Origin of the sequence: Modicisalibacter sp. MOD 31.J (assembly GCF_020147985.1) — a bacterium.
GTDB lineage: Bacteria > Pseudomonadota > Gammaproteobacteria > Pseudomonadales > Halomonadaceae > Modicisalibacter > Modicisalibacter coralii.
Map to the genome: position 1 here is coordinate 610,269 of NZ_JAGXFF010000002.1, position 56,217 is coordinate 666,485.

53 protein-coding genes and 1 pseudogene are annotated in these 56,217 nt (G+C 64.6%); 37 read left to right on the plus strand and 17 right to left on the minus strand.

Going from position 1 to position 56,217, the window contains the following annotated elements:
- Positions 1–700: pseudogene (locus KGR00_RS08550) on the minus strand (IS5 family transposase); the annotation flags it as partial.
- 245 nt (positions 701–945) lie between these two features.
- On the opposite strand from KGR00_RS08550, the gene KGR00_RS08555 reads away from it, so the two are divergent.
- Both KGR00_RS08555 and KGR00_RS08560 read left to right on the plus strand, forming a co-directional pair.
- Positions 946–1,422: a GNAT family N-acetyltransferase gene (locus KGR00_RS08555; RefSeq protein ID WP_224417134.1), complete on the plus strand. Its 477-nt coding sequence runs from the start codon at positions 946–948 to the stop codon at positions 1,420–1,422.
- 73 nt (positions 1,423–1,495) lie between these two features.
- Positions 1,496–1,951, plus strand: a complete 456-nt coding sequence (locus KGR00_RS08560) for a GFA family protein (protein ID WP_224417133.1) — start codon at positions 1,496–1,498, stop codon at positions 1,949–1,951.
- Positions 1,952–2,133: 182 nt separating this feature from the next.
- Here the strand turns inward: KGR00_RS08560 and KGR00_RS08565 are convergent, their stop codons facing one another.
- Complete coding sequence (locus KGR00_RS08565) at positions 2,134–3,033, minus strand: LysR substrate-binding domain-containing protein (protein WP_224417132.1); 900 nt, start codon at positions 3,031–3,033, stop codon at positions 2,134–2,136.
- Positions 3,034–3,133: 100 nt separating this feature from the next.
- Between KGR00_RS08565 and KGR00_RS08570 the strand changes: the two genes are divergently transcribed.
- The 9 genes from KGR00_RS08570 to KGR00_RS08610 all read left to right on the plus strand — a co-directional run bounded on the left by KGR00_RS08570 (position 3,134) and on the right by KGR00_RS08610 (position 12,541).
- A complete protein-coding gene (locus tag KGR00_RS08570) occupies positions 3,134–4,714 on the plus strand; it encodes an NADH-quinone oxidoreductase subunit L (protein ID WP_224417131.1) in 1,581 nt (526 codons plus the stop codon).
- On the plus strand, positions 4,711–7,218 hold the full coding sequence (locus KGR00_RS08575; RefSeq protein WP_224424401.1) for a DUF2309 domain-containing protein: 2,508 nt from the start codon (positions 4,711–4,713) through the stop codon (positions 7,216–7,218). The genes KGR00_RS08570 and KGR00_RS08575 overlap by 4 nt, the downstream gene beginning before the upstream one ends.
- A 609-nt stretch (positions 7,219–7,827) precedes the next feature.
- Positions 7,828–8,424, plus strand: a complete 597-nt coding sequence (locus KGR00_RS08580) for a hypothetical protein (protein ID WP_224417129.1) — start codon at positions 7,828–7,830, stop codon at positions 8,422–8,424.
- A 75-nt stretch (positions 8,425–8,499) separates the two neighbouring features.
- A complete protein-coding gene (locus KGR00_RS08585; protein WP_224419793.1) occupies positions 8,500–8,910 on the plus strand; it encodes a hypothetical protein in 411 nt (136 codons plus the stop codon).
- A gap of 102 nt (positions 8,911–9,012) precedes the next feature.
- A complete protein-coding gene (locus KGR00_RS08590) occupies positions 9,013–9,747 on the plus strand; it encodes a class I SAM-dependent methyltransferase (protein ID WP_224417128.1) in 735 nt (244 codons plus the stop codon).
- Between the two features lie 50 nt (positions 9,748–9,797).
- Positions 9,798–10,742 (plus strand): alpha/beta fold hydrolase, encoded by a 945-nt coding sequence (locus KGR00_RS08595; protein ID WP_224417127.1) that lies wholly within the window; start codon positions 9,798–9,800, stop codon positions 10,740–10,742.
- Positions 10,743–10,769: 27 nt separating this feature from the next.
- Positions 10,770–11,552, plus strand: coding sequence for a class I SAM-dependent methyltransferase (locus KGR00_RS08600; protein WP_224417126.1), 783 nt, complete (start codon positions 10,770–10,772; stop codon positions 11,550–11,552).
- Between the two features lie 40 nt (positions 11,553–11,592).
- On the plus strand, positions 11,593–12,147 hold the full coding sequence (locus KGR00_RS08605) for a GNAT family protein (protein WP_224417125.1): 555 nt from the start codon (positions 11,593–11,595) through the stop codon (positions 12,145–12,147).
- Between the two features lie 46 nt (positions 12,148–12,193).
- The gene (locus tag KGR00_RS08610; RefSeq protein ID WP_224417124.1) at positions 12,194–12,541 is read left to right on the plus strand and encodes a DUF3024 domain-containing protein; all 348 of its coding nucleotides are present in this window, start codon (positions 12,194–12,196) and stop codon (positions 12,539–12,541) included.
- A gap of 186 nt (positions 12,542–12,727) precedes the next feature.
- Here KGR00_RS08610 and KGR00_RS08615 read toward each other — a convergent pair whose 3' ends face one another.
- From KGR00_RS08615 to KGR00_RS08635, 5 genes are all read right to left on the minus strand, one after another.
- The gene (locus tag KGR00_RS08615) at positions 12,728–13,627 is read right to left on the minus strand and encodes a hydroxymethylglutaryl-CoA lyase (protein WP_224417123.1); all 900 of its coding nucleotides are present in this window, start codon (positions 13,625–13,627) and stop codon (positions 12,728–12,730) included.
- Complete coding sequence (locus tag KGR00_RS08620) at positions 13,627–15,684, minus strand: acetyl/propionyl/methylcrotonyl-CoA carboxylase subunit alpha (RefSeq protein ID WP_224417122.1); 2,058 nt, start codon at positions 15,682–15,684, stop codon at positions 13,627–13,629. Before KGR00_RS08620 ends, KGR00_RS08615 begins: the two co-directional genes overlap by 1 nt.
- Positions 15,681–16,514: an enoyl-CoA hydratase-related protein gene (locus tag KGR00_RS08625; RefSeq protein ID WP_224417121.1), complete on the minus strand. Its 834-nt coding sequence runs from the start codon at positions 16,512–16,514 to the stop codon at positions 15,681–15,683. Before KGR00_RS08625 ends, KGR00_RS08620 begins: the two co-directional genes overlap by 4 nt.
- A gap of 140 nt (positions 16,515–16,654) precedes the next feature.
- Complete coding sequence (locus KGR00_RS08630) at positions 16,655–18,262, minus strand: carboxyl transferase domain-containing protein (protein WP_224424402.1); 1,608 nt, start codon at positions 18,260–18,262, stop codon at positions 16,655–16,657.
- Positions 18,263–18,361: 99 nt separating this feature from the next.
- On the minus strand, positions 18,362–19,531 hold the full coding sequence (locus KGR00_RS08635) for an isovaleryl-CoA dehydrogenase (protein ID WP_224424403.1): 1,170 nt from the start codon (positions 19,529–19,531) through the stop codon (positions 18,362–18,364).
- Between the two features lie 321 nt (positions 19,532–19,852).
- Here KGR00_RS08635 and KGR00_RS08640 point away from each other — a divergent pair, with 321 nt between their 5' ends.
- Positions 19,853–20,281 (plus strand): hotdog fold thioesterase, encoded by a 429-nt coding sequence (locus tag KGR00_RS08640; RefSeq protein WP_129141603.1) that lies wholly within the window; start codon positions 19,853–19,855, stop codon positions 20,279–20,281.
- 60 nt (positions 20,282–20,341) lie between these two features.
- Here the strand turns inward: KGR00_RS08640 and KGR00_RS08645 are convergent, their stop codons facing one another.
- Positions 20,342–21,688, minus strand: coding sequence for a nucleobase:cation symporter-2 family protein (locus KGR00_RS08645; RefSeq protein WP_224417118.1), 1,347 nt, complete (start codon positions 21,686–21,688; stop codon positions 20,342–20,344).
- A gap of 65 nt (positions 21,689–21,753) precedes the next feature.
- Positions 21,754–23,109: an 8-oxoguanine deaminase gene (locus KGR00_RS08650; protein ID WP_224417117.1), complete on the minus strand. Its 1,356-nt coding sequence runs from the start codon at positions 23,107–23,109 to the stop codon at positions 21,754–21,756.
- Between the two features lie 244 nt (positions 23,110–23,353).
- On the opposite strand from KGR00_RS08650, the gene KGR00_RS08655 reads away from it, so the two are divergent.
- Entirely contained in the window at positions 23,354–23,542 is a 189-nt protein-coding gene (locus tag KGR00_RS08655) for a hypothetical protein (protein WP_203234898.1), read from the plus strand.
- A gap of 261 nt (positions 23,543–23,803) precedes the next feature.
- Here KGR00_RS08655 and bioA read toward each other — a convergent pair whose 3' ends face one another.
- Positions 23,804–25,102 (minus strand): adenosylmethionine--8-amino-7-oxononanoate transaminase, encoded by a 1,299-nt coding sequence (gene bioA / locus KGR00_RS08660; protein ID WP_224417116.1) that lies wholly within the window; start codon positions 25,100–25,102, stop codon positions 23,804–23,806.
- Positions 25,103–25,477: 375 nt separating this feature from the next.
- Here bioA and KGR00_RS08665 point away from each other — a divergent pair, with 375 nt between their 5' ends.
- The 9 genes from KGR00_RS08665 (at position 25,478) to KGR00_RS08705 (ending at position 32,673) form a co-directional block, all read left to right on the plus strand.
- Positions 25,478–25,858: a histone-like nucleoid-structuring protein, MvaT/MvaU family gene (locus KGR00_RS08665; RefSeq protein ID WP_224417115.1), complete on the plus strand. Its 381-nt coding sequence runs from the start codon at positions 25,478–25,480 to the stop codon at positions 25,856–25,858.
- 275 nt (positions 25,859–26,133) lie between these two features.
- A complete protein-coding gene (locus KGR00_RS08670) occupies positions 26,134–26,379 on the plus strand; it encodes a hypothetical protein (RefSeq protein WP_129141598.1) in 246 nt (81 codons plus the stop codon).
- A gap of 230 nt (positions 26,380–26,609) precedes the next feature.
- The gene (locus KGR00_RS08675) at positions 26,610–27,425 is read left to right on the plus strand and encodes a MotA/TolQ/ExbB proton channel family protein (protein ID WP_224417114.1); all 816 of its coding nucleotides are present in this window, start codon (positions 26,610–26,612) and stop codon (positions 27,423–27,425) included.
- On the plus strand, positions 27,418–28,374 hold the full coding sequence (locus KGR00_RS08680) for an OmpA family protein (protein ID WP_224417113.1): 957 nt from the start codon (positions 27,418–27,420) through the stop codon (positions 28,372–28,374). The genes KGR00_RS08675 and KGR00_RS08680 overlap by 8 nt, the downstream gene beginning before the upstream one ends.
- A gap of 77 nt (positions 28,375–28,451) precedes the next feature.
- A complete protein-coding gene (locus KGR00_RS08685; RefSeq protein WP_129141595.1) occupies positions 28,452–28,694 on the plus strand; it encodes a hypothetical protein in 243 nt (80 codons plus the stop codon).
- 347 nt (positions 28,695–29,041) lie between these two features.
- The gene (locus tag KGR00_RS08690; RefSeq protein ID WP_129141594.1) at positions 29,042–29,626 is read left to right on the plus strand and encodes a hypothetical protein; all 585 of its coding nucleotides are present in this window, start codon (positions 29,042–29,044) and stop codon (positions 29,624–29,626) included.
- Positions 29,627–29,682: 56 nt separating this feature from the next.
- Positions 29,683–30,186: a hypothetical protein gene (locus KGR00_RS08695; RefSeq protein ID WP_224417112.1), complete on the plus strand. Its 504-nt coding sequence runs from the start codon at positions 29,683–29,685 to the stop codon at positions 30,184–30,186.
- A gap of 78 nt (positions 30,187–30,264) precedes the next feature.
- Positions 30,265–31,272 (plus strand): NAD-dependent epimerase, encoded by a 1,008-nt coding sequence (locus KGR00_RS08700; protein ID WP_224417111.1) that lies wholly within the window; start codon positions 30,265–30,267, stop codon positions 31,270–31,272.
- Positions 31,273–31,332: 60 nt separating this feature from the next.
- Positions 31,333–32,673: a UDP-glucose/GDP-mannose dehydrogenase family protein gene (locus tag KGR00_RS08705; protein ID WP_129141591.1), complete on the plus strand. Its 1,341-nt coding sequence runs from the start codon at positions 31,333–31,335 to the stop codon at positions 32,671–32,673.
- A 107-nt stretch (positions 32,674–32,780) separates the two neighbouring features.
- On the opposite strand, the gene KGR00_RS08710 is transcribed toward KGR00_RS08705, so the two are convergent.
- Positions 32,781–33,779 carry a YeiH family protein gene (locus KGR00_RS08710; RefSeq protein ID WP_224417110.1) on the minus strand — a complete coding sequence of 333 codons (999 nt, stop codon included), beginning with the start codon at positions 33,777–33,779 and terminating at the stop codon, positions 32,781–32,783.
- Positions 33,780–33,892: 113 nt separating this feature from the next.
- Between KGR00_RS08710 and KGR00_RS08715 the strand changes: the two genes are divergently transcribed.
- The 3 genes from KGR00_RS08715 (at position 33,893) to suyB (ending at position 36,500) form a co-directional block, all read left to right on the plus strand.
- Complete coding sequence (locus KGR00_RS08715) at positions 33,893–34,783, plus strand: LysR substrate-binding domain-containing protein (RefSeq protein ID WP_224417109.1); 891 nt, start codon at positions 33,893–33,895, stop codon at positions 34,781–34,783.
- Between the two features lie 260 nt (positions 34,784–35,043).
- Positions 35,044–35,328 (plus strand): (2R)-sulfolactate sulfo-lyase subunit alpha, encoded by a 285-nt coding sequence (gene suyA / locus KGR00_RS08720; protein ID WP_129139941.1) that lies wholly within the window; start codon positions 35,044–35,046, stop codon positions 35,326–35,328.
- Positions 35,329–35,330: 2 nt separating this feature from the next.
- A complete protein-coding gene (suyB, locus tag KGR00_RS08725; protein ID WP_224417108.1) occupies positions 35,331–36,500 on the plus strand; it encodes a (2R)-sulfolactate sulfo-lyase subunit beta in 1,170 nt (389 codons plus the stop codon).
- Between the two features lie 45 nt (positions 36,501–36,545).
- On the opposite strand, the gene KGR00_RS08730 is transcribed toward suyB, so the two are convergent.
- Positions 36,546–37,577: a LacI family DNA-binding transcriptional regulator gene (locus tag KGR00_RS08730; RefSeq protein ID WP_224417107.1), complete on the minus strand. Its 1,032-nt coding sequence runs from the start codon at positions 37,575–37,577 to the stop codon at positions 36,546–36,548.
- Positions 37,578–38,025: 448 nt separating this feature from the next.
- On the opposite strand from KGR00_RS08730, the gene KGR00_RS08735 reads away from it, so the two are divergent.
- The 7 genes from KGR00_RS08735 to KGR00_RS08765 all read left to right on the plus strand — a co-directional run bounded on the left by KGR00_RS08735 (position 38,026) and on the right by KGR00_RS08765 (position 44,617).
- The gene (locus KGR00_RS08735) at positions 38,026–38,229 is read left to right on the plus strand and encodes a hypothetical protein (protein ID WP_129139938.1); all 204 of its coding nucleotides are present in this window, start codon (positions 38,026–38,028) and stop codon (positions 38,227–38,229) included.
- 64 nt (positions 38,230–38,293) lie between these two features.
- Entirely contained in the window at positions 38,294–39,478 is a 1,185-nt protein-coding gene (locus KGR00_RS08740; protein ID WP_129139937.1) for a TRAP transporter substrate-binding protein, read from the plus strand.
- Positions 39,450–40,016, plus strand: a complete 567-nt coding sequence (locus tag KGR00_RS08745; protein ID WP_129139936.1) for a TRAP transporter small permease — start codon at positions 39,450–39,452, stop codon at positions 40,014–40,016. Before KGR00_RS08740 ends, KGR00_RS08745 begins: the two co-directional genes overlap by 29 nt.
- 11 nt (positions 40,017–40,027) lie before the next feature.
- The gene (locus KGR00_RS08750) at positions 40,028–41,335 is read left to right on the plus strand and encodes a TRAP transporter large permease (protein WP_224417106.1); all 1,308 of its coding nucleotides are present in this window, start codon (positions 40,028–40,030) and stop codon (positions 41,333–41,335) included.
- 143 nt (positions 41,336–41,478) lie between these two features.
- Positions 41,479–42,792: a histidinol dehydrogenase gene (gene hisD / locus KGR00_RS08755; protein WP_224417105.1), complete on the plus strand. Its 1,314-nt coding sequence runs from the start codon at positions 41,479–41,481 to the stop codon at positions 42,790–42,792.
- 1 nt (position 42,793) lies between these two features.
- Positions 42,794–43,555, plus strand: coding sequence for an SDR family oxidoreductase (locus KGR00_RS08760; RefSeq protein WP_224417104.1), 762 nt, complete (start codon positions 42,794–42,796; stop codon positions 43,553–43,555).
- Positions 43,556–43,630: 75 nt separating this feature from the next.
- Complete coding sequence (locus KGR00_RS08765; RefSeq protein ID WP_224417103.1) at positions 43,631–44,617, plus strand: alcohol dehydrogenase catalytic domain-containing protein; 987 nt, start codon at positions 43,631–43,633, stop codon at positions 44,615–44,617.
- 59 nt (positions 44,618–44,676) lie between these two features.
- Here KGR00_RS08765 and KGR00_RS08770 read toward each other — a convergent pair whose 3' ends face one another.
- Positions 44,677–45,402, minus strand: coding sequence for a GntR family transcriptional regulator (locus KGR00_RS08770; RefSeq protein WP_224417102.1), 726 nt, complete (start codon positions 45,400–45,402; stop codon positions 44,677–44,679).
- 570 nt (positions 45,403–45,972) lie between these two features.
- Here KGR00_RS08770 and KGR00_RS08780 point away from each other — a divergent pair.
- The 5 genes from KGR00_RS08780 to KGR00_RS08800 all read left to right on the plus strand — a co-directional run bounded on the left by KGR00_RS08780 (position 45,973) and on the right by KGR00_RS08800 (position 51,097).
- Positions 45,973–46,956, plus strand: coding sequence for a tripartite tricarboxylate transporter substrate binding protein (locus tag KGR00_RS08780; protein ID WP_224417101.1), 984 nt, complete (start codon positions 45,973–45,975; stop codon positions 46,954–46,956).
- A 56-nt stretch (positions 46,957–47,012) separates the two neighbouring features.
- Positions 47,013–48,524 carry a tripartite tricarboxylate transporter permease gene (locus KGR00_RS08785; RefSeq protein ID WP_129139929.1) on the plus strand — a complete coding sequence of 504 codons (1,512 nt, stop codon included), beginning with the start codon at positions 47,013–47,015 and terminating at the stop codon, positions 48,522–48,524.
- Positions 48,514–48,996, plus strand: a complete 483-nt coding sequence (locus KGR00_RS08790) for a tripartite tricarboxylate transporter TctB family protein (RefSeq protein WP_224417100.1) — start codon at positions 48,514–48,516, stop codon at positions 48,994–48,996. Before KGR00_RS08785 ends, KGR00_RS08790 begins: the two co-directional genes overlap by 11 nt.
- Before the next feature lie 170 nt (positions 48,997–49,166).
- Positions 49,167–50,096, plus strand: coding sequence for a hydroxyacid dehydrogenase (locus tag KGR00_RS08795; protein WP_224417099.1), 930 nt, complete (start codon positions 49,167–49,169; stop codon positions 50,094–50,096).
- Positions 50,093–51,097, plus strand: coding sequence for an Ldh family oxidoreductase (locus KGR00_RS08800; RefSeq protein ID WP_224417098.1), 1,005 nt, complete (start codon positions 50,093–50,095; stop codon positions 51,095–51,097). Before KGR00_RS08795 ends, KGR00_RS08800 begins: the two co-directional genes overlap by 4 nt.
- Before the next feature lie 310 nt (positions 51,098–51,407).
- On the opposite strand, the gene KGR00_RS08805 is transcribed toward KGR00_RS08800, so the two are convergent.
- From KGR00_RS08805 to KGR00_RS08820, 4 genes are all read right to left on the minus strand, one after another.
- Positions 51,408–52,475, minus strand: coding sequence for a glycosyltransferase (locus KGR00_RS08805; protein WP_224417097.1), 1,068 nt, complete (start codon positions 52,473–52,475; stop codon positions 51,408–51,410).
- Positions 52,476–52,511: 36 nt separating this feature from the next.
- Positions 52,512–53,582 (minus strand): glycosyltransferase, encoded by a 1,071-nt coding sequence (locus tag KGR00_RS08810; RefSeq protein ID WP_224417096.1) that lies wholly within the window; start codon positions 53,580–53,582, stop codon positions 52,512–52,514.
- Between the two features lie 29 nt (positions 53,583–53,611).
- Positions 53,612–54,313: a hypothetical protein gene (locus tag KGR00_RS08815; protein ID WP_224417095.1), complete on the minus strand. Its 702-nt coding sequence runs from the start codon at positions 54,311–54,313 to the stop codon at positions 53,612–53,614.
- A 336-nt stretch (positions 54,314–54,649) separates the two neighbouring features.
- Entirely contained in the window at positions 54,650–56,014 is a 1,365-nt protein-coding gene (locus KGR00_RS08820) for a nicotinate phosphoribosyltransferase (protein ID WP_224417094.1), read from the minus strand.
- Positions 56,015–56,217: the final 203 nt, after the last annotated feature.

Consider the following 56,217-nt stretch of genomic DNA (forward strand, 5'->3'; position numbering starts at 1 on the left):
CGATACCGGGGCTTGTCAAAGCCCCTTGGAGCGCCGGGGCGCGGTTTTCGCTTCATCTTGCGCCGGGCAATGATCGGCTTCATGCGATGCCGGTCGCAGTAGCGGCGAAGCGGTTCGCTATCGTAGCCCTTGTCCGCCACGATGAAACGGCAACGCTTGCGAGGTCTGCCTTTGGTTCCAGGCAGTTGCACATCCTCCAGGGTGGGAATGAAGTGCCGTGTATCCGAATCCTGCCCCGGCGACAGCGTGAAGGCCAGCGGCCAACCATGCCGGTCACAGAGCATATGGATCTTGGTCGTCAGACCGCCCCGACTCCGTCCCAGGGCATGGTCTACGGGCTCTACCTGTCCCCCTTTTTGCCGCCTCCTGAGGCGGCCCGAGTGGCGCGGATCGATGTCGAATCGATCATCCAGGTGTCCAGGTCCATCAGACCATCCTCTCGCAGGCGAAGTTGGAGGCGCGCCAGAATGGCCTCGAAGGTGCCATCATCGCGCCACTGACGGAAACGGTCATAAACGGTCTTCCAAGGGCCGTAGCGCTCTGGCAGATCGCGCCACTTGGCACCCGAGCAGAGGATCCAGAAGATGCCGTTCAATACCTGGCGGTCATCGCGACGGGGACGGCCTGACCTCTGCGGCGGCGAGACGATGTCTTCGATGAGGGCCCAGCCGTGGTCGGAGATCTCGTAGCGTCCTGCCATGGGTCACCTATGCAGTTGCAGCATGGGGCACATTAGCAAATCCGACTTTTCAGACAAAACCTAGGCATCGGGCATGGCTGGAAAAACGCTCATGTCCCGTGATCAAGCTAGAAGGGGCCATGTCAGTGACTGAGCAAATGGCTATTTTGAAGGAGCATGGTTTGATCAACCGTTTCAGCCGATCATGGTAAGCGCCGTTGCACATCGACTGACAACTGAGCTTCGATATTCTGCGTTGAGCACCTATGTGGACGCTTGAAATAATCTCGCCTGATACCATCGAGGCAGCCACGGAACTCGCCAAGGCTGCATTCAGCGATGATGATCGCTTCAGGCCGCTGACGGTGGCGTCAGGCGGCCCTCCCGGCCATGATGATCCCATGGTTCACGGAAGATGGATGAGAGACAGCCATTACTATGCCTGCTTTTTGGAAGGTTGTCTCGGCGGCTCGATCATAATTGCTGTGCGTGGCGGCGCTCGGGGGATAATTCATGGTATGCATGTCCACCCGAGCGTGATGAACAAGGGTGTCGGGAGCTGGATGCTTCGGGAGATACGGCGGCTTTATCCGGCAGTCAAAATCTGGGAGCTGGAAACCCCGGACTACGCGAAGCGTAATCATCATTTTTATGAGAAAAATGGCTTTGTGAGAGTGTCAGTCACGGGGCCGGAGCCTGACCTGGGTTTCGGATTTTTCCAATATCGATTCGTCGTTCAATAAGGTGCCAAGGCTGCAATCATATTTCCGCCGTATCGGTAGGTACGAGTCAAACCATGAAACGGGGATGGTCGTCATGAATGCTACGACGCTGAGTACGAAAGGTTATTGCCGTTGCGGACAGACGGCGTTCGAGGTTCGTGGCAAGCCAATGATCACCATGGCCTGTCATTGCACGGGCTGTCAGAGGATGACATCCAGTGCCTTCAGCCTCAGTTCGCTGTTTCACAGCACGGCCTTCTCGATCACATCCGGGGAACCGGTTATCGGTGGGCTGCATGGTAGTACGTGCCATTTTTTCTGCGGGCATTGCATGAGCTGGCTATTCACGCGCCCGGAAGGCATGGATGATTTCGTCAATGTGCGTGCGACGATGCTGGAAGATGCCCGAGCCTTCAGGCCATTCGTCGAAACATATACGGATGAAAAGCTGGAATGGGCGACGACGGGGGCAGAGCATAGCTTCTGCAAGTTCCCGCCGCAGGACAAGTTCCCGGAGCTACTTCAGGCATATGCGCAAAGGCCGGGTTGAATCCGGCGTCCGTTGCCATGGCGGCGCATGAAGCCATCACCTCGGCAATCTCAATGCCAGGCATGCATCTCGTGACAGGCCCCGCGTCAGAGCACTGAACTGATGCGGGGCCTGTTGTTTTTGTGGTGAGGTCACACCGTTGCCCAGGCGGGGGACTCTCATCTTTTCTTTTCCGACATGGTCTACGCCATATCTCGCAGTGGCCGGGCCAGCAGCTCCGAGACCACACCCGGCATGAACTCCCGCGGCAGGGTGATGGCGTAGAAGTTCTCGAAGACGTTGGGGAGCTGTTCCAGGCGTGCTAGCCGCCCCTGCTGTAGCTCGTCCTTGACCACCACCTCCGGTAGTACGCTCAGCGCGCCGCTGTCGCGGGCCAGCAGGCGTAGCATCGCCATGTCGTCGGCTTCGGCGAGGATCTTCGGCCGGTACTGGTAGAGGCTGCAGTGGCCGTCGAAGGCGCGGCGAATCTCGTGGTGTTCGCCGGGCAGTATCCAGCGGCTGTCTTCGAAGCCGGTGGGGAAAGGCGTGCCCGGGGCGGCGCCCGGCGGGCCGATGATCGAGAGCGGCTGGCGTGCCAGTAGCTGGCTCTGCCAGGCGGCGGCTTGCGAATGCGACGAGGGTAGCTGGGTATTGGTGAGTACCACGTCGAGTTCGTGGCGGGCCAGGCCATCCAGCAGGTCGGCCATGCCGCGGGCGTGCAGGCTGAAGTGCACCCGCTGCTCGGGCTGATGGAGCAGGGGGGCGACGAAGCTCTCGATGAAGTTACGCGACATGGTGGAGAGCGTGCCGATGCGCAGGCGTTGGTACTCGGGCTCGATACCGCGGCTGATCAGCGACTCCAGCTCCTCGCCCTTGGTGAAGATCGCCTCCGCGTAGTTGAACACCCGGCGGCCCGCCTCGGTCAGCACCAGGGCGCGGTTGCGGCGTTCGAACAGCGGCTTGTCCATCCGTTCTTCCAGCTTGCGGATCTGCGCCGAGAGCGCGCTCTGGGAGAGGTGCAGCGAGTCCGCCACCTGGGTCAGCTTGCCGTCGCGGGCCACGCGCCAGAAGTAGTAGAGATGATGATAGTTGAGCCGGCTCATTTCGTTCTCTTTTGTAGAACCATTGGTCAATTAATATCTATTTTAATTAAAAATCGCTTCGCCGGATACTTCAGGCTCCACGGATCAGCGGAGCCCTCTCATGCACGGCAACGAGCCATTTTTCACCTTCCTGCTTACCCTGGTGCCGCTCGTCCTAGCGCTGGGGGCCGTGGTCAGCGCCCGCGGCGCCACCGCGCGGGCCTGGCGCATCGGCCAGATCACTACCAGCGTCAGCGTGCTGCTGGCGGCAGCGCTGCTGGCGCTGGGGCTGGTACACGGCCTGCCGGCACTCGCCGGCTGGTGGCAGAGTGGCATGCTGCAACTGTGCATGCTGGCGCTGGCCAACTTCATCGCCTTCGTGGTGGTGCGCTACAGCGCCACCTATCTGCAGGGCGAGCCGCGCCAGCGACGCTTCGTTACGCTCGTCCAGGCGCTCTTCGCCGCGGTCAGCGTGGCGGTGCTCAGCGATCATCTGCTGCTGTTCCTGTTCGCCTGGCTGGGCATCAGCCTGGCCATGCACCAGTTGCTGATGTTCTACCCGGACCGCCCACGTGCCGCCCTGGCCGCGCACAAGAAGTTCCTCTTCGCCCGCGCCGCCGAGCTCTGCGCCGCGGCTGCTTTCCTCATCCTCTACCTGGAACACGATAGCGCGCGGATCAGCGTCATCACCGCCGCCTATGCCGTACCCGGCCACGCCCTGACCCTCGCCGATCAGGCCGCGGCCTGCTTGATCGGGCTGGCGGCGCTGATCAAGTGCGCCCAGCTACCGCTGCACGGCTGGCTGATCCAGGTGGTGGAGGCGCCGACCCCGGTCTCGGCGACGCTGCACGGCGGGGTGATCAACCTCGGTGGCTATCTACTGCTGCTGTTCTCGCCGCTGCTGCTGCAGTCGGCGCCGGCCCAGGCGCTGGTGCTGGCGGTGGCCGGTGTCAGCAGCGTGCTGGCGGCACTGGTGATGATGACCCGCGTCAGCGTCAAGGTGCGCCTGGCCTGGTCGACCAGCGCCCAGATGGGCCTGATGCTGGTCGAGATCGCCCTCGGGCTGACCGAACTGGCGCTGCTGCACCTGCTCGCTCACTCCTGCTACAAGGCCTACGCCTTCCTCAGCTCCGGCGAGGCGGTGGCAGAGGATCTGCTACGCCGCCAGGCCCCGGCCCGCAGCCCCTCGATGGTCCAGTGGCTCGCCGCTTTTCTGATCAGTGCCGCGCTGGTGAGCACGGTGGTGGTGCTGGCACGCAGCCTCAGCGATTCGCCGGCCTTCGCCGCCTACAGCCCCTGGGTGCTGGTCACTTTGGCTCTGAGCGTGATGCTGGCCGAGCGCCGCAGTGAGCGTAGCGCGGGCGCCCTCGGCAGCTTCCTCGGCCTGGCCGTGCTGGTGGTGCTCGCCTATGTCGGCCTCAAGACGCTGTTCGTCACGCTGCTGCCCGCCACCGGGCACAGTGTCTCGCCCTGGGCGGATCTGTGGGTGAGCGTGCTGTTCGTGCTGCTCTTCGCCGGCTACTGGCTGCAGCGCCATGGGCTGCACTACCGCGCCTCGCAGACGCTCAACCGTTACTGCTATGCCGGCTTCTACCTCGACGAATGGGTCACCCGTAACACCCTCAAGCTCTGGCCCCACGCGCTGCCCGGCCGGATTCAGGCCAAGCAGCATCACACCGTCTCTCGCGGGAGTTTCCAATGATGAGTCTCGATACCTCTCGAACCGCACGGCTGGCCGACGCGAGCGACGCCACGCCGCTCACCGAGCCCCAGATCGCGGCGCTGGATCGCGCCTGCGCACGCATCGCCCCGAGCTGGCCGCTGGATCGGCTGATCGCGGTGAGCCCCTACTGGACCCAGCGCGGGGAAGACGCCGCCACGGTCTCGGCGCGCCTCTCGGCGCTGGGCAATGTCCACGGCCTGATGCCGCCGAGCCACTATCTGACGGCATGGCAGCGCGGCGAGATCACCGAGGCGCACCTGAGTGAGGCCGCTGCACGGCTCGACTACCACGGCGCCTACCGCAATCTACTGGCGGTGGTCGACGAGCTGAGCCGTTTGCCCCACTGGCATAACATCAGCGATCTGATCGATGCCCGCCGTGACCGCCAACACCAGATGGCCTGGCGCGACGAGATCACCCATCAGATCAGCCAGTTCTGCGCCGCCTACTATCAGGCGGACGGGCCGCTCAACGCCGAACGCCTGCACGCGCCCCGCGGCAAAAGGCTCTACCAGCACTGGCGCGAGATGACCCTCGAGGATCGCGGCATCGCCATCCTGATGGGCGAGCCGCGGCTGCGGCGCTACTTCCAGACCCTGCCGGAGAGCGAAGAGGGGCTGTTCCAGGCGGCCATTGCCGAGCTGGACGTCGCCACCGGCCATCTCGAGAGCTACGCCCAGGCGCTGCTGCTCGATATCAACGGCTGGGCCAGCTGGGTCGCCTATCAGGATTGGCAGCATGGGCTGGATGCCTCCGCCGATGAGGCGCAGGAGGCGCATCAGCGCGAGGGCGAGCGCCCGCCATCGGACATGCGCAGCCTGCTGGCGATCCGCCTGGCCTGGGAGCTGGTGCTTTGGCGCTATATCGGAGCGGAGCAGCCGGAGCAGGCCGAGCGCCTGAATCGGCTGTGGCACGCCGAGCTGGTGGAGCTGCCGACGCGCATCGAGCGCCACCAGCGTGCGCAGCAGCCGCTGTGGGTGTGGCAGCTCGCCAGCGAAATCGCCTACCAGCAGCCGCTACATCATGCGCTACTGCAGGCTGCGGGTGTGGCTTCAGACAATGTGCAGACGCCGCGGCTACAGGCAGTGTTCTGCATCGATGTGCGCTCCGAGCCGATGCGCCGGGCGCTGGAGCGCCAGAGCCCGGCGATCCAGACGCTGGGCTTCGCCGGCTTCTTCGGGCTGCCGCTGGCGCACCAGCAGGGCGGCACCGCGCTGGCCCAGCCGCACCTGCCTGGACTGCTGGCACCGCAGGTGATGCTCAAGAGCGAACCGAACACGGGGACGACACACACAGCGCAACGGCTGAACTGGCAGGCACGCCTGCAGGAGTGGAGCCGCACGGCGAGCGCCAGTTTCACCGTGGTGGAGGCGGGTGGGCTGCTCTATGCCGGCAAGCTGCTGCGCCGCTCGCTGGAGGCCAAGGCTCGGCGCCAGCCGCTCGCCATGGATACGCTGAGCTGGCACTGGCGCGGCAGCGGTGAGGCGCTGAGCCTGGCCGACAAGGCCGCGCTCGCTCGCAGCGTGCTGGTGGGCATGGGGCTCACCGAGCACATCGCCTCGCGAGTGCTGTTGGTGGGGCACGGCAGCCACAGCAGTAACAATCCGCATGCCGCGGGGCTCGAGTGCGGCGCCTGCGGCGGCCAGTCCGGGGAAGTCTCGGTACGCGCCCTGGCGCGGCTGCTCAACGACCCCGCGCTGCGCGAGGCGCTGGCCGAAGACGGGCTGATCATTCCCCAAGAGACGCGCTTCGTACCGGCACTGCATCACACCATCACCGACCGCCTCGAACTGCTGGAGGCCGAGACGGACGCCCACGTGCTGGGTGAAGAGATGCGCACCTGGCTCCAACGGGCCGGCGAGCAGGCCCGGCGCGAGCGCGCCCCGCAGCTCGGCCTCGCGGCCGATACGCCTGAACTCGAGCAGACCCTGGACCGCCGCGGCGCCGACTGGTCGCAGACCCGCCCCGAGTGGGGGCTGGCCAACAACGCCAGCTTCATCGCCGCCCCACGGCGCTGCACCGCGCTGCTCGATCTCGCCGGGCGCAGCTTCCTGCACGACTACGACTGGCGCACGGATAGCGACTTCGCGCGGCTGGAAGCGATCATGACCGCGCCGCTGGTGGTCGCCCACTGGATCAACATGCAGTACAACGCCTCGGTCACCGATAACCGCAAGTTCGGCAGTGGCAACAAAGTGCTGCACAACGTGGTCGGCGGACATATCGGGGTGTTCGAAGGCAACGGCGGCGATCTACGTATCGGCCTGCCGCTGCAGTCGCTGCATGACGGCGAGCGCTGGCGTCACGAACCGCTGCGCCTGAGCGTCTACCTCGCCGCGCCCCCGGAGGCAATCGCCGAAATCATCGCGCGCCATGAGGTGCTGACTTCGCTGACGCACAACGGCTGGCTGCATCTGTTCGCGCTGGATGACCAGAGCGGCGAAGTACTCGCTTACCGTGGCGGGCAGTGGGTCAGTAGCTAAAGGTAAGCTTCGGCTAAAAAACTCGCCGCATCAGAAAAAGCCCCGGGCCGGACCACTGGCTCGGGGCTTTTCTCTTTTTGAGGCGTTTTCACTGAGCCGGCATCCGCTTGCGTGATGGAGTTACCCGGGGGGCTGAATCCCAAAGCGGCGAATTATGCGTCTATTGCGACCCGCAACGTTTTGCATCCTTCATGATGAGTGAATAATCTTGTTGTTCAAGACCTCTTGCATGGCCAGGTGGAATTGTCTTTTAGCTGAATGCTAGCGCTACTGCATGGATGGCAAGTGCCATCACCTCATGCCCAGGTAGGGGCGGTAGCGTGGCCAGGCGTTAGGTCCTCTCGGTACGCGACCGCATGATGACCTTCACACGTTCCAGCGGCTTGGGAGGTTTTTCTCTGCTGTGTTTCTATACAGCATCATTGGATCTGACAAGATGCGTAAGCGCGCGAGTTCGGCATAGGTAGCCGAGCTGTTTGAAGAAGCCTTTCCTATCAAGGGATTAGGTAAAAATGGCGCGCTCGATAATGTTATTGAACGTGCTGGCGCGTTATAATGCAATAAACGAATCTGCCGTATAATCACTGTTAGGCCCCAAAAGGAGAGATCGTGGCAAATAGAAGTTATTTATACACAACGAATCATCTTCCAGAGTCGCCTGAGTGGGAAGAAGTAAGGGATTTACATGGCATCTCAGAATGGAACTACGATATCCCCATAGCTTTTAAGCTTCTACTAGCTGGCGATCCTATGGCGGTTAATTCTTCCATTTGGGAAACGCCAGAAAAAATCGCAATAGCTGGTGACTTTAAAGCTGGTTTGGCCACCTTGAATAACTACCTTTCTAGGTTGCCTCCTGAGGCTGAAGCGCTTGTAAATGAAACGAAGTCGTTCCTGTCGAAATCTTCAAATGAAAGAAAGTATTTCATCCTTGAATGTGGTGAAATATTTGACATGGAAGAAGGCTCCTTAGAGGCGAAAAATCTAGCGCTAATAGAAGAAATAAAATCAATTGGCAATGAAGTAGACGCACTAGCTGTGCCCGAGCCTATTACACCTGAGGAGCCACAGGTAGGCTTGTTAGGTAAGCTGTTGGGTCGTAAGCAAGAGCTGCCAAAACATGATCCGCTGCAACCGTTCTATGGTCTTGGCTTAGGTAACTGGTCAAATATATTGTATTTCCAGTTTGGCGATGAAAAGGCCTAGCAAGCGCATGATGTCGGACTGGTTTTCCGCTGCGCTCCAAGTCAGCCGAAAATGCGGGCGTTAATTGGTAAAGATATGGAAGTTGTCGTTCAAGAAGAAGTGACCGGTTGTGGCGTTGCAGCATCTGCCGCACTGGCGGGTCTCAGCTATGCTGAGGCCAAAAAGAGAGCCAACGTGCTTGGTATTCACGCATCAGACACATCACTCTGGTCCGACACGGAGTACGTCCGAACCCTTCTGCGAGAATTCGGTATCTCCGCATCTCCCAAAGAAACACCATTCGAGTCTTGGGAGCAGTTGCCAGATAAGGCCCTTCTCGCCATTAAATGGCGAATAGAGCAGGGCAAGCCATTTTGGCACTGGGTTTTTTTCGTCCGAGAAAATGGCCAGGCAAAGGTGCTGGATTCCAAAAAGGCTTTGAAATCAAACGTCCGCCGGGATTTCGGGTGCATCAAGCCCAAGTGGTACATTGAGGTATGCAATTAACAAGGCGCAGCAGTTCGCGGCCGATGGCCGTCGGACGCCCTTTGCGTGACTTTTTCGTCGCCACTCCAAGGCCCCTCTGTGCTTCGGTGTTGGGTGAATTAGATGAAACAAAATATTTACGACGAGCCCGAGTTTTTTAATGGCTATATGGCTCTCCGAGCCGACGAGAGCGGGCTTAATGTCTCCATCGAAGAGCCCGCCGTACGAGCCCTCCTTCCCAAGCTCAATGGTCTTGATATCCTGGATATCGGTTGCGGCTTCGGAAAGTTCGCCGGGTACTGTTTAAGCCAGGATATAAGTCGATTCGTCGGATTAGATATCTCTGAAAAGATGATTGCCGAAGCAGAACGGCAACACCAGGATGAGCGATTATCGTTCAATGTTGGCGCTATCGAAGACGCCAAAATAGAAGAAGCAATGTTTGACGTCGCGGTATCTTCGATGTGCTTGCATTACGTTAAAGACCTTGATGCAGTGCTCGGGAAAATTGCTTCAGCGCTGCGGCCGGGCGGGCGTCTCATAGTCTCCGTAGAACATCCAATTTGTACTTCGCTACTGGCCGGATGGTATGACTCGGAGCATACGTCTCGGCTCCATTGGCCGGTCGACAACTACTTCGACCAAGGAGTGCGGTACGCCAACTGGTTCGTCGATGGCGTCATTAAATACCACCGGACAATTGAGACATATGTGAGCGCTGCGCTGACGGCCGAGCTAACAATCGCCGACTTGCTTGAGCCTGAGCCGACAGAAGTCGCTCTCACTGCACAGCCTTGGCTAGCCGAGCATGTAAGGCGACCACCTATCCTCGTAATGGCATGCGACAAAAAGCCTTGACTATGAGAGCGGCCATATGTTCGCCCAGCTTTGGCGTTTAGCGGTCACGAGTGAAAACACAACAGGAGGTTCTGGTGCCAGAGAAATCTGTATCTGTAGTTGGCCGGTCACTTTGGAGCCATTCTGCCGGCTCGGACGAAGGGGACGCGATACTATTGGTTTCAGGTGCGAATGCATCAGCGTTGATGTGGCCGGATGAATTCGTTGACCTGCTCGTGTCCAAGGGATACCGCGTTATTCGCTATGATCATCGTGATACGGGTCGCTCTACCTTCATCGAGTTTGATTCTGACCCCTATGCTGTGGAGGATCTGGCGTCAGATGCGGTATCGATTCTCGACGCGTGGGAAGTGGACAAGGCGCATGTCGTTGGCTTATCGATAGGTGCGACTTTAGGCCAAGTGCTTGCGCTGGATCATTCGGATCGACTCTACAGTTTGACCCTGATGTGTGGAGCAGCACTCGATGTCGACTTCGTCGGTAATATTGGACGGGCCTTTTCAGGAGAAAGTTCACCGGATGGTTTGCCCCTTCCAAACAAGGCGGTGCTTGAAGCACTTTCTGAGCGTGCAACGCCCTCAGAGAGCATGGAGGAAGAACTTGATCGTCGCGTAAAGGAATGGGGTCTACTTTCAGGAAAAAAGCTTGAGTTTGATGCGGCTGATTTTCGGCTTCGTGAGCAACGATGTATAGATCATGCCGGAACTTGGGTACAGCCCGGAAATCACGCAATGGCAACGCCAGTACCTCTATCCAGAGGGAGGGAGCTGGGCAAGGTGAGCGTTCCGGTCTTGGTGATTCAGGGGGCTGAGGACCCCCTCAATCCGCCACCTCACGGCAAGCATATTGCGGATTTATTACCGAACGGTCGCCTGGTTGAAATCGACGGTCTTGGGCACTGTCTTCCAAAAGCCTTGCTGCCGCGGATAGCAGATGAAATTGCCCATCATGCTGAAAAAAGCCATGCAGCCGATGCTCGTGCCTCGCGCGGCTGATGGCTGGCTACAACTTTGGAGATGCCAGTGCAGGAATCGGATTACTTCGAGATGAACCGAGCAGGGTGGGACAGGCGTGCAGCAGCCCACTTCGATTCTGATTTTTATGACCTGCCGGGCTTTCTGGCGGGTAAAACCTCTCTTCGTGAAATCGAATTGGCAGAGCTTGGGGATGTGAGCGGCAAGTCTTTGCTGCATCTCCAGTGTCACTTTGGCATGGACACGCTGTCATGGGCTCGTAAGGGAGCAATTTGCACTGGCGTCGATCTATCGCCGATTGCCATCCAGAAGGCTCGGGAGCTGGCTCGGAAACTCAAGTTGAACTCGGAGTTCGTATGTACTGACGTCTATTCTTTCCAGCGTTCAGGATCAGCGCCGTACGACATCGTGTTTACGTCATACGGTGCGCTCTGTTGGCTGCCGGATCTAAACCGATGGGCTGAGGTTGTCGCTTCAAATCTTGCAGTCGGTGGGCGCTTTTATATCGTGGAATTTCATCCTGTTCATGATCTCTTGGCGGGATATTCGTATTTCACCCAGGTGCAACCCGATGTGGATGAAGAAGGTACGTACACAGAAAACGGCGCAGAGGCGATAGCCAGGCTGGCAACGTGGGCGCATCCAGTATCCAGTGTCATCAGCGCATTGCTTGATGTTGGCATTCAGATTGAGCGGGTCAGCGAATTCCCGTTCAGCCCATACAACTGTTTCGAGGGTATGGTTGAGCGTGAGCCGGGGCGCTTCTACCTGAGCCACCAGGGACACGATGTTCCAATTGTCTACAGTATTACTGGGCGAAAGGTCTCCTAAAATGCTGTTGGGCTCAGGCGTGAAGCGAAGGGAGGCGGACTTGGTTGCCACTGAAGCTGTTGAGCTGAAATTGCTGAGTCTGGACCACACAGAGCAGCTCTTTGACTTGGTGAACGGAAACCGGGAGCACCTGCGAGAATGGTTGCCGTGGGTTGATGGAACCCAAACATCGACTGACACTGAATCATTTATCAAGTCTGCTCTCAGCCAGTATGAAGCTGGCCATGGCCCCCAATACGTGATCTTTTATGAGGGTGCAATGTGCGGGGTTTGTGGCTTCCACCCATTCGATCTGGCGAATAGAATCGGCGGGATCGGCTACTGGCTGAGTCAAATCTGCGTCGGGAAAGGTATCATGACATCCGCCGTTAGATCTCTGGTTAAAACAGGGTTTAATGAGCACGAAATGAATCGAATTGAGATTGCCTGTGCGACGGGCAATGCAAGAAGTCGGGCGGTTCCCGAGCGCTTGGGATTTACATTCGAGGGTTTGCTCCGAGAGCGTGAATATCTATACGGCAGGTATGTAGACCATGCTCTCTATTCGATGCTGGCATCGGAGCTGTTATCGTTTGACAAGGCGTTGCATCGTTAAAGCCGGTGAATGCGCCGTTATATGGACGTTCCCATAGAGAATCTATATGGCATTCAGTGAGTTCGAAGCAAAGAAAATTGAGCGGGCCGCTTCTGAATTTCTTGAAGATCAGAGGCCGCCAGTCGAGATCAGAGCCAAGTTGGATCTAGCTGTTCGGGTTTCAGGTCAAAGCGTTCAGATTGTCGAAATTCTCCCCCATTTCCGGGATCCATCCATGAACATTGAATCGCCGGTAGCCAAGGCGACCTACGTCAAGAAATCTCAACGCTGGAAAATCTACTGGATGCGTAGCGATCTAAAGTGGCATTCGTACACGCCAGAACCTGAGTCACGCTCCATCGAGGGATTCTTTGCCATCGTGAGTGCTGACAAAAATGGCTGTTTCTTCGGGTAGCAGGTAACCCGTCATTCAAGCGCGTTTCCGGCCTGGCGGCTGTTCGCGGGATGCCCTCGGGAGTCGGGTAACAGTGGTGTTAATTTTCCACCAAGGACGCATGGCTGACACAACGCAGAGCCCCTGAGCCAGCTTGCTGTCTCAGGGGCTTTTCCGTTTTCTGCGCTGTTGCGACTTCGCTCTGGGTCACCGAGCGGCGATTGCCACACCGACCTTGGAGCGATTGGGCCGACCGATGGTTTGGGTGATCCAGGTACCGGTTTTTGCCAGCGTGTCCAGATCGATGCCGCTCTCGATGCCGAGGCCGTCGAGCAGGTAGACGACATCCTCACTGGCCACGTTGCCGGAGGCCCCTTTGGCGTAGGGGCAGCCGCCGAGGCCGGCGACGGAGCTGTCGATCACGGCGATACCTTCTTCCAGCACGGCGTAGAGGTTGGCGAGGGCCTGGCCGTAGGTGTCGTGGAAGTGCGCGGCGAGCTTGGCCATGGGAATGTCGCGGCTGACCGCTTCGAGCATGCGCTTGGCCTTGAGCGGGGTGCCGGTGCCGATGGTGTCACCGAGCGAGACCTCGTAGCAGCCCATCTCATACAGCGCCTTCGCGACCTCGGCCACCCTGGCCGGGGCGATCTCGCCTTCGTAGGGGCAGCCAAGCACGCAGGAGACATAGCCGCGCACGCGGACGTTGGCGGCCTTGGCGCGTTCCAGTACCGGCGCGAAGCGTTGCAGCGATTCGGCGATCGAACAGTTGATGTTCTTCTGCGAGAAGGCCTCGGAGGCGGCGCCGAAAACGGCGACTTCCTCGACACCGCATTCCAGCGCGGCTTCCAGCCCCTTGAGGTTGGGGGTGAGGGCGGCGTAGGTCACGCCGGGCCGGCGGGCCAGGCCGGACATTACCTCGCGGTGATCCGCCATCTGCGGCACCCACTTGGGCGAGACGAAGCTCGCCGCCTCGATGTGGGTAAGGCCCGCGGCGCCCAGGCGGTCGATCAGCTCCAGCTTGGTGGCGGTGCTGATTGCCCCGGGTTCGTTCTGCAGGCCGTCGCGGGGGCCGACCTCGACGATGCGGACCTGTCTGGGAAGTGCCATCAACTGTCTCCTGCCTGAAATGCCAGCAGCACGTCCCCCTGGCCGACGGTATCGCCGCCCTGGAAGTGGAAGCTTTCCACGTGGCCGTCGGCGGGGGCGCTCAGGGTATGCTCCATCTTCATCGCTTCCATCACCATCAGCGGCGTGCCCTTGGTGACGCGTTGTCCCGGCTCGACGAGCAGTGCCACCACGGTGCCGTGCATGGGCGCGGTGAGGGTGGCGTCGACCTCGTGCTGGCCGTGGTCGACGGCGTCGAGTCGCCGCCAGGCGAGGCGCACTTCGCCGTGGACATCGCCGAGAATCAGCCGGTCGCCGTCGGCGGCGCGCTCGTGACGTGCCAGGTAGCGCCGGCGGTGGCCGTCGAGGGTGATCGCCACGGCGTCGCCGTCGAGTCGCTGCAACTGGCCCTGAAAGCTTTCGCCGTTGACGTTGAGGCGCCAGTCGCCGTTGGCGCTCGGGCGCTCGGCGCGCACGGTAACGATCGCGTCGCTGTCACTGGCGTCCGCGGCATGGGTCGGGTCAGCCAGGGCGATGCGCACCTGGCGGGGGGCGTTGAGCCGCCAGCCGTCGCGACGCGCCCAGGGGGCGTCGTCGGCCTCGCCCTGCAGGTGATCGAGCGCCTGCAGGGCGAGCCGTGCGTAGGTGGCAGCGTCGGGCGCGCGGTTGGCGAAGAGCTCGTCGTGGTGATGCTCGATGAAGCGGGTGTCGAGCTCGGCGCGCTGGAAGGCGGGGTGGCCGGCCAGACGCTGCAGGAAGGCGCGGTTGGTGGTCACGCCGACCACGTCGAGCGCCGCCAGGGCGCGGTTGAGGGTGGCCAGCGCCTGGTCGCGGTCGTCGCCGTGAACGATCAGCTTGGCGAGCATCGGGTCGTAGTGCATCGAGACCGCGTCACCGGCCTCGACGCCGCTGTCCAGCCGTACCCGCTCGGCGTCCAGCGCGGCGCCGGTCAGGTCGAGGCCGAAACGCTCGAGGGTCCCCGTCGCCGGCAGGAAGTCCTGCGTCGGATCCTCGGCATAGAGCCGGGCCTCGAAGGCATGGCCGCTGATGGTGAGTTCATCCTGCGTCCTGGGCAGCGGCAGGCCGGCGGCGACGGCGAGCTGCCATTCGACCAGGTCCTCGCCGGTGATCATCTCGGTGACCGGGTGCTCGACCTGCAGGCGGGTGTTCATCTCCATGAAATAGAAGGACCCATCGGCATCCAGTAGGAACTCGACGGTGCCGGCGCCGACATAACCGATCTCGCGGGCGGCGCGCACGGCGGCCTCGCCCATCTCGCGGCGCAGTGCCTCGGTCATGCCCGGGGCGGGGGCTTCTTCGAGTACCTTCTGGTGGCGGCGCTGCACCGAGCAGTCGCGCTCGAACAGGTAGACGCCGTCGCCCTGGCTGTCGCAGAACACCTGGACCTCGACGTGGCGCGGCTGGGTCAGGTATTTCTCGATCAGCATGCGGTCGTCGCCAAAGGCGGCGCGTGATTCGCGGCGGCAGCCGTCGAGGGCGGCCTGGAAATCGTCGCTGGACTCGACCACGCGCATGCCCTTGCCGCCGCCACCGGCACTGGCCTTGAGCAGTACCGGGTAGCCGATGCGTTCGGCCTCGGTCTTGAGGTGATCGTCGTTCTGCTCGTCGCCGTGGTAGCCGGGGACCAGCGGCACGCCGGCGGTCTCCATGCGCGCCTTGGCGGCGGACTTGTCGCCCATGGCGGCGATCGCCGAGGCCGGCGGGCCGACGAAGGCGATGTCGGCGCGCTCGCAGGCGGCGACGAACTCGGCGTTCTCGGAGAGAAAGCCGTAGCCCGGGTGGATGGCGTCGGCGCCGGTGCGCCGGGCGGCCTCGATCACGGCGTCGATGTCGAGATAACTCTCGCGGGCCGGGGCGGGGCCCAGCCGCACGGCTTCGTCGGCCTCGCGGACGTGGCGGGCGTTGGCGTCGGCATCGGAATAGACGGCGATGCTGCGCAGCCCCAGGCGGCGGGAGGTGCGGATCACCCGGCAGGCGATCTCGCCGCGGTTGGCGATCAGTACCGAGCCCAGCGGGCGGGGCGCAGTGGCGAGACTCATGAGCGGGATTCCTTGTCGTCGTCGCCGGCCGGTCGCCAGGCGGGGGGGCGTTTGTCGAAGAAGGCGGCCAGGCCCTCCTGGCCTTCGTCGCTGACGCGCAGCTCGCTGATCATCCGGCAGGTGGTCTCGCGGGTGGCATCGCTGTCGGGGTCGCGGGCCACTTCGGCGAGCAGGGCCTTGGTGGCGCGCTGCGCCCGGGGCGAGGCCTCGAGGAGCCGGGCGACGTAGTGCTCGACGCGCTCGTCGAGTTCGTGGCTGCCGGCGACTTCGTGGACCAGGCCCAGCGTCTGCGCGGTGGTGACGTCCATGACTTCCGCGGTCAGCGCGAAGCGGCGCATCTGTCGGCTGCCGATGGCGCGCTGCACATAGGGGCTGATCACCGCCGGCGAGAGGCCGATCTTGACCTCGGAGAGGCAGAATCGCGCCGCCTCCGAGGCGACGACGATGTCGCAGCACGCCGCCAGACCCACCGCGCCGCCGTAGGCCGCGCCCTGGACGCGGCACAGCGTGGGGCAGGGCAGGCTGTCGAGGCGCTGCATCAGGCGCGACAGCTCACGGGAATCGGCGAGGTTGTCATCGACACTGTAGTCGACCATGCGCTTCATCCAGTGGAGATCGGCGCCGGCGGAGAAGTGCTTGCCCACGGAGCCGAGCACCACTACCCGTACTTCGCCGCGCTCGGCCGAGTCGTGCAGACGATCGAGATGGCCATTGAGCTCGCCGATCAGCGCATCGTCGAAGGCGTTGTGGACGTCGGGCTTGTCGAGGGTCAGCCGGGCGACGCCGCGGTTGTCGATCGATAGGCTTGTGTAGGCAGTGTTATCTGACATCTCGGACCTCGGTATACAGTTTGAAGTCGGAAGAACGGCGCTTCGCGCCTGGAAGAGGGAAGAACCCTTTGTCCGAGTGCGTCGTTATTTTCGCACTTTTCTTCCTTCTTCTACCTTCCTTCTCCACGCGAAGCGTGGGCCTACATCCGAAACACCCCGAAGCGCGTCTCTTCGATCTCGGCATTCATCGCTGCCGCCAGCGCCAGTCCGATCACGTCGCGGGTCTGCAGCGGGTCGATGACGCCGTCGTCCCACAGCCGTGCGCTGGCGTAGTAGGGGTGGCCCTGACGCTCGTACTGGTCGCGGATCGGTGCCTTGAAGGCGTTCTCGTCGGCTTCGCTCCAGGTCTCGTCGCTGCGCTCGAACTGGTCGCGCTTGACCTGGGCGAGCACGTTGGCGGCCTGCTCGCCGCCCATCACCGAAATGCGTGCGTTGGGCCACATGAACAGCAGGTTGGGGTCATAGGCACGGCCGCACATGCCGTAGTTGCCGGCGCCGAAACTGCCGCCGATCAGCACCGTGAACTTGGGCACCTTGGCGCAGGCCACGGCGGTGACCAGCTTGGCGCCGTGCTTGGCGATGCCTTCCTGCTCGTACTTGGAACCGACCATGAAGCCGGTGATGTTCTGCAGGAAGATCAGGGGAATACCGCGCTGGGCACAGAGTTCGATGAAGTGCGCGCCCTTCACGGCGGACTCCGAGAACAGCACGCCGTTGTTGGCGACGATACCCACCGGGTGGCCGCACCAGTGGGCGAAGCCGGTGACCAGGGTGTCGCCGTAGTAGCGCTTGAACTCGTCGAAGTCGGAGTCGTCGACCAGTCGCGCGATCACTTCGCGCACGTCATAGGGCTTCTTGAGGTCGGTCCCCACGATGCCGTAGAGCTCGTTCGGGTCGAGCCGCGGCGGGCGCGATTCTCGCATTGCCAGCTCGCCGCGCTTGTGCCAGTTCAACCGCGATACCGCGCGCCGGGCGAGCTGCAGGGCGTGGGCGTCGTTGTCGGCATAGTGGTCGGCCACGCCGCTGATCTTGGCGTGCACGTCGGCGCCGCCCAGGTCCTCGGCGCTGATCGTCTCGCCGGTGGCGGCCTTCACCAGCGGCGGGCCGCCGAGGAAGATCGTCCCCTGATTACGCACGATGATCGACTCGTCGGCCATCGCCGGCACGTAGGCGCCACCGGCGGTGCACGAGCCCATCACCACGGCGATCTGCGGGATGCCTTCGGCGGAGAGCGTGGCCTGGTTGTAGAAGATGCGTCCGAAGTGGTCGCGGTCGGGGAACACCTCGTCCTGGTGGGGCAGGTGGGCGCCGCCGGAGTCGACCAGGTAGAGGCACGGCAGGCGGTGCTTGCGGGCGATCTCCTGGGCGCGCAGGTGCTTCTTCACCGTGAGCGGGAAGTAGGTGCCACCCTTGACCGTGGCGTCGTTGGCGACGATCACGCACTCCACGCCGGACACGCGGCCGATGCCGGCGACCACACCCGCCGCCGGCACCTCGGTGCCGTAGACCTCATGGGCGGCCAGCGCGCCGATCTCGAGGAACGGTGCGCCCTCGTCGAGCAGGTGGTCGATGCGATCGCGCACGAACAGCTTGCCGCGGGACTCGTGCCGCTCGCGGGCCTTGTCGCCACCGCCCCGGGCGATCGACGCGGTCAGCGCGTGGAGCTTGCCGACCTCGGCGCGCATCGCCGCCTCGTTGGCCTGGAAGGCCTCGGTGCGCGGGTTGATCTGGGTCTGAAGAATAGCCATTCATCTCTCCGAGATGAGCTATAAGCTATAAGCCGGAAGCTGTAAGAAAAGCCTCAATGCAGTTACTTACCGCTTAAAGCTTATGGCTTACCGCTGGGTTTATGCCGATTCATTGAACAGTTCGCGACCGATCAACATCCTTCGAATCTCGCTGGTGCCGGCGCCGATCTCGTAGAGCTTGGCGTCGCGCAGCAGGCGTCCGGTGGGGTACTCGTTGATGTAGCCGTTGCCGCCGAGCAGCTGGATGGCGTCCAGCGCCACCTGGGTGGCCTTCTCGGCGCAGTAGAGGATCACCCCGGCGGCGTCCTTGCGCGAGGTACGGCCGCGATCGCAGGCGCCGGCCACGGCATACAGATAGGCCCGGCAGGCGTTCAGGGTGGTGTACATGTCCGCCACCTTGCCCTGAACCAGCTGGAACTCGCCGATCGACTGGCCGAACTGCTGGCGCTCGTGGAGGTAGGGCACCACCACGTCCATGGCCGCCTGCATGATGCCGATGGGCCCGGCGGCAAGCACGGTGCGCTCGTAGTCGAGCCCGCTCATCAGAACCTTCACCCCGCGGTTTTCCTCGCCGAGCACGTTTTCGGCCGGGACTTCGCAGTCCTCGAACACCAGCTCACAGGTGTTGGAGCCGCGCATGCCCAGCTTGTCGAGCTTCTGCGCGGTGGAGAAACCGGCGAAGCCCTTCTCGATGATGAACGCCGTGATGCCCTTGGAGCCGGCGTCGGGGTCGGTCTTGGCATAGACCACCAGCACGTCGGCATCCGGGCCGTTGGTGATCCACATCTTGTTGCCGTTGAGCACGTAACTATCGCCACGCTTCTCGGCGCGCAGCTTCATCGACACCACGTCGGAACCGGCGCCGGGTTCGGACATCGCCAGCGCGCCGACGTGCTCGCCGCTGATCAGCCGGGGCAGATACTTGGCCTTCTGCTCGGCATTGGCGTTGAGCTTGAGCTGATTGACGCACAGGTTGGCGTGGGCGCCGTAGGACAGGCCCACCGAGGCGCTGGCCCGCGAGATCTCTTCCATGGCGATGCAGTGGGCGAGATAACCCATGCCGCTGCCGCCGTCCTCTTCCGGCACGGTGATGCCGAGCAGGCCCATGTCGCCGAACTTCCGCCACAGATCCTCGGGGAAGACGTTGTCGTGGTCGATCTGCGCGGCCCGCGGCGCGATCTCGTCGCGGGCGAAGGCGTTGACGTGGTCGCGCAGCATGTTCAGTTCGTCGGGGAGGCCGAAGTCGAGTGGCGTATAGGGGGCGTGCATGGCTGGGTTCTCCTTGGCGAAGCGGGCGGCGTCAGGGGCGGCGCGTGTCGATTCTCAAGCGGGGTGCCGGTCGCTTGTTTCCGTTGACGTTAACGTAAGGTGGCGCGACCGGTTTCGCCATCCGACCATCGTCTCAGCCCCGCTCGTGGCGGCGCCATGAGGCGACCGGCACGAGATCTGCCGAACGCTGCATTGGCATTGGTATCTGCATGCCCGTGCAGGATATCTTTGTCTGACGGTAGAAGTGCTTTACGTTAACGTCAATATGGCTCCCGGACTTCTGCCTGGAGCGCCGGATCGCAAGCAGAGGAACAAAGACACATGGGATTATGGACGGGAACGCCCACGCTGGATGACGTGGAAAGGAGCTGCCGGGATACGCTGGTCAGCCATCTGGGGATCGAGTTCACCGAGCTGGGCGAGGAGACGCTGAGTGCCCGGATGCCGGTGGATTCGCGAACGCATCAGCCGATGGGGCTGTTGCATGGCGGCGCCTCGGTGGTCCTGGCGGAGACCCTGGGCAGTATCGCCGCCAACATGTGTCTGAAGGAGCCCGGCAAGCAGGCGGTGGGGCTCGAGATCAACGCCAATCACCTGCGCGCGATGCGCTCGGGCTGGGTCCACGGGACGGCACGGCCCTGGCACATCGGTGCCAGTACCCAGGTCTGGGAGATCCGCATCGAGGACGAGCGTGGCCGCCTGGTGTGCATTTCGCGGCTGACCATGGCCGTGGTCAACGCCAGGGACTGACAGGCCGCAAGACGCCCCGGCATCGGGCCGGGGCGCCATGTCACCAACGGGTGCCGAAACCTATACCGAGTCGCGCATCGCCCGGTCGTGCTGGGGCAGGATCAGGTTGAGCACGATGGCGATCAGCGCGCCGGGGATCAGTCCGGAATCGACGATCGCCGTCAGGTTGTCCGGCAGTCCCGCGTAGAGGCCTTCCTGAGCGGGCAGGCCCAGCGCGGTGGCCAGGGACATGGCCATGATCAGCATGTTGCGCTTGTTGAACTCGATACCGCTGAGCATCTTGATGCCGGCACTGGCGATCATGCCGAACATGATCACCACGGCGCCGCCGAGGACCGAGTTGGGAATGCCCGAGATGATCGCGCCCAGCTTGGGCAGCAGTCCGGCGATGACCAGGAAGCCGCCGCCGATGGCGACCACGAAGCGACTGATCACGCCCGTCAGGGCGACGATGCCCACGTTCTGGCTGAAGCTGATCTGCGGATAGGCGTTGAAGATCGCCGCGAAGACGCTCGCCAGACCGTCGGCCATGACGCCGCCGGAAAGCTCCTTGGGGGTGGGCTCGCGGTTGGCGCCGCCGACCGTGGTACCGACGATGTCGCCGATCGACTCGGCACAGGTGACGATCGCCAGCAGCACCACCGGCAGGATGGCGGCGAGGTGGAACTCCACGCCGATCGCGAAGGGCACCGGCAACGAGAACCAGGCGGCGGACTGCAGGCTGGAGAAGTCCACGTAACCGAACAGCAGAGCGACCACGAAGCCGGTGACCAGCCCCACCAGGGGGGACATCTCCGACCAGATGCCTCGACCGAACTGGTGCAGGCCGATGGTCACGACCAGTACCAGCGCGGCCAGCAGCCAGTGGTGCAGGGCGCCGAAGTCCTCAGCACCGAAGCCGCCGCCGATGTAGGCGAAACCGACCGGCATCAGGAGGGTGCCGATCATGATCACGAAGGTGCCGGTGACCACCGGCGGGAACAGGAAACGCACATAGGGCAGGAACAGCCCGACCAGCGCCATCGCGACGCCGCCGCACAGCGCCGCGCCAAGCGCCGTGGGCACGCCCATGCCCACGGCGATGGGAATCAGCACCGGCACGAAACCGAAGCTGGTGCCCATGACGATCGGCAGTCGCGCGCCGATGGGTCCCAGCCCCAGCGACTGGATCAGGGTGGCGATCCCGGCGACGAACATCGCCGCCTGGATCATCAGCGTGGTCTGCGCCTCGGACAGGCCGGCGGCGCCGGCGATGATGATCGGCACGGTGACGTTACTGACGAACATCGCCAGCACGTGCTGGATGCCCAGCGGTATCGCGCGCCGGAGCGGGGGCATGGCGTTGACGTCGTGGGTACTGCGCACGCGCGGGGGCGTCTCTTGAACCGGCTCGGAAGCGGTGGTCATCGAGTCTTTCTCCGGGTTGTTGTTGTGGCAGGGGTAGCAACGCGCTGCCGCCTGGCAGCGTGGAATTACAGCGCCTCGCGCAGGCGGCGAGCCGCCTGGCTGTGGCGGGCCAGCAGCTCGCTCAGGTCGACGTCGCAGGGCTCGCCGTCGGTGACCCGCCAGCGACCGGCGACCATGACCCGGTCGGCCCGGTGCGCGCCGCACAGCAGCAGCGCCGCCAGCGGATTCTCGGCGCCCGAGAAGCGCGCCTCGTCGAGCCGGAACAGCGCCAGGTCGGCCTGCTGGCCGGCCGCCAGCCCGCCGATGTCGTCGCGCCCCAGGCAGCGTGCCGAGCCTTGAGTCGCCCAGCGGATCACCGTCTCGTGGGTGATCTCGCCCGGGGCGTAGCGCAGCCGCCCGAGGAGCAGCGCCTGGCGCATCTCCTCGGCGAGGTTGGAGTGATCGTTGGAGGCGGAGCCGTCCACGGCCAGGCCCACCGGCGCGCCGGCCGCCTCGAGTTCCAGCGTGCGGCACAGTCCCGAACCGAGCACCATGTTCGACGACGGGCAGTGGGCGATGCCGGTGCCCGCCCGGCCGAGCCGGACGATCTCGTCGTCGTCGAAGTGGATGCCGTGGGCCAGCCAGGTACGATCGCTCAGCCAGCCGCAGGCTTCCAGGTAGTCGAGCGGGCGCAGGCCGAACTGTTGCTGGCAGAACGCGGTTTCGTCGGCGGTCTCGGCGAGATGGGTGTGCAGGCGTACGTCGTTGCTCTCGGCCAGGCGCGCCGTCTCGTGCATCAGCTCGCGGCTCACCGAGAAGGGCGAGCAGGGCGCCAGGGCGATGCGCGTCATCGCCCCGTCGTCGGGCTCGTGATAACGGTCGATCAGACGCTGACTGTCGTCGAGGATGGTGCGCTCGTCCTGGACTACCGATTGCGGCGGCAGGCCGCCGGCATCGCGTCCCAGACTCATCGAGCCGCGGGTCAGCGCGGCGCGCACACCGAGACGCCGGGCGGTCTCGACCTGGACGTCGATGGCGTGGGTCAGTGCGCCGGAGAACACGTAGTGGTGATCGGCCACCGTGGTGCAGCCGGACATCAGCAGCTCGACCATCGCCAGCTCGCTGGCCAGCGCCAGTTGCGGTTCGTCGAGGTTGGCCCAGACATCGTAGAGGGTGGTCAGCCAGGGAAAGAGCGGCTTGTTGAGCGCCGGCGAGTAGGCGCGGGTGAGCGTCTGATAGACGTGGTGATGGGTATTGACCAGCCCGGGCAGCAGCACATGGTTGCCGGCGTCGAAAACGTCGTCGACGCGGGATTGCGGCCGGGCGCCATCCGCCACGGCTTCGATGATTCGCTTGCTTTGTATCACCACGCCGCCGGCCGCGGCCGGATCACTGCAGGCGAGGGGCTGACGAATCCAGAGAGTGCGCTGTGTCTCGGTCATTGAAGTCTCCTCAGCAATGGACGCAACACCCCCATCACGTTCGAGGGTTACCCACCTCAAGGTGGTTCAGGTGCCTGTCCGATGCCGGAGATGTATTGTGTACTGTTGTTGTATACCAAAATCGTCGATCGTGACTTCAGTTGTCAAGGCGGGATCTTGTCGCCATCTGGCGACTTATGCCGTGTGCCGTTTTTCGCTAGGGTGGCAGCGAGGAGAAAAACCGACCAGAAAAAGGAGAATAGCCATGTTGCCGATACGAGCCCTGATGACCCTGATGATGAGTACCATGGTACTGGCCGGCTGCAGTTACACACCCGCTCGCATCGACCCTGAGCCGGTCGTCGAGATTGGCGATGGCCACCACGACCATGATCACGGTCGCGGCGATGGGGACTTCTGTCCGCCGGGCCAGGCCAAGAAAGGCAATTGCTGACACCGGCTCAGCCATCCGCCGGGGCGCGAATGCTTTCCTTCATCGGCGGTGCCTGGTCTGCCAACAAAGACGCCACGGCAGTTTCCGTGGCGTGATTTCAAGGCTCCCTGGGCGGTCATCCCTGCCGCACGGCCTTGCGGCCGTTCCCTGAGCGCTTCCTGCGCTCTCGCTTCCGTGACGCGCTGAACGGCAGTGTCCGTTGCCTGATGCAGCGATGTGGCGTGGTGGTGTTTTACCCACTCACTCTGGCGCGTTCACATGTCAATGTGATGACGAGGTCGTGGCAAACCAATCCTTCATCACACCGGTTATCCGGCGCATCTCGTCGTGCGTGGTGACGTAGGCCGGCATGGTGTAGAGCCAGCGACCGAAGGGGCGTAACCAGACCCCGCGCGAGCGGGCGAACGCCTGAGCACCGTCGAGGTCCGCGGCATCGTGCACCTCGATGACGGCGGTGGCGCCCAGCACCCTGACGTCGGCGACACGTGAATTGCCAATCAGGTCGCCGTCTTCCTGCAACTCCTCACGGAGAATCGTGTTCAGGCCGGCGATCTTGTCGAGGTAGGCCTCTTCCTCGAAGACGGCCAGGCTCTCCAGCGCCACGCGACAGGCCAGTGGGTTGCCCATGAAGGTCGGGCCATGCATGAAGGCCCGGCCCGGATCGTCGCTGAGGAAGGCCGCGAAGACGGAAGACGTCGCCAGCGTCGCGGCATGGCCGAGATAGCCGCCGGTCAGCCCCTTGGAAAGCACCATGATGTCCGGCGTGACGCCGGCGTGCTCGGCGGCGAACAGCTTGCCGGTGCGGCCGAAGCCGGTAGCGACCTCGTCGAAGATCAGCAGGATATCGAATTCATCGCATAGCTCGCGAGCCGCCTTGACGTATGCCGGTGAGGTCATGTTCAGGCCGCCTGCCGCCTGCAGCATGGGTTCCATCAGCAGGGCGGCGGTCTCCGTGTGGCATCGTTCGAGCGTTGCCCGAAGGGCGGCGATGTCGGTGTCGATGGCCTCGCGGGTGGCGTGGTAGCCGGCTCGGGGGGCTGGCGCGAAATGATGCCGGGGCAGAAATCCGGCAAACAGCGCATGCATGCCTTCCTCGGGGTCGCAGACTGCCATGCAGCCGGTGGTATCGCCGTGGTAGGCACCCATGAGTGACAGCATGCGGTGTTTCTCCGGCTGTCCGCGTTGTACCTGATACTGCACGGCCATCTTCATGGCGACCTCCATGCCCACCGAGCCGCTGTCGGAAAAGAACACGTGGTTCAATCCCGCCGGGGTGATGCGTACCAGGGTGTCGGCCAGCCGTTGAGCCGGCTCGTGGCTCAGGCCGCCGAGCATGACATGGCACAGGGTGTCGGCCTGGTCCTTGATGGCTTTCACCAGCCTGGGGTGCCCGTAACCATGGATCATGCACCACCAGGAGCAGGTCGCATCGATGAGGGTTTCGCCGCCCTGCAGATGAAAGCGGGCGCCTTCGCCACCGACGACGGTGGGTGCCGTAGGACTGGTGAGCATCTGCGCGTAGGGGTGCCACAATGATGAGGGGGGAAGGGATTGGTTCATTAGTCAACCTTGTATCTTTTAATTGGTTGACAATGCTAGCGACGGGGGCCAGTAGTGTCCATGGCCCGCTGCCGGACTCGTGCCGTTCTACCGCCCCCTTCACGATCGCGACGCATTGCTTTCCCCTGCAGCCCTTTTCACCGGGAGTCGGCAAGCCGCTATTCGCGTTGTTCCGGGATGCCCGCGAGTGGCAGATTTAACCGTCGGCTCGAAAGCCGCCGGTCACGTATTGACGGACGGCGATTACTTAAAGGAAATTAGCCGAAAAGTGAAAAAGAGCCACGCCGATAACTCGCACTTGGCATAAAAGCGTTATCGGTTGATAATGGAGGGGCATCTCGTTAATCCCATCCGAAGAAAGAAGGCAACATCCCAATGTCGCTACTCAGTGAGTACATGAAGAAAGAACAGCTGCTCAAGCAACTCAGTGAAGAGTTGAAGCAGCTCGAAGGCGATCAGCGGCTCAAGAACGAACTGGACTTCAAGGAGCGCCTGGAAGCGCTCATGAGCGAGTTCGACAAGAGCCCGCGAGACGTCATCGACATGCTCGATCCGAAACCGCAGCAGAGCACGGCTGCCAGCCAGGCCAAGACGACGTCCAGCGGCCGGCGCAAGCGTAAACTGAAGATCTACAAGAATCCGCACACCGGGGAAGTCGTCGAAACCCGGGGTGGCAACCAGAAGACGCTCAAGGCGTGGAAGGACGAGCACGGCGCCGATACCGTCGAATCCTGGCTGGTGCGCACCGAAGATTGAGATCGCCTGCGATGACGCGCCTTGCCGTCGGCTAATCCGGTCGGGTGCGGTCATCCCGATACTCCGTGCAATCGGCGAGGAATCGCCCGAGACCTCGTCGATTGTTTGCAATTCCAGCATCTTGGGGTAGGATGGCATCCCCGCACTGTCCCATGGCCTCTTCCGTGGGTCCATGATTCGCTGTTAATTGACCAGTGTGCTGTTCGTTAATCTCCTCGGACATCGTTCGTGTGTGCGATGTATCGAGAATGATAAGGCACGGTTGTCTTGAGACTATGAAAAACTACGGCCCGAGAAGGAATTCGCAGCTCAGCGAGCGCGAGAAGCTGCGTCAGTTCAATGAACTCGACGACGCCTTTGCCAAGGCCCTGCGAGACCTGGACGCGTCCAGCGAGGCATCTTCGCGTAACGCAAGGCGCGATTTCGAAAAGCAGTTGCGCGATCTCATGAAAGACTTCCAGCAAAGCGACGATAGCGTTCGTGATCTGCTGAGTATCATGCTGGAATATGAAGCGAGCTGATCCATCCGAACGGCATTCTTCCGCACTCTTTCCGTGCAGCCGCCATTCGCAACATCCTGTTCCAGGCATCCCTCGCCCTGCCATGCGTCCCCGTTGATGCCGCCCGGTAGGGCCGCTAGGGCGGGGTAGTGGCAAGAAGGCGGTCGCGTATCACGCCTTTTCATGGTTTTGCCGCTGCCGGGGAGCGCTACGATGGACGCCTCCTGAATCCCCAACGAGATTCGTTCCGAATGAATGTATCCACTCTGATCGGCATCGTCGCAAGCGTGCTGCTGCTTGGGTGTGTGGTGTTGTTGAGCGCCGATTCGGCGACCGGCTTCGTCAACCTGCCCGGGCTCCTGATCGTTCTGGCCGGAACGCTGGCGGCCACTTTCATCAGCTATCCGCTGCGGGAGGTGGTTCGCGTGGTACGGCTGGTCGGTGTGGTCTTCCGGCGCGAGGACAGCTACATCGAGGAGGACATCCGCGAGCTCGTGGCGATGGCCCGCCTCTGGTTCAAGGGCGACATCCGCGCCGTCGAGAAGCTGCTGAAACAGGCCCGGAATCCCTTCCTGCGTACCGGGGTCCAGCTGGTCATCGATAACACCCGCGAAGAGGAAGTCCTCGATCTGTTGCACTGGCGGATCGCCCGTCTCAAGGCCAGAGAGCTTGCCGAAGCCCAGATCTTTCGCACCATGGCAGCCTACGCTCCGGCTTTCGGGATGATCGGTACCCTGGTCGGGCTGGTCAACATGCTCCAGGTCATGCAGCTCGGTGAAATCGCCACCGTCGGCCCCAAGATGGCCGTCGCCCTGCTGTCGACCTTTTACGGGATTCTGCTGGCCAACCTGGTCTGCAAGCCGATCGCCGTCAAACTCGAGCGCCGTACCGAACAGCGGCTGATCGCCATGAACATGGTGCTCGAAGGCGTCTCGCTGATCGCCAAGCGGCGGTTGCCGTCGTTCGTCGAGGAAACGCTCAACTCCTTCGTGGCCACGCCGCATGACGAGATGCGCGACCCGCCGCCAAGGCGGCTCAAGCGCAAGGACGGCGCCGTCAATGCTTGAACATCCCCGGCGCCGGAATGACCGCCACCATCGATTGCTGGCGGTCCACCCGCATGAGCGCGACGGCGATGGCTGGATGATCAGCTACATGGATATCATGACCCTGCTGGTCGCCCTGTTCGTGCTGCTTCTCACCGTCAGCGGCGGGGCCGGGGGTATCGTCGGTGCCGTGCGCGGGGCGCTCGAGGCGAATCAGGCCAACGCGGCCCCGGTGATCGATAGCGCGGCGGTGGCGGCGGCGCGTCGGGTTTCTGCCGGCGCGGCACCGAGCGCGGGCGGTCCGCGTACCATGCCCCGCGGCACGGGCATCCGCATCACGGCGTTGCAGGCTCCACCGCGAATCAACCCTGTGGCGCTGGCCAGCGCTCAGTTGATCGCGGGGCGAGGGATGATGGCCCCCGCGCGGTCCGACGCGCGTGACGTGGCGATTTCGGCGCCGGCGCTCGCCGCCGCCCGGCAGGTCGGGGCGCACCAGGCGCTGATCAGCGAGCCCGCCAGGCTGGCGGCACTCGCCGTGGCTCGGGCGATGCCGCAGCAGAGCCCGCTGCCGGTGATCGACGGCGTCGAAGTGTCTCGCGTTAAGGGTGGCATCAACCTGCGCATTCAGGACCATCTGCTGTTTGGTTCCGGCGATGCCGATCTGACCGATCCCGGACGCGATGTCGTGCAGGGGCTGGTGTCGCTGCTCGAACAGTACGAGGGAGAAATCTCCGTCGAAGGACATACCGACAGCGTGCCGATCGACACGCCGCGGTTCCCGTCCAACTGGGAGTTGTCGAGCGCCCGGGCGACGGCCATTCTGCGTTATCTGGTCAAGGCCGGGGTCGATCCGTCGCGACTGCGAGCCGTGGGGTACGCCGACACGCGTCCCTTGCAGAGCAACGCGACGAACCAGGGGCGCGCGGCAAACCGCCGTGTCGAGATCCTCATTCATGCCCCTGCCTCGTGAATGAGGTATCATCCGCCGGAATGAGATTCGCCAGCCCCCGTATCCGCGGGGGCCAACTCGTAAAGCTTGGCAGGGCCATGTCGAACAATCGAAACACTCGCACCAATACCTGGAAGACGCGCTCGCGCAATGCCGCGAGCGCCTATACCGACAAGCAGATCGAACAATATCTGTTCTTGCTGATCTACTCCGGTCGCCATTCCAATGCCGAGAGCCTGTTTGCGGAGCTGCGGAAGATGTTGCCGGGTGTGGACCCGACACAGATGAATCGCGTCGCGCACCAGTTCGCGGCCGAATTGAGGAATGCCGGCCTGACGTGACGTCTGTCGCAAACACGCGGGCTCGCCATGAGGTGGCCCCGCGTGTTTCCGGCGCCCTGCGGACCTCGCCTGCGCCCGCGGCGGGGGGCCTTGTTTCGTCCCCGACCGTGGATCGCGTTACCAAACGACATCAAAAGTAATCCTCGATATCTTTTTGTTACGATAATACCGGTATTCTTTCTGCAACACTTTGAAATAACCTTTGTGGGAGATGTTTCAATCGACTGATCGAGAGTCGATCCCATCGGAAAAGACCGTCGGCTGCCGGGACTCGGTTTCATGGCATGCCCTGTGGCCTCCAAGACGGCGTGACCACCGATAGAAGACAATAATTCGCGGGGGAGCACATGGGCCAGAAGTCGCGAGTCGCCGTTCTCAGCCTTGTGTGGCTGATCGCGTTGGCGTCTGCGCCGTACACGACGCTGATGCTGCTGGAGTTCGATCCCCGGAATCAACCGCAGACCCTGATTGCCCAGCTTCACCTCGTGCCCATCGGCATGGTCGTGCTCAATGCCATGCTGTTCTTCATGGCCTTCGCGATGACCCGGCTCTGTGACGAGATCGCTAAACTCGAGCGTCACCGGGAGCATGACGATCACGAACCGCCGACCCAGGGTATCGATGAAAGCGGCAATACGCGTAACGCCGTGCTCAAGATCCTGCGGCTGGGCAAGAACAGCCCCTTGCGCGGGCGTATCACCGAACGCGCCCTGATTTGCTCGATCAATGACGTGGCCCCCAGGACCGCGGCCGAGGCCAATCAGGCCCTGGTCGATGGTATCAACGAGGTGGAGTGGCTCGATGCCCGTGGGGCGTTGCACAAGACCCGCTTTTCCACGCACCAGTCGGATCTGCTGGCCCAGTTCGAGCAGGTCGCGTCACCGCGCGATACATCTGCTGCCGCCACGGGAGACCGGGGCATGAGTGCCTGACGGCCGAGGCGGATCGCGTTACCCTTTCTCGAGGTTACTGACTTGAGCGGATGGCAATGCCGGCGTTGATCTTTTTTACATCCCTGTTGGCCTTGATGAGCGTGGTCTCGGTGTCGCTGGTGCGTCGCTGGTCACGAGGCACGCCGAGGAAGGCCTCTCGGACCGGGCAACGCAAGCCCCGGGGAGCGGCGACGAACCGCCGCTCCGCCGGCGATGGCAAGCAGCGCCGTGGGGCGGCGGGCGCGTCATCGGCAAAGAAGGGCAAGCAAGCGGCCGGGGGTGCGGGCCGCAAGGCGCCCAGGCCGCGTCGCGAGTGGCGCTGGCCACGCTTGCCGGTACCGCCGGCCCTGGCGTCCTGTCTGCCGCTGGGACTGCTGTTGACGCTGGTAGCCGGTGCCGGGCAACTGGCGCTGTACGGGCTGCGTCGCGCGCCCGATATCCCCCTCGATGACCCGCGCCTGGCCTCGCTCGACAATGCGCTGGCGGCGATCAGTCTGGGCGCCGTGGTCTTGTTGATCATGGGGCTGGCCGGGTGGCTCGCCGCACGGCGTGCTGCTTGAAGGGATCGCCCGCGAGAAGGGCGCGCGTCCGAGAAGGTGCATGGTATAGTGGCGCATTTTTCGCGGTTCGGTAGTGTCATGAACATTTTGATCACCGGCATGGCCGGCTTCATCGGCCATGCGGTCGCCAAACGCCTGGCCGGCGATGGACACACCATCGTCGGTATCGACAACCTCAACGACTACTACGATGTCGGCCTCAAGCAGGCGCGGCTCGACGATCTGGCGCACTTTGCCAATGTGCGCTTCGAGCGGCTCGACCTGGCGGATGATGCCGGCATGCAGGCGCTGTTCGACACCGAGCGCTTCGATCGAGTGATTCATCTGGCGGCCCAGGCCGGGGTGCGCTATTCGATCGACAACCCGCGTGTCTATGCCCAGTCCAACCTGGTGGGGCACCTCAACGTGCTCGAAGGCTGTCGTCATCAGCAGGTTCCGCACCTGATCTATGCCTCGTCGAGCTCGGTCTACGGCATGAATGCCAAGGTTCCGTTCGAGACCCGCGACAATGTCGATCATCCCATCAGCCTCTATGCGGCGACCAAGAAGTCCAACGAGTTGATGTCGCACACCTATGCGCACCTCTACGGCATCCCCACCACGGGGCTGCGCTTCTTCACCGTCTATGGCCCCTGGGGGCGCCCGGACATGGCCTTGTTCAAGTTCACCCGGGCGATTCTCGAGGGCCGCCCGTTGTCGGTCTACAACCATGGCGAGATGTCGCGGGACTTCACCTACATCGACGATATCGTCGAGGGCATCGTGCGCATCCAGGATGTGATCCCCAGCGCGCATCGCGAATGGACCAGTGAAGCGACGGTCCCGGATGTCGCGCGTGCGCCCTTCACGCTGTACAACATCGGCCATGGCAGCCCGGTTTCGCTGATGGATTTCATCCGCGCCATCGCCTCGGCCACCGGGCGCACGGCGCGCTGCGACTTTCAGGACATGCAGCCGGGCGACGTGCCCCAGACCTGGGCCGATACCGAGGCGCTGTTCGCGGTAACCGGCTATCGGCCGCGGGTCGGCGTCGACGAGGGGGTTGCCCGATTCGTCGACTGGTATCGCGACTTCTATCAGGTCTGACCGTCACCCGGTGCGGCGACGGCTTGTCGGCGCCAACACAATCGACAGGAAAGCTTTGCCATGAAAATCACCATCTTCGGCACCGGCTACGTGGGCCTGGTCACCGGAACCTGCCTGGCCGATGTCGGCCACGACGTGCTGTGCATGGATGTCGACACGGCCAAGATCGCCCGTCTCGAGGCCGGCGAGATCCCCATCTACGAGCCGGGCCTGGAGGCCATGGTGCGTAGCAACGTCGCCGAAGGACGGCTGCGTTTCACGTCCGACGTCGCCGACGCGGTGGCCTTCGGCACCTTGCAGTTCATCGCCGTGGGCACGCCCCCGGACGAGGACGGGAGCGCCGATCTTCAGTACGTGCTGGCGGTGGCGCGCAGCATCGGCGAGCACATGCACGACGACAAGGTGATCGTCGACAAGTCCACCGTGCCGGTGGGGACCGCCGAGCGTGTCGAGGCCGAGGTGCGTCGGGCCCTCGACGCGCGCGGCAGTCGGTTGACCTTCGATGTCTGCTCCAACCCGGAGTTCCTCAAGGAAGGTGCGGCGATCGAGGATTTCACCCACGGTGCGCGGATCATCGTCGGCACCGACTCGTCGCGGGTCGAGACATTGATGCGCGAATGCTACGCGCCCTATAACCGCCATCACGAGAAGCTGATGGTCATGGACGTGAAGAGCGCCGAACTGACCAAGTACGCGGCCAATGCCATGCTGGCCACCAAGATCAGCTTCATGAACGAGATCGCCAATCTCGCCGAGCGGCTGGGCGCGGACATCGAGCAGGTGCGACGCGGGATCGGCTCGGATCCACGGATCGGCTATCACTTCATCTATCCCGGCTGCGGCTATGGCGGGTCCTGCTTTCCCAAGGATGTCCAGGCCCTGGCACGCACCGCCGGCGATATCGGCTATCGGGCCGAGCTGCTCGAGGCGGTGGAAGCGGTCAACCAGCGCCAGAAGGCCACGCTGTTCGGCAAGCTGGCCCAGGCCTTCGATGGCGACCTGACCGGCAAGACCGTCGCGGTCTGGGGCCTGGCCTTCAAGCCCAATACCGACGACATGCGCGAGGCGCCCAGCCGCACGCTGATGGAAGCCCTGTGGGCCGCCGGTGCCCGTGTCCGGGCCTTCGACCCCGAGGCCATGGAGGAGTGCCGGCGGCTGTACGGTGAGCGTGACGAGCTGGACCTCGTCGACAGCCGTGAACAGGCCGTGGCCGGAGCCGATGCGCTGGTGATCTGCACCGAATGGAAGGCCTTTCGCAGCGTCGACTTCGCCTGGCTCAGGCGGACGCTGGCGGTGCCCGTCGTCGTCGACGGCCGCAATCTCTACGACCCGCAGGCGGCCCGCGAGGCGGGACTGCTCTACTACGCCGTGGGGCGCGGGGCCTCTCTGGCCAGGCACTGAAGCCGCCCTGTATCGACAAGGCCCCGGCTCGATGAACGAACCTCCCGACGATCGGGGGCCATTCATGAGCCGGGGCCTTGGCATTTCAGGCGGCCCGGAGCGGGCGATCAACGCATCAGCAACGGCGTGACCAGCATGCCGCCGGCGAGGAGCATGGCGAACAGGCACAGGGCCAGCAGGAAGGGCTTGACCCCCAGGGCCTTGAGCTTTTCCAGGCGCGTCTCGAAGCCCAGCGCGGCCATCGCCATGGCCAGGGCGATCTGTCCGATCACCACCAGCGACTGATGCAGCGGCGCCGGCAGGGTGACGAGGCTGTTGAAGACGACCATCGCCAGGAAGCCGAAGGCGAACCAGGGGATCACCAGACCGCCGCGGACCACCTCGGTGTTGCCTTCGCTGGCCTGCCGGCGGATCCACCACTGGCCGACCACCAGCAGGAAGGGGACGAGCAGCATCACCCGCACCAGCTTGACGATCACCGCGTTGGCCAGCGCCTGCGGGCCCACCGCATCGCCGGCGGCGACCACTTGTGCCACTTCGTGGACGGTGGCGCCGATGTAGATGCCGAAGAGCCCTTCGTCCATGCCGGTGAGCGGGTAGAGCAGCGGGTAGACCAGCATCGCCAGCGAGCCGAACAGCACCACCGTCGCCACGGCCATGGACGTGGCGGCGGGCTTCGAACGGATCGTGGTCTCGGTCGCCAGCACCGCGGCGGCGCCGCAGATCGCGCTGCCGGCGCTGGTCAGCAGGGCGGTCTCGCGGTCGAGCCCCAGCAGGCGCGTGCCTACCCAGTAGCCGACGATCAGCACACTGCAGATCACCAGGGTGTCGAGCAGGATCACCTTGGGACCGAGGCCGAGGATCTGCTGCAGCGTCAGCGATAGGCCGAACAGCACGATGCCGCCGCGCAGCAGCCGGCGGGTGGCGAACTGAAGGCCGGCACGGGCTCGCGGCTGATGGCCGATGACGGGCAGGTTGCCGACCACCAGGCCCAGCAGCAGCGAGAAGACCAGCGGACTGACACCGCTTTCACGAATGCCCGGCAGGTGGGCCAGGGTGAAGCCCCCCAGGGTCAGACCGGCACAGAGTATCAATCCCTGCCACATGAGACGTTCTCCGATGGTTGGCGATGACGCCGTGGACGTGTCCCGTTAGGCTAATCAGGAATAGATTTATGTGTTATTGGGTAATAACGAAATGACAGTTAAGTAAAACCGATATGTCGAGTCATGTGACCTTCCGCCAGCTGCAGGTATTCGTCGCCGTGATCCGCGGCGGTGCCGTGAGTGCGGCCGCCCGTCAGCTCAGCCTTTCCCAGTCGGCGACCAGCCAGGCGCTGGGCGATCTGGAGCGTCAGCTCGGCGTGGTGCTCTTCGAACGCCTGGGCCGTCGTCTCGAACTCAACGATGCCGGCCGCCGGCTCATGCCCTATGCCGAAAAGGTCCTCAACGGCCTCGACGAACTGATCGATGCCGCCCGGGAACCCGAGGGGGAGCTGCGCGGCACGCTGCACGTCGCCGCCAGCGCGACGATCGGTACCTATCTGCTGCCGATGCTCGCCGGGCGTTTCATCGAGCGGCATCCGGCGGCGGACCTGCAGTTGCGGCTACGCAATACCGAAGAGGTGATGCGTGACATTCAGCGTTTCGACGCCGACCTGGGCTTCATCGAGGGTCAGTGCAGCGAATCGCGACTGGTCAGCGAGGTATGGCGCCAGGACGAGATGGTGGTGGTGGCCGCGCCGCAGTACCCGTTGGCGCAGCGCGAAGGCCTCAGCGTCGAGGACCTGCAGGCGGCACAGTGGATCCTGCGCGAACCGGGCTCGGGAACGCGCTCGATCTTCGAGGCGGCCATCCATCCCCACGTCGAACGCATCCGGGTGCGCATGGAACTCGAGCAGCACGAGGCGATCAAGCAGGCGGTGCGTGCCGGCTTCGGCCTCGGCTGCCTGTCGCGGCTGAGCGTGGCCGGCGAACTCGAGCGCGGTGAGCTGGTCGCCCTGGATAGCCCGTTGCAACTCACCCGCTCCTTCTCGCTGGTCTGGCATCCGGAGCGCTACCGCAGTCCGTTGTGGCAGGCGTTCAAGGTCTTCTTGCGCGAGTCCGACTAGCGACGCCGGGCCCCGCGTTTCTCCTCGCTATTTTCCGCCTCTTTTTCGCTCCACGCGCCGCGCCGACGGTTGCGCGCTCTGCCTGTCATGCCGCGCTCAGGCCGGCCGGCGTGTTCGCCGGTTTCGTCATGCCGCCGCGTGGAGGGCGACGTTTTCGTGCTTGACGGTCATATATACTATGTCATATACATGAGTTGTCGGGCCGACGAGCACTCGGCAGCGACGACGACAATCAACGCGATCCACGCGAGGAGAGGCGCATGAGCATCGATTTCGTGGTCCACGACGCCGACGACGCGGTCGGCGTGGTGGTGGTGGAAGGGGTCCAGGCCGGTCAGACGCTGACCGGCTGGGTGATGGACCAGGACAAGACGTTGCAGTTCGAGGTCAAGGACGCGATTCCCATCGGGCACAAGCTGGCGATCCGCGATCTCGCCGAGGGCGAGGCGGTGATCAAGTACAGCGTCGATATCGGCCGGGTGGTGCAGTCGATTCGCCAGGGCGAACACGTCCACGTTCACAACGTCAAGACCAAGAGGTGGTAAGCATGGAACTCAAGGGACGCACCTTCCTCGGCTATCGTCGGGACAACGGCCGGGTCGGCATCCGCAACCACGTGATCGTGCTGCCGGTGGACGACATCTCCAACGCCGCGGCGGAAGCGGTGGCCAACAACATCAAGGGCACGCTGGCGCTGCCGCACCCCTACGGTCGGCTGCAGTTCGGCGCCGATCTCGACCTGCACTTCCGGACCCTGATCGGCACCGGCTGCAACCCCAACGTCGCCGCGGTGATCGTGATCGGCATCGAGCCCGGGTGGACCGGCAAGGTGGTCGACGGCATCCGCGCCACCGGCAAGCCCGTGGAAGGCTTCTGGATCGAACAGAACGGGGACCACAACACCATCGCCAACGCCTCGCGCAAGGCCCGCGAGTTCGTGCAGTACGCCAGCGAGCTGCAGCGTGAGCCCTGCGACGTCAGCGAGCTGTGGGTCTCCACCAAGTGCGGCGAATCCGACACCACCTCCGGTTGCGGTGCCAATCCCACCGTCGGCGAAGCCTTCGACCAGCTCTACGAGCAGGGCTGCACGCTGGTATTCGGCGAGACCTCCGAGCTGACCGGCGGCGAGCACCTGGTGGCCGCGCGCTGCGCCAACGACACGGTGCGCGAGCAGTTCCAGGCGATGTTCGACCGTTACAGTGCGATGATCGACCGCCACAAGACCAGCGATCTCTCCGAGTCGCAGCCCACCAAGGGCAACATCGAGGGCGGGCTGACCACCATCGAGGAAAAGGCGCTGGGCAACATCCAGAAGATCGGCAAGCGCTGCCAAGTCGATGGGGTGCTCGACAAGGCCGAGACGCCCACCGGGCCCGGATTGTGGTTCATGGACTCCTCGTCGGCGGCGGCGGAGATGGTCACGCTGTGCGCGGCCTCGGGCTACGTGGCGCACTTCTTCCCCACCGGGCAGGGTAACGTGATCGGCAACCCGATCCTGCCGGTGATCAAGCTCTGTGCCAACCCGCGCACGGTGCGCACGATGGGTGAGCACATCGACGTCGACGTGTCGGGGGGGCTGCGCCGCGAGATCAACCTGCCTGAGGCGGGGGATCAACTGCTGGAAATGCTGTTGCGCACGGCCAACGGCCGGCACACCAGCGCCGAGGCGCTGGGGCATCGGGAGTTCGTGTTCACGCGGCTCTACGAGAGCGCCTGACCCGGCAAGCCAGCGTTCTCGCGTGCGAGGCGCCCGGGTGGCGCATCAGCCGGTGGCGTGGGGCGGCGGGGCCGTGGAATCGCGCAGCACCACGCGCGCCTCGAGGACCTGACGATGTCGGGTCGTCTGCCCGAGAATGCGCGCCACCAGGGCATCGGCCACCCGGCGACCGACCTCGTCGGCCGGGGTGGTAACGGTGGTCAGTGCCGGCTGCATGAAGCGCGACTGAGTCAGGTCGTCGAAGCCGGTCACCGAGAGTTGCCCGGGGATGGCGATCCCGGCGCGCTGGGCGGCGAACACCGTGCCGAAGGCCAGCACGTCGTTGCCGCAGAGGATGGCGGTGGGGCGCGGCGTCAGCCGCATCAGCTCGGCGAATGCCGAAGCCCCTTCCTCGATGCCGTAGTCGACGGTGACGACATGATCGTCGGGCAGCGTCAGGCCGGCCGTCTCGATGGCCTGACGAAAGCCCTGCAGGCGGGCCCGGGCACGATCGTTGCCCTCGACGGGGGCGGTGATCACCGCGATGCGACGATGCCCCAGCTCGATGAGGTGCTCGGCGAGTCGACGGGCCGGCGCCGCGTTGTCGAAGCCGATACTCGGCCAGTCGGGGTCCTCCTGGCTGTGCCAGCAGGAGAAGTAGGGCAGTTCGTGTTGCTGGAACAGTTGCAGCGCCGCGGGCAGGTGGTCGTGACCGATCACCACCGCGCCGTCGATGCCCTGCTGGATCAGCGTGCGCAGCGACTCGACCTCCTCGGCGAGACTGTAACGGTAGGTGGCGATCAGCAGCCGGTAGTCGTATTGCTTGAGACGCCGCTCGAGGCTGTCGATCATCGCGCTGAAGACCGGGTTGTCGAGGGTCGGGACCAGGGCGCCGATCGCGCCGATGCGTCGCGAGGCCAGGGCCCTGGCGGTGCCGTGGGGCACGTAGCCGAGCCGGTCGACCGCCGCCTCGACCTTGTGGCGCAGCCGGTCGCTGACATGCGGTGCACCGTTGAGCACGCGGGAGACCGACGCCGTGGAGACCCCGGCTTCGCGGGCGACGTCCTCGAGCAGTGTGCGTTTGACATCCCTGTTCATGGGGCGACTCATGAGGGTTTCCGTCAGCGTATCACCGGGTCGTCTCACGACCCAGCCACCGATTCGCCGGCTGTGGTCCAGGTCGTACCGACAGGTTATCGGACCTTGGCTGGCACCGACCTGTCTCGTGGTTCGGCCACCCAATTCGGCGGCTGTGACCAAGGTCGTACTGACAGGTTGTCGGACCTTGGCTGGCACCGGCCTGTCTCGTGGTTCGGCCACCCAATTAAGCGGCTGTGACCAAGGTCGTACTGACAGGTTATCGAACATTGGCTAGCTTCAGTTCAACCCGATTGTAAGCGCTTACAATTTTTCCGGCAAATCAGCGAAGCGCTTGTCACGGAGGAAGGCCTGGGGAGAGGCATGCAGGAAAGTGCCTAGCAAGAAGGGCTGCGGCAAGGATGCGCAACGGTCGACTCGACAAGGACAACAACCACGGGAGAAAGCCATGCCAACGACGCATGTCGATGCAAGAAGGCGATGGGGACGCGGACTGGTCACGCTTTCCGCGCTGCTGCTGGCGATCTTCATCGCACGGGTGGCGTTCGAGAGCCGGGGGATCGCGCTGTTCACGCTATCGCCCGCGGCCGAGGCGACACTGCTCGTCGCCACGGTCGCCTGCTTCATCACGGGCTGCATTCGGCTCGAGTGAGCGGAGGCCAGGCCCGATTCAGGACTCAGCCGAGATCACGACACAACAAGACAGGAGTTCCAGCATGCTACGCCACGCCAAGAAGCTCAGCCGTCACGCCGTGGCCGACGGCGAACCACAACGTCCCGAGCGCCGCCACTTCTTCAACATGGTGGGTCGCTATGGTTTCACCACGGCGCTGATCGGTGCCCTGGGCGGCTCGCTGTTCTCGGAGTCGGCGATGGCCGCGATCTCCCGCGAGGAGGAAGAGCGCGAGAAGGCGGCGGACACGGTTCTGGTCATGGCGACCGGTTACCGTCTCGGCGCCTCGCGGGCCTATCCGATCATGCAGCTCAACTTCAAGGAGAACCTGCAGAACTTCAGCCGCGGCAAGCTCTACGTGCGGTTGCAACCCGGCGGTCAGCTGGGGGCCGGTGGCGCCCTGATCACCAAGGTGCAGAACGGCACCATCGCCATGGCCCAGCATTCGATCTCGAATCTCTCGGCGTTCGCGCCCGAGGTCGACCTGATCAACATCCCCTACTGGTGCGGTGCCAACCAGCACCTGGTCAATCTGGTGACCTCACCGGTCTGGAAGGACGTGGTTCATGGCAAGGTCGAGGATCGCGGCTTCAAGGTGCTCAGCTACATCTGCATCGACCCGCGGACCGTGGCCGTGCGCCAGGGGCTGCTCGATCACCCGGTACGCACGCCGGACGATATCCGCGGCATCAAGTTCCGTGTGCCCTCGTCGCAGATCCTCCAGAAGGTCTATCGGCTGGCCGGCGCCAACCCCACGCCGGTGGCCTGGGGCGAAACCTCCTCGGCGATGAAGCAGGGCGTCGCGGATGCCCTCGATCCCAGCGTCGAAGCCCTCTACGTGTTCGGTTTCACCGACGTGCTGGCATCGATCTCGACGATCCAGTCGGTGCCCGACGCCCAGGTCTACACCTGCAACAAGGACTGGTTCGACGCGCGCCCGGCCGACGTTCAGGACGCGATCATGCAGGCCTCGGACGTGACGTTCCGCGAGAATCTCGCCAAGGTTCCCGCGGCGCGTGCCTACGCCTACTACGAGATGCGCCATGCCGGCATCGATATCTACTCGCCGACGGACGACGAGATCGCGCAGTGGAAGGCCAAGTGCGGCCATCAACTGGCGACCTGGAACGATCTCAAGACCCAGCTGGCGGGCTCGCTGGACAAGTTCAACGAGCTGCTGGCCGCGACGGAGGTGTCGAATGGCTACTACGTCGACAGCAACGCCTGAGGCCGGGGCGCGGCAACGCCACTGGTACGATCGGCTGGCCGCCTTCGACCGCAAGGCGGAACGCTGGATCCTGCTGACCTTCTACGCCCTGATCATCGCCACCGTGGCGATCGAGGTCCTGCGGCGTTTCCTGCTCGACTACTCCTCGGTGTGGGGCGAGGAGTTGTCGCGCTATGCCTTCATCTACCTGGCCTGGATCGCCGCCGGCGCGGCGGTCCGGGATCGCGCCCACATCCGTATCGACGTGCTGGTCAATCTGGGCGGGCCGCGCATCCAGCGGCTGGCCTGGTGGCTGGCCGACATTGCCACCCTGACACTCGCCGTGTGGGCGTTGTGGCTCTCGTTGTCGCCGGTCATGACCTCGCTGCAGTACGGCTCGGTGACCCCGGGGCTGCGCGTGTCGCAGGCGATCTTCCTGGCGGCGATCCCGCTGGGCTTTCTGGTGGTGGCGGGACGCGTCGTGCAATCGATGGCAGCCGATGTCGGGCGGATGCGCCGCGGCCTGCCGGCGTTCGACGGCAACCGGCTGTTCGACTGAGGAGGTGATGCATGGAATTCCTGGCTGCCCAACAGGCCGTCTCGTCCCTCGACTGGACCTTCTATCTGCCCTGTTCCCTGCTCGTCTTGATGATCGTGCTCGGGGTGCCGGTGTGGGTCTCGATCGGACTGGGCGCACTGGGCATGTTGACGCTCACCGAGACGCTGCCGCTGTCGGTGTTCGGCGAGGCGCTGTTCGACGGCATCAATGCCTTCGCGCTGATCGCGGTGCCGCTGTTCATCCTCACCGGCGATGCGCTGGTGCGCTCGGGGCTCTCCGACAAGCTGCTCGATGTCGCCGAGGCCACGGTCGGCGGGCTGCGCACCGGGCTGGGCAACTCGACCACCCTGGGCTGCGGGTTCTTCGCCTGCATCTCGGGGTCCGATGCCGCCGGGGCGGCGGCGGTGGGGCGGATGACCATCCATCGCCTCGTCGAGCGTGGTTACCCCTTGCCCGCCGCTTGTGCGCTGGTGGCGTCGGGGGCCTGCACCGGCATCCTGATCCCGCCCTCGATCGCCTATATCGTGATGGGGCTGGTGCTGGGCATGTCGGCCTCCACGCTGTTCCTGGCGGCGGCCATCCCCGGGGTGATGGTGATGGTCTCGGTAATGTTCACCAACATGCTGCTCAACCGGCGTTACGGGTACGAGTCGGACAAGGCCGCCTTCTCGTGGCGGCGCTGGCTGACCACCGTGTGGGGCGCGCGCTGGGCATTGTTCGTGCCGGTGGTGATCCTCGGCGGTATCTACTCGGGGGTCTTCACGCCCACCGAGGCGGCCGCCGTCGCCGTGGTGGTGGTGGTGATCATCGGCCTGCTGCAGAAGCGGCTGGTGCTGGGTGACATTCCGCGCATGCTGGAGTCCTCGGCGCGGGTCTGCGGGGTGATCGTGCCGATCATCGCGGTGTCGCTGCCGCTGGCCCAGACGCTGGCCAGCCTCGACATCCCGCAGACCATGGTGGGGGCGGTGAGCGATTTCACCGACTCGCCGACCCTGATCATCCTGCTGATGATCGGCATTCTGGTGCTGGCGGGATGCGTCATGGAGACCACGCCCAACATCGTGATTCTCTCGCCGTTGCTGCTGCCGCTGGCCCACCAGGCGGGCATGAACGACTTCCACTTCGCCATCCTGATGGTGACGACGCTGGGGCTGGGCTTCATCACGCCGCCCCTGGGGCTGAACCTGTTCGTCGTCTCCGGCCTGACGCGCTGCTCGGTGCTGGCGGTGGCCCGGCATGCCGTGCCGTTCGTCATCGGCATGCTGGCGGTGGTGCTGCTGGTGGCATTCGTGCCCTGGTTGTCGACCTGGGCCCTGTAGACAGGTAGTGAGCAGACACCGACAGATCCCTGGATTCATGACGGATTGTAAGCGCTTACATAAACAAATGATTTCCTGACCAGGCGTCGTGAAGCGGGCCCCGGTGCCCGTCACGGCAACAACAAGCAAGAAGGAGAACGGCAATGGCTATCGATTACTACAAGAAAGCGGAGAAGAACGCCTCGACGGGGTATGACCAGACCCAGGAGACGGTATCGCGGATGCTGGCCGAGATCGAGGCCGAGGGCGAGGCCAAGGCCAGGGAGTACTGCCGGGAACTCGACGGCTGGGAAGGCGACGTGGTGGTTACCCGCGAGCAGATCGAGGCGGCGAAGGCCAGGGTGCCGGAACAGCTCAAGGCGGATATCCAGTTCGCCCACGAACGGGTCTCACGCTTTGCCGCGGCGCAGCGTGACAGCATCCGCGAGTTCGAGACCGAACTCTCGCCGGGGCTGTTCGCCGGGCAGAAGCTGATTCCCATGGAGACCGCCGGCTGCTACGTGCCGGGCGGGCGCTACGCGCACATCGCCTCGGCGATCATGAGCGTGGCGACGGCCAGGACGGCGGGCGTCAAGAACGTCATCGCCTGCTCGGTGCCGCGTGACGAGAACGGCATCCATCCGGCGATCCTCTACGCCATGGATCTGGCCGGCGCCGATACCATCCTGCAGATGGGCGGCGTGCAGGGTATCGCCTCGATGGCCTTCGGGCTGTTCACCGGCAAGCCCGCCGACATCCTGGTGGGCCCGGGCAACCGCTTCGTCGCCGAGGCCAAGCGGCAACTGTTCGGCCGTTGCGGCATCGACATGTTCGCCGGGCCCACCGAGATCGGCATCATCGCCGATGACACGGCGGACCCGCATATCGTCGCCACCGATCTGGTCGGCCAGGCCGAACACGGCCCGGATTCGCCGGCCTGGCTGTTCACGACCTCGCGTGCGCTGGCCGAGGCGGTCAGCGAGCGGATTCCCGGCCTGATCGCGGATCTGCCGGAGACCCAGTCCCGGGCCGCCGATGCCGCCTGGCGCGATTATGGCGAGATCGTGATCTGCGACAGCCGCGAGGAGGTGGTCGAGGTCAGCGACCGTTACGCTTCCGAGCACCTCGAGCTGCAGGTCGAGGATCTGGACTGGTGGGTGGCGCAATTGACCAGCTACGGGTCGCTGTTCGTCGGCGAGGAGACCACGGTGGCCTTCGGCGACAAGTGTTCGGGGACCAACCACATCCTGCCCACCAAGGGGGCGGCCCGGTACACCGGCGGCCTGTGTGCCGAGAAGTTTCTCAAGATCGTCACCTACCAGCGCCAGTCCCGGGAGGCGACGCGCAGTGTCGCCGCGGCGACGGCACGGCTGTCGCGCTGCGAAGGCATGGAAGGGCACGCGCGCAGCGGTGACGTGCGTCTGGCCAAGTACTACCCGGACGAGACATTCGATCTGGTCATCGCCGAGGAGATCTAGGATGACGCCCTGCTTCGATCTCGACGGCCAGGTAGCGCTGGTCACCGGCGGCAGCAGCGGCCTGGGGCGCAGCATGGCACTGGCCCTGGCGGCTGCGGGGGCGGCGGTGGTGGTCGCGGCGCGGCGCCGCGCCGCGCTCGATGACACGGTGGCGTGCATCGAGCGCCAGGGCGGGCGCGGGACTGCCCTGGTCGCCGACCTGGCCGACGCCGCGTCGCTGGAGACGGTAGCCAGCCAGGCCGCCGAGCCGTTCGGCGCGGTATCGATCCTGGTCAACGCCGCCGGCGTCAATCTGCGTCAGCCCATCGACGACGTCGATCTGGCCAGCTGGAACCTGACCCTGCAACTGCACCTGGGCACGCCGTTCTTTCTCGCCCGGGCGCTGGTGCCCGGCATGCGCGAGCGCGGTTACGGGCGGATCATCAATCTGGCCTCGCTGCAGTCATTGCGCGCCTTTCCCGACAGCGCGCCCTATGGCGCCGGCAAGGGCGGTATCGTCCAGTTGACCCGGGCGATGGCCGAGGCCTGGTCGCGGGACGGCATCAACGCCAACGCCCTCGCGCCGGGCTTCTTCCCCACCGAGCTGACCGCCACGCTGTTCGACGATCCGGCCAGGGCCCGGGAACTGGCGGCGCGCACGGCGATCGGCCGCAACGGCACCGCCGAGGACATCGCCGGACCCACGGTCTTTCTCGCCTCGCCGGCCTCGGCCTACGTGACCGGGCAGACGCTGTTCGTGGATGGCGGCTTCACCGCGCGTTGAGAAACGCATGGTCAAGCACCCGATGGTGCCTGGCTTGAAGGGATGACAGGTAGGTCATTATTGGAGGAATTCAGCATGCAAGCGCTTTTCTATACCGGCCCCGAGCAGATGGAGCTTCGCGACATCGAACTGGCGCCGCTGGCCGCCGGCGAGTCGCGGGTGAGGGTGCTGGCGACGGGCATCTGCGGGTCCGACCTGCACGCCTATCACGGCCACGATCCGCGCCGGGTGCCGCCGATGATCCTCGGCCACGAGGCGGCCGGGGAAGTCATCGAGGGCGCGCTCGCCGGCAAACGGGTGACGATGAACCCGCTGGTGATCTGCGGTCATTGCGACTATTGCCGGGAGGGGCGACAGAATCTGTGCAGCAATCGCACCATGCTGGGCATGAACCGCCCGGGGACCTTCGCCGAGAGCGTGGTGGTCCCCGATCAGTGCCTGATCGAACTGCCCGATGGCCTGTCGCCGGTGGCGGCGGCGCTGACCGAGCCGGCCGCCACCGCGCTGCATGCCATCAACCGCCTGGCGCGCAGCCTGACGCGACCGCTCGCGGAAGCCCGAGTCCTGGTGATCGGAGCCGGTGCCGTGGGGCTGCTGACGGGGTTGATGCTGCGCCAGCGCGGCGTGCGCCGCCTGACGCTGGCCGATACCAATCCGCTGCGCCGCGCGACCGCCGAGCAGGCCGGGCTGACGGTGATCGATCCGCGGCGGTCGCCGGTGGAGGCCGACAGCGTCGAGGCCGTCTTCGACTGCGTGGGGGCGGCGGCGACGCGAACGATGGCCGTGCAGGCCACGCGCCCCGGCGGCTCGCTGATGCATCTGGGCTTGCAGGACAATGACGGGGCGTTCGACATGCGCGCCGTCACCCTCAAGGAACTCATCGTGCTGGGTGCCTATACCTATACGCCCAGCGATCTGTGCGCCACGGTCGACCTGCTGGCCTCGGGGGCGCTGGGGCCCCTCGACTGGGTCGAGACGCGCGGGCTGGATGGCGGTGCCGCGGCCTTCGCCGAGCTGGTCGCCGGACAGAGCGCCGCGGCCAAGATCGTGCTCACGCCCTGAGTCGTCAAGTGGCCGCCCGGCTAGCCGGGCGGCCGTTACCTCGGCGGCCTTCTCGGCGATCAGAGGCGGCTGGTGTAGCAGTAGTCGCCGGTGGCCAGGCGCGAGACGCGCAGCTCGATGGGCGCGTCCTGATAGTCCCGGGCCACGCGACGAATCTCGATCAGCGGCTCGCCGAGCGCAACACCCAGGTGATCGGCATCCTGCGCGTCGGCGGACACGGCGACGAGTTGTTCGTCGGCATGCGCGACGGTGGCGCCATACTGATGCTGATAGAGCTGGTAGAGGGTGTTGGGCAGCACGTCCGGCTGCGTCTCTAGCGCGGCGAAGGTCGTGGCGTCGAGCACGATATCCTCGAGCAGCGTCGGGTTGCCGGCCAGTTCGCGAACCCGGCGGATATGGATCACCTCCGCCCCGGGTGGCAGATCCAGCGCGTCACGTTCGGCGGCGGTGGCCGGGCGACGCCGGCGGCTCAGTACCCGTGAGACCGGCAGACTGCGTTCGCCGTCGTGACGCACGACGTTGAAGAAACGAAACAGGGCGCGATCGGCATCGTGGGTGGCCACGGCCGTGCCCTTGCCCTGGCGGCGGACCACCACGTTGTCGCTGACCAGCTCGTCGAGCGCCTTGCGCAGCGTGCCGACGCTGACGTTGTAGCTCGCGGCCAGTGCCGCCTCGCTGGGGATGAAGGTCCCCGGCGGCCACTCACCCGACGCGATCCGTTCCAGAAGCAAGTCCTTGATCTGTTTGTACAGCGGCTGAAATGTCGGGCCTTTCGGCGCGGTCATGGAGGCGGCGTCCCTGTTGGTGAGCGGTGATGCGACGGGGTCATCGGGCGAATTATACCGAGGGACGCGCATGTCGGCATCTCCTTGACTGTTATATATACTATGTCATATACATGACTTGGTGGCGAGGCACTCGTTCCCGCACCTGACGCCTCGGGGCAGGGCAGCGTGATCGACAAGCCGATCCAGCCCGGGACCAAGCGCTGCGCGAGCCCGCGCACCCTGGCCGAGTCCATCGACGTCGAGGTGTCGGGGGCTACGCCGGGAGAACAATCTGCCGGAGACGGGGCGTCAGTTGCTGAGAATGCCGCAACGCACGGCCGACGGGCGGCACATCAGTGCCGAGGCGCCGGGGCATCGGGAGTGCGTCTTCACGCGGTGCCACGCGAGCGCCTGAGACCAAAGACGGGTGTCGCCTCGCGATCGCCGAGTGCTAATACACGAGGGACCGCGCACCGGCACGCCCGACAACGACAAAGCAATGATGCGTCACGTGGTGGTACGTGGCATGTCGGGAGCCCTCGGGCTCCCGGGAACCGAAGCACAATAACAGCAACATCGGAGACGATCATGCGCCAGATACGTTTCAAGACCCTGAAAGCGGCAGCCCTCGTCGGCGGTCTGCTCAGTGCGGCCACGCTCGCCGGTCCCGCTGCGGCGGCCGGTGCCGAGGACTTCCCCGATCACAACATCCAGTACATCATCCCCTTCGGCCCGGGCGGCGAATCGGACATCAGCGCCCGGTTGCAGCAGAAATACTTCCAGGACCTCACCGGTCAGCAACTGATCATTCAGTACATGGCCGGTGGCGGCGGAGCGGTGGGCTGGTCGCAGCTCAACGAGATGGACGGCGATGGTTACACCATCATGGGGACCAACCTGCCACACATCATCCTCAAGCCAATGGGCAAGGACCCGGGCTTCAAGACCGCGGATCTCAAGAACTTCTACTATTTCCACTATTCCCCCGATGCGCTGATCGTCAGGAACGACAGTCCCTACAAGACGCTCGACGACCTGATCGCCGCCGCCAAGGAGAAGCCGGGCAGCATCACCGTCTCGGGCAGCGGCACCCAGTCCGCCAACGACATCGCCAATCGGCGCTTCGAGTCGCTGGCCGACGTCAAGACCACCTATATCCCCTTCAAGGGCACCGGCGCGGCGGTGACGGCGCTGCTCGGCGGTCAGGTGCAGGCCGAGTGGGGCTACACCACCACCGCGGCCAACCACAAGGACAAGGTGCGCATGCTGGCCGTGTCCGCCGACAACCGCCACCCGCTGTTCCCCGACGTGCCGACCTTCAAGGAACTGGGCTACGAGATGACCGGGGGGGCCTATCGCGGCATGGCGGTGCCCAAGGACACCCCGGACGACGTGACCCAGAAGCTGTCGGGGATCTTTCAGCAGATCAACCAGAACCCGGAGTTCCGCCAGAAGATGCAGAACCTGGGCTTCGTGCTGATCGACGTGCCGTACCTGAAGATGGCCGACTTCATGGCCAAGCGGCGTGCCGAGTACGAGAAGGTGGCACGCGAGATGGGCATCATCGAGTGAGTTGAGCGGCGTTCCATGGGCCCCGGCCACGGGGCCCCTTCGCGAGGGAGAAGTGCATGGACACCCTGAGTTTCATGGCCGCCGCCCTGTCTCCGGTCAATCTGATGCTGGCGATCGTCGGAGTCGCCGCCGGCATTCTCATCGGCGCGCTGCCCGGGCTGTCGGCGACCATGGCGGTGGCGGTGCTGGTGCCGGTGACCTTCGGCATGGCACCGGAGGCCGCACTGATCATGCTGGGGGCGATCTATACCGGGGCCATCTACGGCGGCTCCTACGCGGCGATCCTGGTCAACACGCCGGGCACGCCCTCGGCGATCGCCACCACCTTCGATGGCTATCCCATGGCCAAGCGGGGCGACGGCGACCTGGCGGTCACGCTCTCCACGCTGTCATCGATGGTCGGTGGGCTGGTCGGGGCACTGGCCCTGCTGACCCTGGCGCCGCTGCTGGCGCAGATCGCCCTGAAGTTCGGCCCGGTGGAATATTTCTGGCTGGCGATCTTCGGCCTGACCCTGATCTCGGCGCTGTCGGAAGGTTCGACCCTCAAGGGCTTCATCGGCGCCGGGCTGGGGCTTTTGCTGTCCACGGTCGGGGTGTCGGTGATCGGTGCCGACATCCGCTATGCGTTCGGCTCGCAATTCCTGCTCGGTGGGGTGGAGACCATCTCGGCGCTGATCGGGCTGTATTGCGTGCCGGTGCTCATCGACCTGGTCGCCACCCCCAGCGCGCATCTGGAACCGCCCGAGAAAGGGCGGGGGATTCGCTTCGCCGAGGGGCTGTCGCTGATGTGGCGCGGCAAGTTCAATAGCCTGCGCAGTGCGATCATCGGCACGGCGGTGGCGATCCTGCCCGGTGCCGGCGGCTCGATCGCCAGTCTGGTCTCCTATTCGGAGGCGCGGCGCACCTCGAAGCACAGCGAGAACTTCGGCAAGGGCGAGCCGGATGGCGTGATCGCCACCGAAACCGCCAACAACGCCACCGTCGGTGGCGGCTTCATTCCCACCTTCGTGCTGGGGATCCCCGGCACGCCGCCCGACGCGGTGATTCTCGGTGCGCTGCTGGTCCAGGGCTTTCGCACCGGGCCGGAAATGTTCACCACCAACGTCGGCGTCACCTACACCTTCATCGGCGGGCTGTTCATCGCCACCCTGTTGATGCTGCCCATCGGTCTGCTGATCGGGCGCTACGCCTTCAAGTCGATCGTCAGCATTCCCAAGGCGCTGCTGGTGCCGAGCATCGCCTTCATGACCATCATCGGTACCTACGCGATCCGCAACAATCCCTTCGACGTGGTGGTGATGGTCGTGCTGGGCGTGATTGGCTGGGTGCTGTCGCGCTATGGCGTGAAACCCTCGCCGATCGTGCTGGGGCTGATCCTGGGGCCGATCGCCGAGCAGGGCTTCGTCCAGGGGTATCTGATGGGCAACGCCTCCGGCTCGGTGGTCAATGCCTTCTTCGGCCGGCCCCTGTCGCTGGCGATCATCGCGATGGTCCTGCTCTCGGTGCTGTTCCCGCTGTGGCGCGCCTGGCGCAGCCGTACCCCCAAGGAGACCGCCAATGGCCACTGACCCCCAGACAGCGACGCTCGATGCGCGCCGTTCGGATCGCCTCCTGGCGCTGGTGATGATCGTCATCGCCACCGGAGCGATCGTGTTCAGTCGTGACATGTCGATCATGGCCAGCGTCTTTCCGCGAACCATCGCCGTGCTGCTGCTGGTGTTCAGTGTCGCGTTGCTGATCAAGAGTGTCGTCGCGCATCCCCGGCGGGCCCGCCCCGAGGCCGGCAGCGTCGCTCGGCGTCTCGGCCTGATCGCCGTCATGCTCATCTGGAGCCTGTCGCTCAAGTGGCTGGGATTTCTCGTCGCCAGCGTCGCCAGCGCGGCGCTGCTGGCCGCGCTCGCCCATTACCACGCCTGGACGGCGCGACGGCTGGGCGGCTACGCGGTGGCGCTGGGGCTGATCATCGGCGGCTTCTACATCCTGTTCGCCATCGTGCTCAACGTGCCGTTGCCGGCGGGGCTCCTGTGGCGTCACTTCTAGTTTTCGCACTCTGATCAACAAAGGGCTACCCGAGGACAGATCTTTGCGGAGCCGCTGTGAACCCTTCCCTGGGCGCTACATTCCCCGTCCTGGCGAATGACCTCCGCGACGATCTGCCCCCTGCGCCCCTTCATCATCGAGGCGCACAAGCGCACTCATGAGGACCAATGATGACCGATGTACTTATCAGTGAATTCATGGACGAGGCGGCCGTGGCCGACCTCGAAAAGGACTGCTCGGTGACCTTCGACGCCACCCTGGTCGACGATCGTGACCGGCTGCTGGCGGCGGGCGCCGGTGTGCGTGGGCTGATCGTGCGCAACCGGACGCGCGTCGACCGCGAACTGCTGGCGCGCTTTCCCGACCTGATCGCCGTGGGGCGGCTGGGCGTGGGGCTGGACAATATCGATCTCGAGGCCTGCCGGGAGTCCGGTATCGCCGTGCTGCCGGCGACCGGCGGCAACACCGTGTCGGTGGCCGAATACGTGCTGACCGGTATCTTCATGCTGCGCCGCGGGGCCTACCTGTCGACGTCGCGGGTGCTGGCTGGCGAGTGGCCGCGTCAGGCGTTGATGGGGCACGAGACCCAAGGGGCGATGCTGGGTCTGGTGGGCTTCGGGGGCATCGCTCGGGATCTGGCCCGGCGCGCCCAGTGTCTGGGGATGTCGGTGATGGCGTTCGATCCCTTCGTGGCCGAGGACGACGCCGCCTGGCAGACGGTCGAGCGCGTCGACCGACTGGAAACGCTGCTCGCCGCGGCGGACGCGGTCAGCCTGCATGTCCCGCTGACCGAAGGCACGCGTCATCTGATCGATGCCGAGGCTCTGATGGCGATGAAACCGGGAAGCCTGCTGATCAACACCGCGCGTGGCGGCATCGTCGACGAGGCGGCCCTGGCCGCCAGCCTTCGCGCAGGCCACCTGGGCGGGGCGATGCTGGACGTCTTCGAGGACGAGCCGCTCACCGCAGGCTCGGCGCTGGCCGGCGTCGACGGGCTGATCGCCACGCCGCACATCGCCGGCGTGACGCACGAGTCCAACGAGCGGATCAGCTGGATCACCGTCGACAACGTGCGCCGGGCGCTGGGGGTGAACGCATGAACACGACGCTGTCGCTACGCGATGCCGAGGCCCTGGCGGTCGAGGCCCTCGAGGCGGTCGGCGTGCCGCGCTGGGAGGCCGGCGTCAGCGCCCGGGCGCTGATCGCCGCCGAGCGCGACGGCTTGCCCTCGCACGGCCTGTCGCGACTGCCGTTCTATCTCGCCCAGGCGCGCAGCGGCAAGGTGGTTGCCGGTGCCCGGGCCCGGGTCGAGGTCGCCGGGTCGGTGATTCGCGTCGACGCCGGACACGGCCTGGCGTTTCCGGCGATCGCCCGGGGCGTCGAGCGAGCGATCCCGCTGGCCCGCGAGCTGGGGCTGGTCGCCGTGGCGATCGGCCGCTCGCATCACTTCGGGGTCGCCGGGGAGCCGGTCGAGCGCCTGGCGCGGGAAGGCCTGGTGGCCATGGCCTTCAGCAACGCGCCCTCGGCGATGGCCCCGTGGGGCGGCAAGCGCCCGCTCTACGGGACCAACCCGATCGCCTTCGCCACCCCGCGGCGCGATGCCGAGCCGCTGGTCATCGATCTGTCGTTGTCGAAGGTCGCCCGCGGCAAGGTGATGCTGGCCAAGAAGGCCGGCGAACCGATCCCCGAGGGGTGGGCGCTCGACATCGAGGGCCGGCCCACCACCGACCCGGACGCGGCGATCGCCGGCAGCATGGTGCCCGCCGGCGATGCCAAGGGCGCCTCGCTGGCGCTGATGGTGGAACTGCTCACCGCCGGGCTGACCGGCAGCCACTTCGGCTTTCAGGCCAGTTCCTTCTTCGAGGCGGACGGCGAGGCGCCGAGTGTCGGGCATCTGATCCTGGCCTTCGATCCGGCCCGCTTCAGCGACGGCTATCTCGCGCATATCGAAGCCCTGTTTCAGGCCATGCTCGACCAGCCGGGGGTCCGGCTGCCCGGGGCGCGGCGTTACGCCTTGCGTGCCGAGCGTGGCGAGTCGATCGAGCTGTCCGAGGCGGTGGTCGCCGAGCTGCGTGCCTACGCGGCGTCTCGCACCCCATGATCGGGAATTAGGTGCTTCGCGGATCGGCGTGAAACGTTAAGTTACCGCCATGGGGCCTAAACTATCTCCCACGAAAATCAGCCTGGATGGCGCACTGGCGCATGGGGACTCCTGTGGGAGGGAACTTGTTCCCGATTGGCGCCGCAGGCGCCCGGCATGGCCGGGAAAGGTACAGTGCCCGCCGCCATCGCGAATAAACTCGCTCCCACAAGGACCAGTCAACTGGCAGGTGGCTGTGGGAGGGAGCGTGTTCAGGAGGATCCATGCCGGATTTCCCGGCACAATGCGATGAACCCGGAATTAGAGGGTTTTATTCCAGCGCTTCGAACTGCGGTAACACGGTGTCCTTGAGGAAGGGCCGATAATGATCCTCGGTGATCGGGATCGGGTCGGCGTCCATGCGCGCGATCGCGTCGGCGAGTGCCGGTTCGTCGTCCATCGGCACCAGGAAGGGCGCCAGCGTGCCGCCGAGGATTTCCCGCGGCCCGGAGGGGCAGTCGACGCTGACCACCGGTGTGCCGAGCAGCAGGGCCTCGATCAGCGCCCGGGGTAGCCCCTCGGCATCCGAGGTGAGAATCAACGCCCGGGCGTGGCGAATGAACGGGTAGGGGTTGGTCTGGTAGCCGGGCAGGATGACCCGGTCGTTCAAGTCCATCTCGTCGATCAGGGCGCGCAGGCGCGCTTCCTGATCGCCCTTGCCCTTGCCCAGCAGCACCAGGGGCGTGGTCACGCCGCTGGCCTTGTAGGCGCGCAGCAGCCGGTCGTGGCGCTTGCGGGGCTCGTAGGTGCCGACGTTGATCAGGTAATCGCCGTTCGGCAGGTTCGCTGGCTCCTCGGCCATGGCCAGGAATGGCTCGCGTTCGTAGGGGTTGTAGATGGCGCGTATCTCGGCCGGCTCGAGACCGATGACCTCGCGCAGGTTGCGCTCGACGCCCTGTGAGACGGCGATTACCTTGCGGCCGGTATAGAAGCGATGGACCTTGGCGAAGGCCTTGGCGCGCAGGGCCGGGTCGCTGAACTTGGCCGAGATGTCGCTCTTGATCCAGAAGTGCAGGTTCGGGTAGCGCAGGTGCCGGGTGATCTTGTCGCAGGAGCAGGAAATGATCACGTCCGGGGCGAAGGCGTCCAGCGCCCTGGCGATGCGCCGTGCCTGCCAGCGTTCCACCCAGGCGTTCGAGAACAGCTTGGTGAAGCGGTTGACCGCTTGGAGATTGGTGATCGTCAGGCCCGGCGGCACGCGGTGCTCGATACGGTCCCGGAGGATGAACACCTCGACCGTGTTGCCGCGCTGGCGCAGGCCATCGGCGGTATAGAGCAGCGACTTCTCGGCACCGCCGCCGTAGAGATCCTCGATCACGAAGGCGAAACGTTTGCTCATGGTATCGGGCCGTGATGAAAGGAGTGGATGACCGCCTCAGCCGGGCAGGGCGCGGTATTGTTCGGCAATGGCCGCCGGGTCGAAGCGTCGATAGTCGGCCTCGTGGATCGGCGGCGGATCGGCCACCAGCTCGCCGATCGCCCGAGCCAGTGCGGCCTCGTCGTGCATCGGCACCAGGCCCCTGGCCAGCTCGCCGGTGAGTATCTCCCGGGGCCCCGACGGACAATCGGTACTGACTACCGGCGTATCGCAGGCCAGCGCCTCGGCGATCACCCGGCCGAAGCCCTCGTAGTCGGAGCTCAGCACCAGCAGGCGGGCATGATGCATGTAGGGGTAGGGGTTGTCGAGTTGCCCCAGCAATACGACACGCTCTTCGAGGCCCAACGCCTCGATTTCGCGCCGGACGTCGGCCGTGTCGCCGTCACCGATCATCAACAGGCGTTGAGTGACCCCGCTGGCGCGGTAGGCGCGCAGTAGCCGGTCATAGCGCTTCGACTTGCGCACCAGGCGCCCCACGAAGACCAGATAGTCCCGGTAATCGACCGCTTCGCGCATCCGCGCACGGATCGTCTCGATATCGATTCCGTTGTGGATGACCCGGGTCTCGGCGGGCTCGACACCGGCCCGCCGTAGCGAATCGAGCAGGCCCCGGGAAATGGCGATGACGCGGCGCCGGCGATAGAGCCGGACCAGGTCGCGACGCCGACGGCGTGTCTTGCGGTCCTCGCCGGCTGCCAGATGCGAGGCACGGTCCGAACGAATGCACAGCCAGGCCCGGTCGGCCAGGGAGGAGCGCACGACGACCTGATGCGAATAGTAGAGATTGGCGACCACCAGGTCGGCGCGGGCGAGGTCGAGACGTTCCACCAGAGCGTCGAGCTGCCTGGCGTGCAGCCGATAACGGCGCCAGCGGTCCCAGGGCCAGCGGGGCGTCAGCGGCAGGCAGTGGACGGCGACCCCCTCGGGGACGGCGTGCCAGACCTTGTCGCTCAATACTACCAGGGTCACGGCAACGCCCTGCTGCGTCAGCGCGCGGGTCAGGGCGAGGATCGACTGCGGTGCGCCGCCGCCGCCGAGATGATCCGTGATGAACAAAGCGTGTTGCATGGGAGTTTCCTGGCAGTGGATGGTGCGCCCTAGACCAGACGCGCCTCGAGATACTCGAGGGCCCAGCGCCGGTACGCTTCGCCCTGCAACTTGGTGGGGCTGAGCATGGCGGCGACGCAGGCCCGGCGCCGTTGCGGGTCGGCGGGCAGCTTGCGCACATGGGTGTCGATCCAGATCAGTCCGCCGTCGCCATCGACCATGACGTTGCCGTAGTGGAAGTCGCGATGGGCGTAGCCGTGCTCGATCAACTGCAGTGCCTCGTCGCACATCCGCTTGAGCAATGCCAGGCGGCCGCTTTCCCCCTGGGCCAGGAAGAACGGCTCGCCGGAGACGGCATCGCGGCGATAGTCCATCACATAGACCGAGCCCAGCGCATTGAACGGGTTGATGGCGACGCCGTAGGCATGGCATTCGACCGCCTTCAGGCCGGCACGGCGGATGATGCGGTTGCTGCGGTACTCCCGGTAACCGGCGAAGCGCCCGGAGAGCCGTTTCTCGAGCAGGTCGCGCAACAGCCATTTCATGGGGCGCTGTCGCCAGTCGTACTTGTCCGTGACGATCTTGAAAAGCCGCGTCCCGTGCGCGTCCAGGTAGAAGCGACTGCTTCCGACATCCTCCAGCGGCTGCATGGCCTCCGGGTGCTCCAGGCGCAGGTGTCGGTCCAGCGGACGACGGTCGTGCAGCAGATACCAGTGCCATTGGCCGGCCATGGCGAGACGGTGAAGAGGCATCGATCGGGCGGGTCCCTGAAAAGCGAGGGTCAATGCTCGTGAAACGCGGCGGGTACGTCAAGCTGTGGAGAAGGCGCGGGTGCGCCTTCTCGTGCGGTGGCTGGCCAGGGAGCGACCCTTAGAACGTATTTCCAAACTCTCGGATCATGGGCACCGGTGGCAGGGTAAAGCGAGGGTCCTTTGCCATGGCCGGAAAATGCTCCTTTCCATTCCGGCATTCCCGCCATCCATGGCGGTCAGATAGCAAAGGTAGCGCCCAGGGAGGGGTTTACAGCGCCCTCGCGACGCCCTGCCGACGGAGATGCCCACTTCGTCTACCGGTTGTGAAAGGCGTTCTCAGCCGTCGGTGGGCAGGCCCAGGCGCGATTCCGCCAGACGACGGCGTTCGTGAATGCGCTCGCTGATGTCGACCCGGTAGGGCGCGGCCTCGTCGAGTCGCCGCAGCCCCTCGGGCAGCCGTGACACGGCGTCGAGGCTCGCCTGACGCGCTTCGTCGATCGACGCCATCTGCGCGCTCTGAAACGCGCCGTCGACGACGATCGGCGCGAGCAGGGGCTCGCCCGGGGCGGATTCCTCGCGCAGTGTCAGGGTGTCGCGCTGGAAAGTGCCGTCGTCGTTGGCGTGGCGATAGATCTGCTTGCGGCCGGGCAGGGAGTGCTTGCCGGGCGAGTGCTTGAGGCGCGGCTCGCCGGCGTATTCGGTGAGCTTGTAGGCCAGTTCCAGGCAGGGGGCGTCGCTGGCAGCGCCCAGCGAGGTGCCGACACCGAAACTGTCGATGGGCGCCTCGTCGGCGATCAGGTCCTGGATACGGTATTCGTTGAGCCCACCGCTGGCGGTGATCGCGATCTCCGGATGGCCGGCGTGATCGAGCAGGTGGCGGCAGGTCTTGGCGAGTTCGCTGAGATCGCCGGAATCCAGGCGGATGGCGCTGATTTCGAGGTGCGGGTTGGCGTCGAGCCAGCCGATCAGGCGCTTGACCGCGTTCACCGTGTCGTAGGTGTCGACCAGCAGCACCGTGCCGGGGAATTCCCGGGCAAAGGCCTGCAGGGCGCCATCCTCGCTGGCGTGGGCCTGCACGAAGCTGTGCGCCATGGTGCCGCGTGCCGGCAGGCCGTGGCGCGCCGCGCCCAGCACGTTGCTGGTGGCGGCGATCCCGGCCATGCGGTAGGCGCGTACCCCGCGGATGGCGGCATCCATGCCGTGCATGCGCCGCATGCCGAAATCGACCACGTCTCGCCCCTCGGCGGCATTGACGATCCGCGATGCCTTGGAGGCCAGCACCGTCTCCAGGTGCACGTAGTTCATGATCAGGCTTTCGATGAGCTGCGCTTCGGCGATCGGCGCCTCGACTTCCAGCAACGGCTCGTGGGGAAAGACCGGCGTGCCTTCCTGAACGGCATGGATGGTGCCGGTGAAGCGAAAATTCGCCAGCCACTCCAGGAATGCCTCCTTGAACAGGCCCAGCTCGCGCAGCGCGGCGATCTGGCGCTCACCGAAGCGCAGCTGCGTGATCAGGCGGGCGACATGCTGCTGGCCACAGGCGAGCATGTAGTTGCGATGGGCCGGCAGCTTGCGAAAGAACAGGCTGAACGTGGCGGTTTCGTTCATGCCTTCGGCCCAGTACGCCTGGAGCATGGTCAATTCGTAGAGATCGACCAGCAGACTGAGGTCGTCGTCGCTGGGCAGTTCCTGGTGCGTCATCCTCTCACTCCTTGATGGTGGTTCCGGCATCGCGCAGCGCGTCCATGCAGCGTCTGGAGCGATTCGCGAAGGAGCCTGAATCAGGTGTGGCTGCCATGATACGGCTTTTCAAGTGCCTTGAAGCCTCCGACGAATTTCGGTATCCCATGCGAGGGGCCCGGTACGCGACGACGAACGCGACAGCCGGTGGCGCTCATCCGACA

Coding starts and splice junctions, on each gene's coding strand:
- KGR00_RS08555 (WP_224417134.1), top strand. CDS start 946: ATGTGGACGCTTGAAATAATCTCGCCTGATACCATCGAGGCAGCCACG.
- KGR00_RS08560 (WP_224417133.1), top strand. CDS start 1,496: ATGAATGCTACGACGCTGAGTACGAAAGGTTATTGCCGTTGCGGACAG.
- KGR00_RS08565 (WP_224417132.1), bottom strand. CDS start 3,033: ATGAGCCGGCTCAACTATCATCATCTCTACTACTTCTGGCGCGTGGCC.
- KGR00_RS08570 (WP_224417131.1), top strand. CDS start 3,134: ATGCACGGCAACGAGCCATTTTTCACCTTCCTGCTTACCCTGGTGCCG.
- KGR00_RS08575 (WP_224424401.1), top strand. CDS start 4,711: ATGATGAGTCTCGATACCTCTCGAACCGCACGGCTGGCCGACGCGAGC.
- KGR00_RS08585 (WP_224419793.1), top strand. CDS start 8,500: ATGGAAGTTGTCGTTCAAGAAGAAGTGACCGGTTGTGGCGTTGCAGCA.
- KGR00_RS08590 (WP_224417128.1), top strand. CDS start 9,013: ATGAAACAAAATATTTACGACGAGCCCGAGTTTTTTAATGGCTATATG.
- KGR00_RS08610 (WP_224417124.1), top strand. CDS start 12,194: ATGGCATTCAGTGAGTTCGAAGCAAAGAAAATTGAGCGGGCCGCTTCT.
- KGR00_RS08615 (WP_224417123.1), bottom strand. CDS start 13,627: ATGGCACTTCCCAGACAGGTCCGCATCGTCGAGGTCGGCCCCCGCGAC.
- KGR00_RS08620 (WP_224417122.1), bottom strand. CDS start 15,684: ATGAGTCTCGCCACTGCGCCCCGCCCGCTGGGCTCGGTACTGATCGCC.
- KGR00_RS08625 (WP_224417121.1), bottom strand. CDS start 16,514: ATGTCAGATAACACTGCCTACACAAGCCTATCGATCGACAACCGCGGC.
- KGR00_RS08630 (WP_224424402.1), bottom strand. CDS start 18,262: ATGGCTATTCTTCAGACCCAGATCAACCCGCGCACCGAGGCCTTCCAG.
- KGR00_RS08635 (WP_224424403.1), bottom strand. CDS start 19,531: ATGCACGCCCCCTATACGCCACTCGACTTCGGCCTCCCCGACGAACTG.
- KGR00_RS08640 (WP_129141603.1), top strand. CDS start 19,853: ATGGGATTATGGACGGGAACGCCCACGCTGGATGACGTGGAAAGGAGC.
- KGR00_RS08645 (WP_224417118.1), bottom strand. CDS start 21,688: ATGACCACCGCTTCCGAGCCGGTTCAAGAGACGCCCCCGCGCGTGCGC.
- KGR00_RS08650 (WP_224417117.1), bottom strand. CDS start 23,109: ATGACCGAGACACAGCGCACTCTCTGGATTCGTCAGCCCCTCGCCTGC.
- KGR00_RS08655 (WP_203234898.1), top strand. CDS start 23,354: ATGTTGCCGATACGAGCCCTGATGACCCTGATGATGAGTACCATGGTA.
- bioA (WP_224417116.1), bottom strand. CDS start 25,102: ATGAACCAATCCCTTCCCCCCTCATCATTGTGGCACCCCTACGCGCAG.
- KGR00_RS08665 (WP_224417115.1), top strand. CDS start 25,478: ATGTCGCTACTCAGTGAGTACATGAAGAAAGAACAGCTGCTCAAGCAA.
- KGR00_RS08670 (WP_129141598.1), top strand. CDS start 26,134: ATGAAAAACTACGGCCCGAGAAGGAATTCGCAGCTCAGCGAGCGCGAG.
- KGR00_RS08675 (WP_224417114.1), top strand. CDS start 26,610: ATGAATGTATCCACTCTGATCGGCATCGTCGCAAGCGTGCTGCTGCTT.
- KGR00_RS08680 (WP_224417113.1), top strand. CDS start 27,418: ATGCTTGAACATCCCCGGCGCCGGAATGACCGCCACCATCGATTGCTG.
- KGR00_RS08685 (WP_129141595.1), top strand. CDS start 28,452: ATGTCGAACAATCGAAACACTCGCACCAATACCTGGAAGACGCGCTCG.
- KGR00_RS08690 (WP_129141594.1), top strand. CDS start 29,042: ATGGGCCAGAAGTCGCGAGTCGCCGTTCTCAGCCTTGTGTGGCTGATC.
- KGR00_RS08695 (WP_224417112.1), top strand. CDS start 29,683: ATGCCGGCGTTGATCTTTTTTACATCCCTGTTGGCCTTGATGAGCGTG.
- KGR00_RS08700 (WP_224417111.1), top strand. CDS start 30,265: ATGAACATTTTGATCACCGGCATGGCCGGCTTCATCGGCCATGCGGTC.
- KGR00_RS08705 (WP_129141591.1), top strand. CDS start 31,333: ATGAAAATCACCATCTTCGGCACCGGCTACGTGGGCCTGGTCACCGGA.
- KGR00_RS08710 (WP_224417110.1), bottom strand. CDS start 33,779: ATGTGGCAGGGATTGATACTCTGTGCCGGTCTGACCCTGGGGGGCTTC.
- KGR00_RS08715 (WP_224417109.1), top strand. CDS start 33,893: ATGTCGAGTCATGTGACCTTCCGCCAGCTGCAGGTATTCGTCGCCGTG.
- suyA (WP_129139941.1), top strand. CDS start 35,044: ATGAGCATCGATTTCGTGGTCCACGACGCCGACGACGCGGTCGGCGTG.
- suyB (WP_224417108.1), top strand. CDS start 35,331: ATGGAACTCAAGGGACGCACCTTCCTCGGCTATCGTCGGGACAACGGC.
- KGR00_RS08730 (WP_224417107.1), bottom strand. CDS start 37,577: ATGAACAGGGATGTCAAACGCACACTGCTCGAGGACGTCGCCCGCGAA.
- KGR00_RS08735 (WP_129139938.1), top strand. CDS start 38,026: ATGCCAACGACGCATGTCGATGCAAGAAGGCGATGGGGACGCGGACTG.
- KGR00_RS08740 (WP_129139937.1), top strand. CDS start 38,294: ATGCTACGCCACGCCAAGAAGCTCAGCCGTCACGCCGTGGCCGACGGC.
- KGR00_RS08745 (WP_129139936.1), top strand. CDS start 39,450: ATGGCTACTACGTCGACAGCAACGCCTGAGGCCGGGGCGCGGCAACGC.
- KGR00_RS08750 (WP_224417106.1), top strand. CDS start 40,028: ATGGAATTCCTGGCTGCCCAACAGGCCGTCTCGTCCCTCGACTGGACC.
- hisD (WP_224417105.1), top strand. CDS start 41,479: ATGGCTATCGATTACTACAAGAAAGCGGAGAAGAACGCCTCGACGGGG.
- KGR00_RS08760 (WP_224417104.1), top strand. CDS start 42,794: ATGACGCCCTGCTTCGATCTCGACGGCCAGGTAGCGCTGGTCACCGGC.
- KGR00_RS08765 (WP_224417103.1), top strand. CDS start 43,631: ATGCAAGCGCTTTTCTATACCGGCCCCGAGCAGATGGAGCTTCGCGAC.
- KGR00_RS08770 (WP_224417102.1), bottom strand. CDS start 45,402: ATGACCGCGCCGAAAGGCCCGACATTTCAGCCGCTGTACAAACAGATC.
- KGR00_RS08780 (WP_224417101.1), top strand. CDS start 45,973: ATGCGCCAGATACGTTTCAAGACCCTGAAAGCGGCAGCCCTCGTCGGC.
- KGR00_RS08785 (WP_129139929.1), top strand. CDS start 47,013: ATGGACACCCTGAGTTTCATGGCCGCCGCCCTGTCTCCGGTCAATCTG.
- KGR00_RS08790 (WP_224417100.1), top strand. CDS start 48,514: ATGGCCACTGACCCCCAGACAGCGACGCTCGATGCGCGCCGTTCGGAT.
- KGR00_RS08795 (WP_224417099.1), top strand. CDS start 49,167: ATGACCGATGTACTTATCAGTGAATTCATGGACGAGGCGGCCGTGGCC.
- KGR00_RS08800 (WP_224417098.1), top strand. CDS start 50,093: ATGAACACGACGCTGTCGCTACGCGATGCCGAGGCCCTGGCGGTCGAG.
- KGR00_RS08805 (WP_224417097.1), bottom strand. CDS start 52,475: ATGAGCAAACGTTTCGCCTTCGTGATCGAGGATCTCTACGGCGGCGGT.
- KGR00_RS08810 (WP_224417096.1), bottom strand. CDS start 53,582: ATGCAACACGCTTTGTTCATCACGGATCATCTCGGCGGCGGCGGCGCA.
- KGR00_RS08815 (WP_224417095.1), bottom strand. CDS start 54,313: ATGCCTCTTCACCGTCTCGCCATGGCCGGCCAATGGCACTGGTATCTG.
- KGR00_RS08820 (WP_224417094.1), bottom strand. CDS start 56,014: ATGACGCACCAGGAACTGCCCAGCGACGACGACCTCAGTCTGCTGGTC.